Origin of the sequence: Bacteroides sp. AM23-12 (assembly GCF_003434395.1) — a bacterium.
Taxonomy (GTDB): domain Bacteria; phylum Bacteroidota; class Bacteroidia; order Bacteroidales; family Bacteroidaceae; genus Bacteroides; species Bacteroides thetaiotaomicron.
Window position 1 is genome coordinate 57,672 of sequence record NZ_QTLF01000001.1, and the last position, 57,671, is coordinate 115,342.

General features: G+C 43.3%; 35 protein-coding genes and 2 riboswitches (2 of these 37 cut by a window edge). Of the genes, 12 read left to right on the forward strand and 23 right to left on the reverse strand.

Annotated elements, in window-relative coordinates:
• The 8 genes from DW640_RS00215 to DW640_RS00250 form a co-directional block, all read right to left on the reverse strand.
• Positions 1-1,737: the 5' portion of a GH92 family glycosyl hydrolase gene (locus tag DW640_RS00215; protein WP_103877839.1), read on the reverse strand. It extends 1,392 nt beyond the left edge of the window; 1,737 of the gene's 3,129 nt are visible here — the first part of the coding sequence; its start codon is at positions 1,735-1,737; its stop codon lies off the left edge, out of view.
• A 106-nt stretch (positions 1,738-1,843) separates the two neighbouring features.
• Positions 1,844-3,073 carry a DUF4998 domain-containing protein gene (locus DW640_RS00220; RefSeq protein WP_016268602.1) on the reverse strand — a complete coding sequence of 410 codons (1,230 nt, stop codon included), beginning with the start codon at positions 3,071-3,073 and terminating at the stop codon, positions 1,844-1,846.
• A 19-nt stretch (positions 3,074-3,092) separates the two neighbouring features.
• Positions 3,093-4,292 carry a DUF5000 domain-containing lipoprotein gene (locus tag DW640_RS00225; RefSeq protein WP_016268601.1) on the reverse strand — a complete coding sequence of 400 codons (1,200 nt, stop codon included), beginning with the start codon at positions 4,290-4,292 and terminating at the stop codon, positions 3,093-3,095.
• Between the two features lie 23 nt (positions 4,293-4,315).
• On the reverse strand, positions 4,316-6,244 hold the full coding sequence (locus DW640_RS00230) for a RagB/SusD family nutrient uptake outer membrane protein (RefSeq protein WP_016268600.1): 1,929 nt from the start codon (positions 6,242-6,244) through the stop codon (positions 4,316-4,318).
• Positions 6,245-6,251: 7 nt separating this feature from the next.
• Positions 6,252-9,404, reverse strand: a complete 3,153-nt coding sequence (locus DW640_RS00235) for a TonB-dependent receptor (protein WP_048697081.1) — start codon at positions 9,402-9,404, stop codon at positions 6,252-6,254.
• A gap of 236 nt (positions 9,405-9,640) precedes the next feature.
• Complete coding sequence (locus tag DW640_RS00240; RefSeq protein ID WP_117576819.1) at positions 9,641-10,801, reverse strand: sugar MFS transporter; 1,161 nt, start codon at positions 10,799-10,801, stop codon at positions 9,641-9,643.
• A 10-nt stretch (positions 10,802-10,811) separates the two neighbouring features.
• Positions 10,812-13,955 (reverse strand): GH92 family glycosyl hydrolase, encoded by a 3,144-nt coding sequence (locus tag DW640_RS00245; RefSeq protein ID WP_011108135.1) that lies wholly within the window; start codon positions 13,953-13,955, stop codon positions 10,812-10,814.
• 31 nt (positions 13,956-13,986) lie between these two features.
• Positions 13,987-16,680 (reverse strand): ROK family protein, encoded by a 2,694-nt coding sequence (locus DW640_RS00250; protein WP_008766590.1) that lies wholly within the window; start codon positions 16,678-16,680, stop codon positions 13,987-13,989.
• Between the two features lie 129 nt (positions 16,681-16,809).
• Here DW640_RS00250 and DW640_RS00255 point away from each other — a divergent pair, with 129 nt between their 5' ends.
• Positions 16,810-17,544 (forward strand): GntR family transcriptional regulator, encoded by a 735-nt coding sequence (locus DW640_RS00255; RefSeq protein ID WP_008766589.1) that lies wholly within the window; start codon positions 16,810-16,812, stop codon positions 17,542-17,544.
• Positions 17,545-17,570: 26 nt separating this feature from the next.
• On the opposite strand, the gene DW640_RS00260 is transcribed toward DW640_RS00255, so the two are convergent.
• The 8 genes from DW640_RS00260 to DW640_RS00295 form a co-directional block, all read right to left on the reverse strand.
• Positions 17,571-18,134, reverse strand: coding sequence for a Crp/Fnr family transcriptional regulator (locus tag DW640_RS00260; protein WP_008766588.1), 564 nt, complete (start codon positions 18,132-18,134; stop codon positions 17,571-17,573).
• 13 nt (positions 18,135-18,147) lie between these two features.
• The gene (locus DW640_RS00265; protein ID WP_008766587.1) at positions 18,148-19,503 is read right to left on the reverse strand and encodes an MATE family efflux transporter; all 1,356 of its coding nucleotides are present in this window, start codon (positions 19,501-19,503) and stop codon (positions 18,148-18,150) included.
• Between the two features lie 123 nt (positions 19,504-19,626).
• Complete coding sequence (locus DW640_RS00270; RefSeq protein WP_008766586.1) at positions 19,627-20,382, reverse strand: ABC transporter ATP-binding protein; 756 nt, start codon at positions 20,380-20,382, stop codon at positions 19,627-19,629.
• A complete protein-coding gene (locus DW640_RS00275) occupies positions 20,379-21,395 on the reverse strand; it encodes an iron ABC transporter permease (RefSeq protein WP_008759785.1) in 1,017 nt (338 codons plus the stop codon). Before DW640_RS00275 ends, DW640_RS00270 begins: the two co-directional genes overlap by 4 nt.
• Positions 21,392-22,531 carry an ABC transporter substrate-binding protein gene (locus tag DW640_RS00280; RefSeq protein WP_048693888.1) on the reverse strand — a complete coding sequence of 380 codons (1,140 nt, stop codon included), beginning with the start codon at positions 22,529-22,531 and terminating at the stop codon, positions 21,392-21,394. Before DW640_RS00280 ends, DW640_RS00275 begins: the two co-directional genes overlap by 4 nt.
• Positions 22,532-22,651: 120 nt before the next feature.
• Positions 22,652-23,773 carry a hypothetical protein gene (locus DW640_RS00285; protein ID WP_048693891.1) on the reverse strand — a complete coding sequence of 374 codons (1,122 nt, stop codon included), beginning with the start codon at positions 23,771-23,773 and terminating at the stop codon, positions 22,652-22,654.
• 20 nt (positions 23,774-23,793) lie between these two features.
• Complete coding sequence (locus DW640_RS00290; protein ID WP_048693894.1) at positions 23,794-25,608, reverse strand: receptor; 1,815 nt, start codon at positions 25,606-25,608, stop codon at positions 23,794-23,796.
• A 37-nt stretch (positions 25,609-25,645) separates the two neighbouring features.
• Positions 25,646-27,406 carry a PKD-like domain-containing protein gene (locus tag DW640_RS00295; RefSeq protein WP_048693932.1) on the reverse strand — a complete coding sequence of 587 codons (1,761 nt, stop codon included), beginning with the start codon at positions 27,404-27,406 and terminating at the stop codon, positions 25,646-25,648.
• Positions 27,407-27,437: 31 nt separating this feature from the next.
• Between DW640_RS00295 and DW640_RS24280 the strand changes: the two genes are divergently transcribed.
• The 4 genes from DW640_RS24280 (at position 27,438) to DW640_RS00310 (ending at position 33,001) form a co-directional block, all read left to right on the forward strand.
• Positions 27,438-27,569: a hypothetical protein gene (locus tag DW640_RS24280; RefSeq protein ID WP_255420835.1), complete on the forward strand. Its 132-nt coding sequence runs from the start codon at positions 27,438-27,440 to the stop codon at positions 27,567-27,569.
• A riboswitch (cobalamin riboswitch) is annotated at positions 27,568-27,778 on the reverse strand. Its footprint overlaps the gene before it by 2 nt.
• Before the next feature lie 831 nt (positions 27,779-28,609).
• A riboswitch (cobalamin riboswitch) is annotated at positions 28,610-28,823 on the forward strand.
• A gap of 178 nt (positions 28,824-29,001) precedes the next feature.
• Positions 29,002-30,069 carry a YncE family protein gene (locus tag DW640_RS00300; protein ID WP_074856325.1) on the forward strand — a complete coding sequence of 356 codons (1,068 nt, stop codon included), beginning with the start codon at positions 29,002-29,004 and terminating at the stop codon, positions 30,067-30,069.
• A 75-nt stretch (positions 30,070-30,144) separates the two neighbouring features.
• Entirely contained in the window at positions 30,145-32,199 is a 2,055-nt protein-coding gene (locus DW640_RS00305) for a TonB-dependent receptor (protein ID WP_011108133.1), read from the forward strand.
• A gap of 166 nt (positions 32,200-32,365) precedes the next feature.
• Positions 32,366-33,001 carry an AAA family ATPase gene (locus DW640_RS00310; RefSeq protein ID WP_008766580.1) on the forward strand — a complete coding sequence of 212 codons (636 nt, stop codon included), beginning with the start codon at positions 32,366-32,368 and terminating at the stop codon, positions 32,999-33,001.
• A 92-nt stretch (positions 33,002-33,093) separates the two neighbouring features.
• On the opposite strand, the gene DW640_RS00315 is transcribed toward DW640_RS00310, so the two are convergent.
• Complete coding sequence (locus DW640_RS00315; protein ID WP_016268588.1) at positions 33,094-34,758, reverse strand: putative transporter; 1,665 nt, start codon at positions 34,756-34,758, stop codon at positions 33,094-33,096.
• 317 nt (positions 34,759-35,075) lie between these two features.
• On the opposite strand from DW640_RS00315, the gene mutA reads away from it, so the two are divergent.
• The 5 genes from mutA (at position 35,076) to DW640_RS00350 (ending at position 44,074) form a co-directional block, all read left to right on the forward strand.
• Complete coding sequence (gene mutA, locus DW640_RS00320; RefSeq protein WP_016268587.1) at positions 35,076-36,977, forward strand: methylmalonyl-CoA mutase small subunit; 1,902 nt, start codon at positions 35,076-35,078, stop codon at positions 36,975-36,977.
• Position 36,978: 1 nt separating this feature from the next.
• The gene (scpA, locus tag DW640_RS00325) at positions 36,979-39,126 is read left to right on the forward strand and encodes a methylmalonyl-CoA mutase (RefSeq protein WP_008759796.1); all 2,148 of its coding nucleotides are present in this window, start codon (positions 36,979-36,981) and stop codon (positions 39,124-39,126) included.
• Between the two features lie 152 nt (positions 39,127-39,278).
• Positions 39,279-41,441 (forward strand): DNA topoisomerase 3, encoded by a 2,163-nt coding sequence (locus DW640_RS00330; RefSeq protein WP_048693927.1) that lies wholly within the window; start codon positions 39,279-39,281, stop codon positions 41,439-41,441.
• An 828-nt stretch (positions 41,442-42,269) separates the two neighbouring features.
• Positions 42,270-43,397: a GyrI-like domain-containing protein gene (locus DW640_RS00345; RefSeq protein WP_117576990.1), complete on the forward strand. Its 1,128-nt coding sequence runs from the start codon at positions 42,270-42,272 to the stop codon at positions 43,395-43,397.
• Positions 43,394-44,074: an epoxyqueuosine reductase gene (locus DW640_RS00350; RefSeq protein ID WP_072066957.1), complete on the forward strand. Its 681-nt coding sequence runs from the start codon at positions 43,394-43,396 to the stop codon at positions 44,072-44,074. Before DW640_RS00345 ends, DW640_RS00350 begins: the two co-directional genes overlap by 4 nt.
• Positions 44,075-44,280: 206 nt before the next feature.
• Here the strand turns inward: DW640_RS00350 and DW640_RS00355 are convergent, their stop codons facing one another.
• From DW640_RS00355 to DW640_RS00380, 6 genes are all read right to left on the reverse strand, one after another.
• Positions 44,281-47,055, reverse strand: a complete 2,775-nt coding sequence (locus tag DW640_RS00355; protein ID WP_117576821.1) for a glycosyl hydrolase — start codon at positions 47,053-47,055, stop codon at positions 44,281-44,283.
• The gene (locus DW640_RS00360) at positions 47,055-48,458 is read right to left on the reverse strand and encodes a glycoside hydrolase family 28 protein (RefSeq protein WP_117576992.1); all 1,404 of its coding nucleotides are present in this window, start codon (positions 48,456-48,458) and stop codon (positions 47,055-47,057) included. The genes DW640_RS00355 and DW640_RS00360 overlap by 1 nt, the downstream gene beginning before the upstream one ends.
• A gap of 89 nt (positions 48,459-48,547) precedes the next feature.
• Positions 48,548-49,138: a DUF4450 domain-containing protein gene (locus DW640_RS00365; RefSeq protein ID WP_074856338.1), complete on the reverse strand. Its 591-nt coding sequence runs from the start codon at positions 49,136-49,138 to the stop codon at positions 48,548-48,550.
• Entirely contained in the window at positions 49,089-50,609 is a 1,521-nt protein-coding gene (locus DW640_RS00370) for a glycoside hydrolase family 28 protein (RefSeq protein WP_016268561.1), read from the reverse strand. The genes DW640_RS00365 and DW640_RS00370 overlap by 50 nt, the downstream gene beginning before the upstream one ends.
• A 24-nt stretch (positions 50,610-50,633) precedes the next feature.
• On the reverse strand, positions 50,634-51,872 hold the full coding sequence (locus DW640_RS00375) for a rhamnogalacturonan acetylesterase (RefSeq protein ID WP_054959505.1): 1,239 nt from the start codon (positions 51,870-51,872) through the stop codon (positions 50,634-50,636).
• A gap of 17 nt (positions 51,873-51,889) precedes the next feature.
• Positions 51,890-54,766 carry a sugar-binding domain-containing protein gene (locus tag DW640_RS00380; protein ID WP_117576823.1) on the reverse strand — a complete coding sequence of 959 codons (2,877 nt, stop codon included), beginning with the start codon at positions 54,764-54,766 and terminating at the stop codon, positions 51,890-51,892.
• A gap of 242 nt (positions 54,767-55,008) precedes the next feature.
• On the opposite strand from DW640_RS00380, the gene DW640_RS00390 reads away from it, so the two are divergent.
• Complete coding sequence (locus DW640_RS00390; protein ID WP_199610185.1) at positions 55,009-57,366, forward strand: family 43 glycosylhydrolase; 2,358 nt, start codon at positions 55,009-55,011, stop codon at positions 57,364-57,366.
• A 22-nt stretch (positions 57,367-57,388) separates the two neighbouring features.
• On the forward strand, positions 57,389-57,671 hold the 5' end (the start) of the coding sequence (locus DW640_RS00395; protein WP_117576827.1) for a beta-galactosidase. 1,820 nt of this gene lie beyond the right edge of the window; the window shows 283 of its 2,103 coding nt (coding positions 1-283); the start codon lies at positions 57,389-57,391; its stop codon lies beyond the right edge, outside the window.

A 57,671-nucleotide genomic window follows, 5' to 3' on the forward strand; every position in this document is an offset into this window, starting at 1 on the left:
CGACTGATGTTTGCGTACAGCTTCAAAATTCCACCCGAATGGTTCCGTTATCTCATTGGAAAGATTGTTGGAAGCCCCTGCCATATCTACATAAGATATTCCGGAACGTACCATAACTTCCGGATAATCGGTAGTATCAAATTCGGCATAACAGCCGAATCGCTGAGGGTAGCTGGCTGTCATAGTATCTGTTTCCCATAAAGTATGATCGTGCCATCCTCCAAATTTCTTGATATCTTTATTGAATTCAATCACGAAATAAATTGTATAGTTCTGATCCGCATCCGCCGACCATACATTTTTGGATAGCTGCTTGCTGAATCCTTCGATCCGTCGTGCTCCTGTTTGCTTTATACTTCCTTCAACAATTTGGTAATCGTATTCACTAGGGATTTTCAGGTCGATCATGACACGGGCATCCTTATCTTGCGGATATGTATAACGCTGAAAACCACACCGGGAGGTGGCAGTCAGTTCCGCCTTGATTTGATAATCGGTCAAGTCTACTTTATAATATCCGACTTTCGTTTCTTCACTTGTTTTGTCGATGGCTGAACGATACGAATTGGCATCTTTGACTAAGGAAGACTGGCTGCCTATCTCCGTTTTTAAAGGACCGTTGGCAGGCATGATGCCCAGACCCGCCATGGTCCATTCGTGTATGTGGCTAAACGTACCTATGCTCTCGAATGAAGGATCATATCCCGATTGCCAACCGCTATCCTGATTGTCCGGACTTAATTTGACCATGCTGAATGGCATCCACGGACCTGGTGCTATCATCCAACGGGAGTGCGCAGTTCCCATTCGTGTATCGATGTAATCGGCCAGTGTGATTGTATTGTGAGGTGCGCGTCTGATCATTCCTTTATCTAAGATTGCACCATCGGCGGATATGATGTAATGGCTTGTCTTGGGAGACTTGACAACTGGCATCGGAGCTTCTAGTATGTATCTTCCTTTTTCCAAACGTTGTTCCAGTATCTTTTTTCCATCTACTTTCACTTCAAGGAGAGGATGCCCGGAAAGATGTTCTATGTCTACTAATAGTGGTTGGGCTACAGGACTGGTGGTTTGAAAGTCCGCAGCTTTAACATCCCGGAGATAAACGGATTTGTTGACTTCATTTAGTTCAGCATTATCCGGCCCCATAAGTCTGATATCATCGAAGAGAATCCATGAGCCTTCGAGACTTGTAAGCGCGATGGAGTTGCTTCCTTTTCTGATCACTCCGGAGTTCAGAGGAATTTCGATCGTATGCGGTTTGATTTGTGAATAGTCACCGTCTATTGATTTTCCACTTCCTTTGGGAAGTGCATATTTCCATGATTTTCCGTTGATCGTTATTTTAAATAGTGCCGGAAATTCGTGGTGAGTATCTAATAGGTCTATGATTAATTTCCATGAGTCCGTTTCGGGAACTTCCTTCATACCAAAGAGTATGTTTAAAACATGAGTCCGTATACCGGCAGTATAACTTGTTCCTCCCCAATGATCGGCAGGTCCCGGCAGAACATAAGGAAAATCTTTTTGAGGGGAAGACAATCCAATGATATAAAACCTGTCCTCCCAACCAAAATCATTTGCCAGAAACTCTTTGTATTTGTCAGGGGACAATGCCAACTCACTGGCACTATGATTTTTCTCCCCGATTTGCCAGACAGTCTTGGTAGGTGCTGCACATAATCCGGATAGGAGGAATAAAAACGTGAATAAACTCAATGGTATTCTTTTCATATTAACTTTCGGTCTTTTGGATTCAAGATACAAATTTGTTTTTTACATAGGAATGTATCATTCTTTTTTTGTATACACTCCTATGCAAAAACAAATTCAACTGTTATCACTGTAACAAACTAACCTTTTTACCCCAGAACTTGATTTCGCTGGCGGAACCATAGGCCCCCATTCCTACGTGTGGAGCTGAGAGTGATTCTACAATACGGTATCTGATGTATCTTATATTTTCGTGTTCTTTATCGCAGGCGAACTTAATACTGGGTTGCCAACCGGAAACAGAAATGTTTTTTGTAGTCAGCTGTTTCCATCCTTTTGCTTTCGCACTTTCTTCCCAAGCCGGGTTTATAGATGGAACATCCGGTTCATGGCTTTCCAGGTCTTCTACATCTTCAATTCCCCATATTTGGAATAATCGAGGCATCCAGTCTGTTCTTTCATATCCGGTAAAGAACAGTTCGCATTCGGTAATCGTTGCTGTAAGTCCCATGTCAATGGTCAGATGATGAGGAACTCCTTGATTATCGCCGGCATGATAACCGCTGTCATAATTCCATGTATCATTGTTCCATAACTTTTCTACTGAACCGCCATAACCGTTTACAACATCTGAAGGCATATTTGCGTTGGCAAAGTTAGTTCTGGGGATTTCTACAATCGGATCGTCGGGCAAAGTGTATTCTGAAATGGGCAGGGATACGATATCCAATGCTGTTTCGCTGGGTAGGATTCGTGTTTCTACTGTTAATATAGAAGTAGCTTTCCAATCAGGTAAATTGGTTGAAGCAGCATCTCCTTTCACTGTTAAAGTTAGTAGTTGCTCATTTGAATCATAGTACTTAACTATTGCTTCCACCACATTGTCTGCCTGATTCCAAATTAAGTTGAGCGAGTTGTCGGCAATGACGAATTGTATATCGGTAATTCGCTTGGGATAATAAGTCGCTATGTGCTCCGTTCCGTATACATCTACATTGTAGGTTTCGGATAGTGAGGTATTACCTTCTTTATCCTTTGTGGTTATTTTAACGTAATAGTTGCCTTCTTCCACATCTTTGATTTCATAACTGAATTCAGGTTGCGTTCTGTCAATGTCTGTTGTGAAAACCTTGTCGTAACCTACAAGTTCTATTATGCAAGTCTTTGCTGTGGCTAGATATTTCATAGACCCCGTTATCATCATACGCTGAAATCCCGGATGTATTTTTACATCCGCCAGCTTTCCTACATAAATTTGTTCTCCGTCTTTGATATATTCAGAATAGGTATCATGAATATCTGTGCAGGAGGTCATACACAGGAGAATAGTAGTTATTATATATATTACTTTTTTCATTTCTGTCTATTTTATAAGGTTATTCTTCACCTTGGATATCTCCCCAAAGAGTGATTTCTGACATAACTGATGTTTCCATTCCCGACCATGACATTAAACTCTGGAACCGGAAGTAGCGAATGAATGGTACATCTTGGTTGAGGGTAAATACATGGCCTCTTTGGGCTTCCTCAATATCTTCCTGAGTAAGCGCATCACCAAATGCCCCGCCGGATGGTTTCTTCATTTCTCCATCAAATAATACCACCCAGTTATCCGGATTCTGCAAATCTTTACCCTCTTCGCAGCCATATAATTTGAAGTACTTGGGAGCTCCATGGGCATATAATAAGTCTTGGCTGTCCAGACGTTGCCAGAATTGGAATTGGCTGAGACGTACATTGACATTCAAATCAATACTGAAGGCATGCGGGAAAGGTATCGGGTATTCGGTATGTCCCCAGTTCCATCCACCTATTTGCCCGTCCCATAGACGGGAATGATAACCTTCGTGGTAATCCCAGCTGACATCATCCATAACTTTGACAAGTTGGAATTTTGTTTTATCTAATAAGCTTTCTTTCCAAGGAGTAATTTCGGCATACAATGTGTCGGAAGTGTTTTCCCATTTATCCCTAACGAAGATGGCTAATTTCAATAATTTATGTTCTAAGCCTTTTATAGTCAGGCGGCCTTCTTCCTGTTGTGAGGAGTATACGTCATGGATCTCGTATTCATTGTGCTCATCTACCCATTTGTAAATGTAGAAAGATAATGCACTTCTTGCTGCATTATTGAAATCGAGGAAGAAACCTCCAAAACTTTCAGTCACTTTTAATGATTCTTGTGTCTGAACGACTGCAGGAGTCAGAGGCTCAATAGTCACGATAGCCGGTGTGGAATAGTTTTCGTGGCGGTCTACAGAGTAAAGTTTGACCTCTCTCTTTTGTGTATCCCCCAGCCCTTCTATTACCAAAGAATCTACATACATGGAAGATCTTACTTCCTGCTGTTCTCCGCGGGTATTAGTGAAGATAGCTTTGACGTATAATAAATCGACATCATCGGAAGGAGTATATTTAATAATAGCTCCTCCGTTTACATTCTTCACCGATATATTAGTAATCGGTGCCGGAGCTTTTCCATCATTCGTACCGCGTGGTTCGGCCTCGTAATCACCGGCGCAGTTTGCAAAACAAACTGCTGCAAGTATTAAAAGTATAAAAGCTATATTTTTCATCTTTGTCATTTTTATGTTAAAAGTTACCATTGAGGATTCTGAACAAGTTTCGGATTTCTGTTGATAGAATTGGTCTTAATAGGCCATAAATAATCTCTTGGCATGAATTTTCTCGTGAAGAGAACTCGTGCATTATAAAAGTACTCCGGGTCCTGCTCTAATACCGACCAGCCTTTTATCTGAGTATTCAGATATGTAGAGCCTAACTTCCATCTGCGTACATCATGGTAACGATGGCCTTCGAATGCAAGCTCTATCATTCGCTCTTTCTGTATAATTTCACGCATTCCTCTTTGGGTGGTTGGCTTATCCGGGCGGTTGGAATGATTACGCCATGTATTTACCAAAGAACCTCCTTCATCCAGACCGGCTTTATTCCTGACCTGTTGTACATAGTAGTATACATCTGTAGTCGGAGTTTCATTAAGCTCGTTGAGAGCTTCTGCATATAGCAGGTATAGATCGGACAGGCGAATAATCGGGAAAGAATATACGTAATTGATATTGGTCGCACTGGTGTTTACGTTTTGATAACTAACCAATTTCTTTGTGAAATAACCTGTCGGTGAATATAGTTCGTCTGAAACGCCGGCAATATCTCCTTTCTTTGATTTGATAGGATAGGAGCTCGTTTCATTGTCGTTACAGCATTCGATGGAGAACCATTTTCCACCATCAAAACCAATATAGGCATAAAAACGAGGCTCTCTGTTTAAATGCATCTTGATAGTTGTGTAGTTTGGTGTAAAATGAATAGGATCATCTTCTGGAGTTGTTGTCAGTTTATATCTGTTTTCATATTCATAATCTTTATCCTCATCCATCGGGACTCCGTTCGCTGTATAGAATTGTTCTACAATTTCTAATGACGGCACAAGTTGTGAGCAACTACGAATCATTCTGTTCCCCAATGAATAGCTGGTTAAATGCGCTTGGCATAGATTCTGTATTCCATCTGTTGCATTGGAACCTAATGCCCATATTATTTCAGAATTAAAACGACCGGTAATTGTGTTACGTAGTGTCAACTCTTGTTGTAAAGTTGATGAAGGAGTATAATTTAGCTTCTCATCAAATTTGTATAAAGAAGCTCCGGCTTCGTGGGCAGTGTTGATGGCATCCAGGCACGCTGCGGCTGCCGCCTCCCATTTTTCCTTTTTATACTCTTGGTCGAAGAAAGGTATCCCTTCTGAATTGACAAATTCAGCATACATCGTATTGCCGTTGAATAAAGGACTGGCAGCCAGTATTAGTAATTTAGCCTTGATTGCTTTCGCAATAGGTAATGTGATACGCCCTAATTCCGTGCGTGGAGAAGTCACATTGAATGTTAATCCGGAAGGGATGTTCATGGCTTCATCCAATAAATCAGTTGTATAAGTGACGATATCATTAATCGTTTCTCTCTCCAGTTGCATCATATCTAAGTCTGCTTCTACGCTGATGTTCTCTTTAAGTAAAGGAATGGGCCCATAGTGCAACATGAGATAATAAATATAATATGCTTTCAGAGTCATCACTTCGGCTTTCCATTTATTTTTCTCTTCCATACGCATGTCAGGTACGCGATCGATGTTGTCTATAAAAATATTGCATTCATGGATTCCTCTGAATATGTTGTAGCCTCCCTGACCTCCATCCCAGTAATTTAGTAAGGGGTCGTTAGAGTTTTGCATACCACGTGCAATGTTGAATGAGGTTATATTTTTATAGTAGTGGGACTCTGGTTTCAGATACCACATTTCTCCACCGCAGATGAGGCCGGAGTTGTGATCAAGATTGGCTGCTGTAGGTACGAAGTTATAGCAGGTGGCTAAATATTTTTCAGCATTAGCCCGAGTGTTGAATGCCATTTCAAGCGTTGCGATATTATCCGGCACGATATCAAGATAGTTGCAGGATGTGATTAATATCGCCAATAATGTACTAGTGAATAAATGTTTGTATTTCATAATGTAATCAGAAGCTTAAGTTAATACCAAAATTGTAAACTGCCTGAATAGGATATTGCATTCCGTCGTTTCCTTGTTCTACATCCCATAATTTAAAACGATTCCATGCGAAAAGATTTAGTCCGCTGGCATAGATTCTCAAATTGGACATACCTAGATGGCTGGTCAGCCTTTTAGGTAATGTATATCCGATTTCGACTGATTTTAAACGCAAGTAAGAACCGTCGCGTAACCACCATGTACTGTTTCTGTTATTGTTTGCAATGTCAGTAGTTGACAATCTTGGGAAAGTAGCGTATATATTACGATTCGATTCAGACCAGTAATCATCCGCATATGCTTGCATCATACCATTGAGGTTATTTCCTCCGAAATCCATTTGCATGAAAGGATTTGTTGCTTTGGAATTAATAAAGAAAGAAGATCTCGCTGCTCCTTGAAAGAAACAAGAAATATCAAAATTCTTGTATCCCATCGACACTCCGAAGCCGTATACAATTTCTGGAGAAGAGGAAATCCCTATTGGAACAATATCTTCATCATTAATTATTCCGTCATTATTTACATCTTTGTATTTTATGTCACCGGGCATATATTCACCATATGTCTGAACAGGTGAATTTGCAATATCTTCTTCATCAATGAACAGTCTTTCCGCTATTAATCCATAAGTCTGATTAATACGTTTTCCAATATGACTAAGCCAAGGGTAAGGACGATAGGGTTCTTCTACATGCTCATATTTGCCTGTTGCATAAGTGAAATTGCCACGCACTCCTAACCAGAAGTTTTTATTGAAAGCGTGGTTGGCATCTACCTGCACTTCGAATCCATGTGAAGAAGCTTCTCCTTTATTAGCATAAAGAGGTGCACTGAATCCCATTTCATACGGGATGGTTTGGCGTTCGCCAAAGATGTTTTTTCGATATTCGGTGAAGTAATCGAATTGTATGTCAAATATATTAAATAGCCCAACTTCGAGACCTAAATTCATTTTTTGAGCAATTTCCCATTTGATTTTGTCATTTCGATAGCGTATCATGTCGATAGTACCGACATTCCGTTCAAAATCTTGTCCCCAACTGAAATTTGCACCACTACCGTTTAGATTTACCTCGGACATATAAAAGAATCTGTCATTCCATGCACCAATATTGTCGTTACCTACCAAACCGTAAGTTCCTTTTAGTTTCAGTTTATTGATAATATTCTTAAGGTCTTGATTCCAAAACTTTTCTTCGGAGATCATCCAGCCTGCTCCTATCGAAGGAAAGAGTCCGAATCGTTCATTTTTGGCAAATCTTTCGGAACCATTGTAACCAAAGTTTGCTTCAGCAAAATATCGTCCGTCGTATGCGTATGTAAAACGACCTGATAATCCAATGTTACGGGCTGGTAAAGATGTCTGTATCGAACTTGCGCCTCCGCTCTTATTCTCTCTCAGAACTCCTACTAATAATCCGGTGATATTATGCTTTTCCCGGAACGTACGGTTGTAGTTGAGAGATGCTTCATAATAATACGAACTGCTGACTTGATTCCCTTCTGCTGTATAATCCAAATCTTCCCGTCCACCATTAGGGTTCAGCTCCCTTAAAGTATATGTGTCGGTTAGTTTATCATAATAGCTGATTGAATAATAAAAGGGTGAAGTAGAACGTTGTTGTCCGCTGTATGAATTTCGGGTAGTACTTGCGAAGACTTTGATACTAAGTCCTGGAGTTATAAAATCTAATTTCTGATTTAATTCCGCCTGGGCAGAAATAACCGAATTGGTGTATTGTTTGTAACCACGTATCATTTCCGCATAGGGATTGATGTAATTACCATCACCTGCGTTACCAAATAAAATATGTGAAGTAGATGTATGATTTTCATCAGGCATATAATATTTGGGGAATAAAACAGGACTTGTTGCCATTGCTCTTCGGTATAGATCATTGCCGCTTACAATAGGACCGGTATAATCATCAAAATTGCCACTGAATTTTACAGAAAATGTAGTCGTCTTGGTCACATCAATATCAATGTTAGAACGTACATAGATTTTTTTTAAATCAATGTTACTGTTATAATTGTTTCGTTTATCTACCTTCATGATACCATTGTCATCCGATATGCCTAAAGAAACATAATATCTGGCAGTTTCACTACCTCCGCTCATATTGATGTTGGCACGTGAATTAAATACATTATCATTAAATAATTCATTGTACCAGTCTACCGCCGGATATACATAGGGATTTTTGCCGGCTATTGTTGATGCTATTTTCTCATCGGTATGAGGCCGGACAGCTAACGGATTACGTGTGAGTACAGCTTCATTGTGGTATTTCATATAGCTGATAGGATCTACCATGTCTATTCTTTTTGTAGGTGCTGACAATGAACCTTCCACTCTGGCACTAATTTTTACCTTACCGGGTTTGCCTTGCTTGGTAGTAATCAAAATGACTCCATTAGCTCCGCGTGCACCATAAATGGCAGTTGCTGTTGCATCTTTCATTATAGAGAAAGCAGCAATGTCATCTGCGGACAGTCTGGAAAGATCAGTAGTAGATGATTCGATATTATCGATTAATATCAGTGGACTTTTAGAGTAACCAAAAGTTGTCACACCGCGAATAAAGAATTCCACATTGTCATTTCCAGGTTCACCGGACAACTGGTAAGATATAATTCCGGCAACATTACCACCTAAGGCTTGAGTCAGATTACTGGTTGGAATTTTTAATCTTTCAGGTTTTAAGGTTGATATTGCTCCAATCACACTTTCTTTTTTCTGTTTAGCAAAACCAACCACAGTAACTTCATCCAATTCATCTACCTTTGGCAAAAGTTTAATGGTTTGAGGTACTTTATCTATCTTGTATTCAATAGATTGGTATCCTAAAAATGAGAAAATCAAAATAGAGCCTGGTTCGGATGAAATAGTAAATAAGCCATCTATATCCGAAATGGCTCCTTTTGTTGATCCTTTCACCTGTACAGTAGCTCCTGCAATAGGCAAATCTGTTTCATCCACAATTTTCCCTGATATTGCTTTGGATGAGTTGTTACTACTACTGGTTTGAGCTTGCAAGGTTACATAGCTTTCAATGATTAGAAGGAAAGCTATCCATAATACGAAGCGTGGTAAGTTGCATAAAAGCTTCTTCATACTCTGTGATTTTAAAAAGTAAGTCATAAGGGTTTTATATTAGATTTAATGTGATTTCTTGTATATAAAGGCTGTATATTTTAATCTACATAGTATTAATTGCTTATGATATATGTATTATATAATGTTTATATGTATATACATATTGCAAATATATATATTTAAAGCAGGAAAACTAGAAAGATTTATTTATTTAATATAAATTTATATATGAATGGTTGTTTTGAGAATAAATGTTAATGCGACTTTGTGTGTATGGTTTTAAATTTATGAAACGAACATAAAATTAGATAGATTACACAAATTAGCATGACAAGGATGGAGCCTGATTGGCTTTCGGTATAATCTGCGCAAACTCCCATGAGAGGAGGAATGATGGAGCCACCGGATATCCCAGTTATCATGAGTCCTGATATTTCGTTGGTTTTATAGGGTAATGTATGCAAGGCTAGCGAGTAGATGACGGCAAATATGCTAGACATTGCAAAGGCTATAATGCATACTAATAACAAAATAATATATTGAGAATGTATCCAATAAATGCAGGACAAAGCTATTAATACAATGAACATATTGATCCGATAATAATAAATTTCGGAAAACTTTGCTAATAGAATTACACCACATAAGGTCCCCAAAGTGCGAGCGGCAAAATACCAGCTTGTACCATAACTTGCGATTTCTTTAGTCAACTCTGCATTTTCAATTAAAAGTTTTGGGGTAAATACATTCATTCCTACATCTAAGCCAACAATACAAATGATGCCTCCGAATAAAAGGCAGATGGTTTTATTTTTCAGGAGAGAAATAACTTGATAGAAACTGGATGTTAATCTTTTGTCGTCTTTCTCATTTATTGGAGTGAAAAATAACCAGATTCCGGAAATTAGAGTAATGGCGGCGAATATGGGAAACATTAATATCCAGTTGTTGAAATAAACAGAGCAGAATCCGGCCACTATAGGTCCTACAAAAGAAGATAGTGCTTTGATGAATTGTCCGGCTGTCATAATGCTTGATAATTTTCCTTCAGCGATAACATTGGTTAATAAAGGATTAAGTGACACTTGAAGGATGGTATTTCCTATGCCTAAAAGTGCAAAGGCGATATAACAGGCTGTCTGTGTGAATGTAAGTAATGGAAGTAACATTCCAATAAAAGTAGATAAAAGTCCTATCAGTGATATTGTTTTTCTACCTTTCTTGTCCATCCAGATAGAAATCGGAATAGAGATGAGTAAAAACCATATAAATACCATTGATGGCAGGAAACCGGCTTGGGTTTCGCTCCAACTGAAATAATCTTTCGCATAGGTGACTGATACTCCTACTAAGTCACAGAACCCCATAATAAAGAAACCAAAAAGAACTGGTAGTATCTTACTTTTATTTTTCATATGTGTTTATTTATTTAAATGCATTTGGATTTGGTCGGTCACCCATAATGAAATGAAGTGTTCCTCCTTTTTTGAGTTTACTCCATTCTATATAGTTATTACTAAGGCGCTTGTTATTGAATCTTACATATTGAATGTAACAATTGTCTTTGGATACATTTTCTGCTTTTATGATAAGTTTTTTTCCAGAGTAATAGGTGTTGTCTAACAGAATTTCTACCCGGTCAAATCGCGGACTCCCCAGTAACCATACAGGATCTTTGCTGCAACCGCCATCCATTTGGAAAAGTCCTATGCTGCTTAAGATGTACCAAGAACTCATTTGGCCTTGATCTTCGTCTCCCGGATAGGCGTCTCGGGGACCCATTCCATAATATTTTTCTTGTATAGCACGTGCCCATTTCTGGGTGTGCCACGGCTCACTGGTATAAGAGAAGAGGTAAGCTGCCTGCATATTTGTTTCATTCCCATGATTAATAGGATAAGCTCCCATATTATCTCCTAAAGCATTGAAGCTTACTTTTTCGGATGTTGCAAATCCGGCATTCAGCCGGTCGATGAATTGACGCTCTCCTATTAAATTGATGAGGCTTTTTACATCATGAGGAACGTACCAGGTGAATTGCCAAGCGCTGCCTTCGCAAAATCCGGGAGCATGATATGGGTTGGTGTTTTCGATCCACTCTCCGTTGGGACGTCGGGGGCGTACATATCCGGTTGATGGGTCGAATATGTTTTTCCAGTTATCAGAACGTTTCATAAATGTATTGAAGTCATCTTTTTTATTAAGAGCGTCAAAATATTGAGCAGCGCAATAGTCTTGATATGAGTATTCCATTGTATTGGAAACGTATGATTGATAATGCGGAGAATTCCAATCCCATGCGTCATCGTATAGAGGTACATAACCTTTGGTTATATAATCGGGATAACTTTCGTTACCGACTTGTCCTCCTCCGGGATAGTTTATCATAGTGGCTGTTTGTTGGTGAATTAATGCCCGATACATGAGTTGACTGTCGAAGTCACGAATTCCATGTTGATAGCCGGAGACTATCAATGGCAAAGCAGGATTGCCTATCATGACTCTGAAATATTTCATACCGGGATTACCATTGGGAAGCCAGCCGCCACGACGATAGAACTGCTCGTAAGTGTAAATCCAATTGGACATGTACTCCGGATAGAGAAGATTATAAAATGGACCTAATGTCCAATGCATTCCCCAAGCAGAATCACCTCCATATACGCTTTTACCTGGCTTGTCTATAAGAGCTTTGTTACCGTTCATATCTATCCATTCCCCATTTACATCATTCCAGATGGTCCGTGGACTGATAGAACGGTAAAGATTGGTGTAGAATTTTTGCTTTAAGAGGTAATTGTCTGTTGTGATACTGACTCTTTGGAAAAGTGTTTCCCAGGTATCTTGTTGATTGGTGACAACTTTATCAAAATTCCATCCGAATGGTCTCGCTATTTCTTCTTCCAGATTTAGCCGTGCGTTATCAATGCTTACTAATGAAATACCTGTCCTTACCATAACATCATCACCAGTGTTAAGGTTAAAGTCGAGGAAGATTCCTGCGTCCAGTTTGTCTTGACTGTTATTTTCGACTGTAAATACCTGTCGGGACTTCATGTTTGATTTATGTAGCTGTTCAATTTGGCTATATACTTTGTTTCGTATCCAGCCATTCATTGTTTTGAATGGCTTATCAAACTGCATGACAAAATGTAATTTATATCTTTGTACTCCATGGTATCCTGTTGACCGGCAATCGTTCAAGGTCCATCCCTCTATTTCTGTGTCAGATACTTTTTTTACGTATACATCATCTAAATTCCAGTCGTATTCTGCTGGAAAGAAAAAGTCAACTAGTATTCGTGGCTGCTCTGCTTTGTTGAATGTGTATCGCTGAAGGGAACTGCGGGTAGTTGCTGTTAATTCTGCTTGGATATTATAATCTGTAAGATTAACAGAATAATAACCGATTCGGGCTGTTTCGGTTTTCTTATTAATTCGGGAGCGATACCCATAGTCCGGCTGTTTTTCTGTTCCGGGTTGTATTTTTAAATCTCCCGTAGTTGGCATCATTAAGAGTCCTGTCATTGTCCATTCGTGAATGTGGCTGAATCCCATTATGTTTTCAACGTTATATTCATATCCTGCTTTCCAATGGGCATCTTCGTTATCGGGCATAAGTTTTACCATTCCAAATGGCATCCATGGTCCGGGGCCTATCATCCATCGTGAACCACTGGAACCAGCAAACTGATCAACATAATCAATTGATCTGCGTAGTTGCTGGTTACTACGGATAAATTCTTGAGTTGCTACTGTTTGTCCTTCTGTTGATATTTTAACTTTGATTTTAGACTGGTCTTTAAGTTTTCCGGTTGGAATTTCGTAGATATTCTCTCCTTCTTCTACTTGTTTGAATATCTTCTTTTGGTTGATTTGTATTTTAAGTGTTCCGGATTTTTTAGTTATAGTTTTCAGTAGAAGAGGCTGTGTTCTTGTTTTCCCTTGTTCTAATTCATAATCAGCCATTTTCATTGAAATAATAGGAGTATCACCTATCTTATTGATTTGTGTCTCTTGAGGTCCGTTTAGGCAAATGGCGTCAAAAGTTAGGGATTTACCGTTGAATAACTGCATTACAATCTTGTTGTACCCTTCCTTTAGAATTCCGGGCTGTATTGAATATGTTAGCTGTTTGGTGCCAGGCTTTATAGGAGAATCGTAATTCTTTCCGTTGACTTCCAGTCTTAAGAACATACAGTCTTCGTATTCTACATTCTCTATAAAAATATTCCATTGATATTTCTTTAGCGGATTGACATCGGATAGTTTTATTAAAATAGGAAGTTGTATCCTGCATTGTCCTGCCCAGTAAGATGAGCCAGCCCATTCAGCAGTAGGCCCCGGTATAATGTATGGAAAATCGGCCGGTGTGTGTTCGCCTGCATAAAAATATTTTTTATTATCCCCAAATCCGGAGATAATAAATCGATCTTTTCCATCCGGTGCTAAGGCAAACTCCTTGGATGAATTATCTGTTTTGCCAAGTTGCCAGATTGTGCTGTATTGTGGATATACATTCGCAATACAATATATGAAAAAGATAATTTGTACAATAGTTCGTTTCATAGTAGTTGGATAAGATGTTTTTATTAAGACATTATTTCAAAGTAACTTCTTTTTTTACAAAGGCTTTTACCAACATTATTCTTTTGTCGGGATTTTCATTTATGATTGTATATGATCGGGCAGCAGCAGGGATGACAAAAGTCTCTGCATAATTAAAGCGTTGTTTCATGCCGTCCTCTGTTTCAATGCAAACGGAGTCTCCTTCTACTATCATACATACATGGCATGTATTTTCTGTATTCATTTGAATACGGTCTTTGAAGGTGTAACGATATACATCATAAAAATGCTCTTTATGAGTAGGTAGATGCTCTATAGTACACTCCTGATTTTCTTTCATGATATATGGATGGCATATCAATTCCTGGATTACTTTTTCCCCTTTTCTTTCAAAATATAGATTATTCATTCCGTGTTGAATGTTTAGAGGTCGTGGTTTCCCGTCTAATCCCATGCGTATCCAGTCGTACATTTTAAATGTGAAAATATAGGGTGCGCTACTTATTTCCAATACCACGCAATCTTTTCCTGAAGCATGTATGGTGCCATTGGGAATAAGAAAGAAATCGTGCTTTTTAGCTTGGTGTTTTTGAACAAACCTTTCTATCTCTACCTTCGTTGCTTTTTGTTGACTTCGTTCCAAGGTATATTGGAATTCCTCAGGGACGATGTTGTCTTGAAAGCCTAAATATACACATGGCGAGTTTTTACAATCCAATATGTAATATGTCTCATCTTGGGTGAATGGCATGTTAAAATGCTCTTGTATATATCGGGGGCGTGGATGGCATTGGATAGAAAGATTATCTCCGTCAAAGGTGTCTAGAAAGTCGAAACGTATCGGGAAATCGTACTTAAATGTTTCCGAACATTCTCCTAATATATTCTGATAATCACTATACATAAGAAAATCGAAAGATACTTCAAGCCGATATCCGTCACTCTCCAGCATTAGTCCGTTTTCAAGTACCATCAGTTCAAAAGACCATGCCAGATTATTTACTTCTTTATTTAATCCTTGAATATGATTTTTCATCCATTGTCCTCCCCAGGCGCCAGGCTCGAACCATGGACGAACTCTGAAGAAATTGCGGCTCATTTTGTGCAATCCTTCTCGTAGGTCATTTCCTGAAATCATTAATAGTTCATCCCATTCTCTTTGTCCGTCAATAAGTAGGTCAATCAGAGGCAGGCATTGCTTTTTGTGCTTATTAAGAACAATCCAGTCTACAAAATATAGTTGTTTGTAAGCCTGTTGATTGTCTTTTCGATAATCTAATCCTAAATTATTGATGGCTCCGGCGCGCATTCTAAACTGAATCTCATTTTTAGGAATATCAATATAAATCAGGGGAGCTTTCCATTGAGATAGGGCTGCTCCTGTACCTATAAATATATTTAAATCTGCTTCCGGGTCAGGTTGTATGGAATTAAGCTTATTTTCATCAAACCAATTAACCAAATGCTTATCAGTAATGGTGCCGAATAACGGATTATCTCCTCCAAGATAAGGAGCAATCATTTTTTCAATAGTCTGTGGATCTTTCATTGCTACACTGGAATGAAAGAATCGCACATTCTTTCCTCTTTTTCTGAGTTCTTCTCCTAACTTAATGATTAATTCATCCCAAAAGACTCCAATATAACCATCTATTTTTATTTGGGAATGCTTTTCTATCCAGTCAGCTAGTTGGTTTATACCTTTCCCAATTTTGCCTTTTCCCAATGGAAATGCCGGGTATATATCATATTCTCCTGATGGGGTGGCAGTAGAGTTAGTAGGTGCAATAAATTGCTGTGTGTGTCTTTTCTCTTTTGTATTTTCCATATTTTCAAGTATGTTGCTTGTGTAAATAGCAGATCCGATTAATGGCGACATATCCCATAATTTACAGATATCTATTTTAGTGATTAAATTGAGTTTCTTTAATTGAAACTGAATATTATCTAAAAAGAAGTCAGAAGCTTTCGCTATATTTCCTCCTATAATAAGTTTCTCCGGTTTAAAATTTAGCAGGAATGGGGTTATGAATTCTACGAAATTTGAAGCGAAGTTTTCAAATAATGACTGTGCATTATTGTCTCCGTTCGAAGCGCGTAGTGCGATTTCTTTTACGCCAGTTACCTTTTTATCTGGAAATAGCATATTCCATGTATTTACAAACCATCTTGTCGAAAAAAAGTCATCTGCCATTCCGTCTCGGTAAGGTATGTTGTAGAGATATCCATGTTCAGGTATTCCTTCTGTCAGTTCGTTCAAAACAGTATCATTTTCAAGAAATGTACTTCCAAGTCCGGTGCCGATTGTGACTATAATGCTTCTACTTGTGTCTTTTGCTGCTCCTGCATAATACTCTCCAAGGGCATAAGCGGATGCGTCATTTATGAAAACAGTATTCAGGTCAGATACTTTTTTAATTTCTTCTTTAAGGTTAAGACCGAAAAGTGACTGAAACTTTGGCACACCATAAATGGCAACTATACCTTTGGCATAGTCGCAAGGACCGGGCATGGCTATACCGATTCCGCCTAATTTAGATAGGGGCATACAGGCTTGAATGTCAGTAATAACTTTTCTGACTTTCGTAATGATGCTTGATGTTGAATCTGTGGCATTCAGTTCTTCGTGAGATAGTATGTTTTGATGAATGTCATTCGTTAGAAGGTTGACGATTCCACCTTTTATATGTGTACCACCTATGTCTATTCCCAAATAATACTTCATAGTTATTATGATTTAATTAATTAGTATGTCTGAACATATAAACATTTGCAAATGTATTCTTTTTCTTGAAAAGAACAAAAAGTATTGCCTGTTTTTATTTTTATTTTTATCTTTGTAAAAAAGTTAATCATGAAGATATTAGTTAACCATAACAGCGCAATCCCCCTTTATCTTCAGATAGAAGAACAGTTGAGGACTATTATCAAAGGGGAGGAATATAAACAAGGTAAAATGCTTCCAAATGAAATTGATTTGTCTAAACAATTGGGCATATCTCGTAATACCTTGAGACAGGCGATTAATAACCTTGTGAACGAAGGATTGCTGATGAGGAAAAAGGGAGTAGGTACAGTTGTTGTAAATTCAGCTGTATGTTCCAAAGCTCAGAATTGGATGAGTTTCACACAGGAAATGAAAACTTTGGGAATTGTACCAATGAATTATGAACTTCATGTTAGCTGGACAAAGCCTACAGATGATATAGCCCTTTTTTTTAATGCTCCTGATGTAAAAAGAATACTGAAGTTAGAGCGTTTACGTGGAAATCAAGAATACCCTTTCGTGTACTTTATATCCTATTTTAATCCTAAAATAGGTTTAACAGGAAGTGAGGATTTCTCCAGACCTCTTTATGAGATATTGGAAAGAGATTATCATGCTATTGCAAAAGTTTCTAAAGAAGATATTAGTGCCAGGCTGGCTGACAAGTACATTGCTGGTAAGCTTGAGATAAAGGTCGGAGATCCAATTTTGGTGCGTAAAAGGTTTGTTTATGATCCCGAAGGGTGTCCGTTGGAATGGAATATAGGATATTATCGTGCGGACAGTTTTATTTATTCACTTGAGTTTGAGAGAAATATTTGATCTTATACTCATAAAAAAAGTGAAGATTATAAGGATGCCCGAATCCTGCTCAGCGACTGCGGTGTTATCCACAGATAAGATGCAATGTACTTTAAAGGCACATATTGCAACAGTTCCGGAGTCTCCTTGATAAGAGTCAGGTAACGTTCCTTCGCTCGTGGACTGCCGGAGTTGATGAGCCAGTTTTCTTGCAGAAGAAGCTGGTGATCCATCAGCCGCAGTCCCAGATTGGCTAGTCCGATGGAAGAATGATATAATTGATTCAAGGTTGCGCGGGATATACTGTAGGCTACACTGTCGCACATTGCTTCAATATTAATCAGTGAATAAGCATTGTCTGCATATCCCCAGACGGAGAAAGCTGCTTCTCCGTCTGAAGCGAACCAGATGGTGGCATCTGCTCCGTCTTTGTGGTAATATGCCCGCCATATTCCCGTTTTTATAAAATAAAGGTTGCTGTTCTTTGTCCCTTCACGTACAATGAGGTCTCTCTTTTTGAAATGTACTTCCTCCATACAGCCTAGTAAGGTCTGTACGTCACTTTCCAATACTTTATATTTGTCGCAGAGTTTTTTAATGAATGCATCCATGTTGCAAATATACTCATAGTCGGTGGACCATGAAGCGATCTTTGAAATAAATTCCGATAATATAGAGAGTCGTTAACAATTCTGCCAACGAAACCGCCAGCCATATTCCCGGTACTCCTAAAACAAGTGGAAGTACAAAGAATCCGATCAGCATGAATACCACTCCCCGCAGAAGAGTGATGATGGTGGCTCGTTGACCTCGTCTGATGCTCTGGTAATAGCCGATGCCTATCATATTGGCGGCAAAAAATATGAATCCAACCCCAAAATAAGGAATGCCATTGACCGCAATATCAAAGGCCGGACAGCTTCGGTCAATGAACAACGAAACAATATTCTGACGGCATAGAAACGTGATGATGAAAAAGCTGATTCCGCAAATTAAAGCTGTACGGATGGCAAGATGTAGGGCTTTTCGAACCCGATCCGGTTGCCCGGCACCGAAATTATAGCTGATAATCGGCTGTGCGGATTGTGCGATGGCATTGTATACCATAAAGATGATGGGGAAGAAGTAGCAGGCAATGCTGAACGCAGCTACTCCGTCTTCTCCGAGATGATGGATAAAGACATAATTCCCTAAAAACATCATACAGGCGATGGAAGCCTCACTGATGAAAGCGGAAGTTCCCAGTTTTATCATATAGCCACCGTTACGGAGCGTTAGCATCAGGCTTTTCAAACTTAGCTTGATGCGATGCAAATGAATGTTGCGGGAGAACCGCGTAAGATAGATTACAGTCATCAATCCACCTACTACTGTTCCCAGGCTGGTGGCAAAGGCAGCACCCATCATTCCCCAGCCAAATTCAAAGATGAAAATATAGTCGAATATAATATTGAATATAGCTGCGATGGCATTGCACATCATGGCATAATTGGGAGATCCGTCCAGCCGGATGAAAAACATGCCTGTGCTCAATAACTCATAGAATACGAGGAAGGGTAGATACCAGATCATATATTCTATGACAAGAGGCAATAATCTGTCTGAACTTCCGAGTAAGCATCCCAATGGCCCTACGAAGCAAAAACATAAAGCAGACATCACTAATACGATGAACGTAGAGAATACAAGAGCCTGAGTAATGTTGATATTTGCTGCCTTGCGTTTACCTTGAGACAGATAGATGGAAGCGACTACTGAGCCTCCGACTCCGAACATTAGTCCGATGCCTGTTGCGATCATAAAAAGTGGAGCTGTTATATTGACGGCAGCTAGGGCGTCACTGCCTATTCCCTTACCTACGAATATGCCGTCTGTAATAACGAATATAGCTGAGAATACCATTCCCAGTACCGTAGGAACTAATAACTTACGAAACAATGTGGAGATGTCCATACTACCGAAATCAATACTATCTTTCATAACTTCTTATTTTTAGTTTGTTGAAAACATCTGCAAAGGTAGATGGATGTAAGGAGATTAAAATTATCATTTGATAATTTCCGCCTGTCATGCTTGTTTTTGTTTAATCAGGATATGGGATATTTATCTGATTCTTATTTTCATGGCTTGTGCGTCAAATGTGATTGACTCGTTATGGAACAGTCTTTCTATATGTCCGCTCGTTATCATCTCATTGGTAGGCAGGCTGTAGAGTTGAGGATTATCAATCAGCATGATTGTGTCGCAAAGTGAGAGAGCGATGTCCAGGTCGTGTGTGGAAAACAGGATACACTTTCCTTCCTTTTGCGTCAGCTTCCGGAGAAGCAGACAGAGTTCGTAGCGGTTGGGCAAGTCAAGGAAGGCGGTAGGTTCGTCGAGCAGGATGACAGGAGTGTCCTGTGCAAGGGCACGGGCTATCATGATGCGTTGGCATTCTCCGTCGGACATTTTGTCCATCGTCTTTTCCGCATAACTGTCCATGCCTACCAGGTGCATGGCGTTGTCCACCTTCTCCTTGTCTTCTCCTTGCAGCTGACCGAGCCAGTTGGTATAGGGAGCACGTCCCAGTGCGACGACGTCTCTGCATCGCAGGTTGGCAATGCGCACTTTGTCGGTGGTGACGAAGCTGATGTTCCGTGCCAGTTCTTCCGGTTTCAGTGAAGCGATGTTATTCCCGTGCAGGATAATCTCTCCGTTTTGGGGCTTTTCCAGTCCCATGACGGCACGCAGCAGTGTACTTTTTCCTGTGCCGTTTCTGCCGAGCAGTGCGACGAGTTGTCCTCCCGTGATGTGGGCGGAGACTTTTTCCAGCAGCGTACGCTGTTCGTATCCCAGTGTCAGGTCTTTGAGTTGAATCATTTGAATATACGCAAGTTTTTACCTATTACCCATAAAATAACCGGAACTCCCAGCAGTGCGGTGATACAATTCACCGGCAGCAGGAATTTCTTGGCGATGATGTCGCATATCAGCATGGCGATAAGTCCTGTCAGCATGGTGCCCGGCATCAGTATCCGGTGGTCGGCGTTATCAAACAGCAGCCGGGTGATGTGCGGCACTGCCAGTCCGATGAATCCTACGGGGCCGCAAAAGGCGGTGACTGTTCCTGTCAGCAGTGCTGTAGAGATGAAGACAAGCGTCCGCGAGCGTTTGATGCTCATGCCCATCGTGCGTGCGTAGTTTTCGCCAAGCAAGAGCAGGTTCAGTGACTTGATGCAGGCTACGGAGAGCAGCAGACCTATGCACACTACTGGTATCATGATAGACAGCTGTCCGGCTGTGATGTGGCTGAGCGATCCCATCGACCACAGGGTGAACATTTTCAGTTGTTCCGCCGAACTTAGATACTGCAATATCTGGATGATGGCTCCCGCTACGTAGCCTATCATGACTCCCATGATCAGTACGCCCAGTATATTCTTTACTTTCCGGCTGATGATGGCTACGCCCAGCAAGATGACGGCGGTCCCTATCCAGCCCGAACCTACGATGCCGGCGGATTGCAAAAGTGGGAAATCCGCCCAGCCGAGTAATGGGGCACCTAATATAAACAACGCCACTCCGAGTCCCGCACCGGAACTGACTCCCAGCAGATAAGGGTCTGCCAGCGGGTTCTGGAAAACGGTCTGCATTTGCAGGCCGCTGACCGACAAGGCGATACCTATCAACCCTGCTACTACTACCCGGATAAAGCGGATGGAGAGAAGGATGTTGCGTGTCATCTCGTCGCATTCGCCTCCCGTCAGTACGGCCCATACTTTGGGGATGGGGATATAAGTGTCCCCTGTCGCCATGTCTATTAATAATAAGACTACGGCGATTATTCCCAAAGTGATGAATAAAAGAGTGGTGTGTCTACGAGGTTGCTTCATTCCAGGTGTCTGTAATAGTAGGTTGAGTCGGATACAAGTTCGGGATGAAAGATATGAATCAGATCACGCAATACGACGTCAGGCCGTACGACTGCCGATTCCCAATAGTCATTGCCTCCTGTGGCGGTTATCCGCAGGTTGTTGTTATAAACTGTTTTATTACGGACAGATTTGGCATCGGCAAACTTGGGATTCATGTTTTTCAGTTCGTCCAGTGTGGATGCCGTGCCTACATTGATCCAATAGTCTGCTTTTTGTATCAGTCCGTAGGCAGTTTCCAGGCCGATGGGGGCGGAGCTGTTGGAGGTGTTCTCCTTGTATATATAGTCGGCTCCTGCGTCAGTGACCAGTTGTGCCATGTAGCTTTGGGTGGAAGGCATCACCCAGCTGTCGTTCCACGGGGTGTTGAACATCACGGTAGGGCGTTGCTCTACGGATGCGGTGAGGTCTTTCAGTGCCTGATAGCGTTTGGGGATTTCCCTGAATACATCGATGCCTTTGTCACGGCTGTCTGTCAGTTCGGAGAGGGCAACCAGCCATTCGGCTTTGCCAAGCGGTGACTCTTCCAGATATTCTCCTACATACATATAGGGGATAGCGAGTTCTTTCAGCTTGTCTGTTACTGCTGTCTGGGCATCACCGATGCCATATAGCAGTACGACGTCCGGTTTCAATCCCAGCAATAGTTCGTAGTTTATTTCGGGGCCCATGTCCTTGATAGAATCTTTGTGGGCGAGGATGTAGGGATTGGCTATGTAGTTAATGCCGGATACGGCTACGATGCGGTCCACTTGTCCCAGTGCGTCGAGCATGGCGATGTAGGAGGAAGACATACATACGATGTGTTGGGCTCCGGCAGGGATGGTCGGTCCGGTGAATCCTGTGGGGGGGAGCTCACCATTGCGGGAGATGAAGTAGGACATTGTTACATTTTTGGCTCCTTGCCACGGGTTGGATACTTGTATCAAGGTGCTTTGGGCATTCTTTGCGCCCAGTATCTTGAATCCGGTAGCATATTCGGGCGTGTATACGTCTTGCTTGAATGCTTCCAAAGAAGTTTTTTTATTGTATACGCAGCTTGCCAAAAAAAGGAGGCATAATAGCGTGATAGTTGAAATAATGGATTTAAATTTCATACGGATGTTTTTATCTGAGGACAAAAGTAGTAAAAAAGAAGAAAAATCACCTCCCTTACGAGAAAGTTTCGCTGGGAGGTGAATGGATTGAATCTAACTTTTCAATATTGATGCGGAAAGTTATTTGACGAAGACTACGGCGTTCACGTTGGCTGTGCCGGTATTTACCATATCTAGGTAATCACCTCCTGCGGAGTCATAAATATACAATGCGTCTCCCATTGATTGACCGAAGCATACATCTCCGTTGAATGGATTGACTGTTACGCTGAAACCGAACATATATCCGGGATCATCAGTGAAATCGCTAGTATCATCATTAGATAATTGTACTTTTTGCATGATAGTCTTATAGTCAGTTGTGTTCCAATCAATATCTGCTGTATAAAGATATTGACTGCCGATTGCAAATCCACCTGCTTTTTCTGTAACTAATATTGGAGCTACATTGGGTGTAGTTGGATTGAATTTGTACAATGCAGAATGCATACCTCCGTCACCCAGTACGTTAAAGTACATCTTATTGGCTGAATAAGCTGCTATCAACTTAGGATTTTTAGGAACGGTAATTTGAGTTTCATCGTCAAGGGTAAGTGGCAATACGGAAATAGTTGTTCCTTCACCAGCTTGGGTGTCATCAGTATTGCCTGAATTGCAGACATACACTTTGTTGTCTTTGCCGATGCAGATACCTTCTGAATAGGTCGCATCCAGTTCTAGGTAGTTAACTTTAGCATAATTCATGGTGTCGATAGACATCACTGCCCCTGAATAAAAGCTGATATATACTTTTCCATTGGCAGCAGCCAAGTGTCTTGGCATAGCTTTGTGCCCGGTTTTTTCATCATCGTATTGTTTCATTTGAGGTGTGAGAAGTTGACCGGTCTTGGCATTCAGTACCCATATTCCTCCATTATCTGCTGTAAGGTCGTGACCACTTACTGCACAATAGAGTTTTGATCCGTATTGAATCAAGTCGTTGCCTGTGTCTCCAATTTCTAGGGTAGACTTTTTCGTCCAATTGTTATCATAGCGAACAATGTTTCCTGGAGATGAGGGAGGAGCTACATGCCATGTACCTTCGCTAAGTACATACGCATACGTCCAGTCATTACTCGCTGTAGCACGTGTCTGCGGAAGTGAACTGTCTACTTGCTGGACATTGTCCAACACATCATTAGTACAACTGCCCATTGCAAACATAATTGCACTGGCTGCTAAGAAAAAAATGCTCTTTTTCATAATTGTAATTTATTAAGTGATTAATTATCCGGTGTAAAATCACCGGTTGCTGATTCTTGCATCTGTTGTAATGTTACTGTTCCGGGACCACAAGTACGTACGTACCATTGGGCGTCTTCTGTCATTGCATCTGCTATATCTTTGAATAGACTAAAATCGTATAGAGCTGTGAATAGTCTAATACTTATACGATTTGACGATTTTAATTTGGGCAAAAGGTCTTCAAGTGATGTTATGTTGGTATTTCTGCTGCCATACATTTCTAAAAACTCTACAGACTCTAAACTCTTAAAATTTAAATAAGAGAGGTCAGTTACAGTTTTTTCTATATTTATATATAACCTTTCAGTCACTCTTGTAAGTTTAGGAAAGTTGCATCTTTTATTGTCATTTCCAGTAGCGAATTTACCTACAGTTTCTAAATCGGGCATACTCACTGACTCCAATGTCACATTTGCTGTAGCTTGGAAACTTAATTCCCCTGTAACTTGTTTAATACCGGAAAGTTCTACATTAGTAAGCGGAGTGGTAACCGTGAGACTGGCAAAAGTAGAGATTCCTTCTGTTTTGGGTAGTTGATATCCTGTGAATGCATAGCTTCCCATTTCTTCTTTTCCTTTTAGAACGAAATTATTGTCAACATAAGTGATAGAAATACTGTTGATGTCTTTTTGACTTGCATCCAATTCCGTTACGCTTGGACAATGTGATACACTTAGCTTTTCCAAATTGGACGGTGCAATGGTTTCGTTCAACTTCGAAAATTTGGCACAAGAAGTAATGCTAAAAGAAGAAAGAGTGGATAATTTGGGAAGACTGATTGTTTCTAACTTATCTGCATAACCAATAGATACTTCTTTACAGGAGATAAGTTCCGGTAGATTAATTTGGGTGAGTTCCGGATGTTTTGTTCCCAACGATAGAGTGAACTTTTTTCCTACCTGCTTTAAGACCGGCAAATCTAATGAAACAAGCTGGCTGCCATAAAGAGAGAATGTACCATCTCCATCACTGTTATCTCCTTTTCCCGGAATGCTTTCGAGCGAATTGAGATTTAAGCTTTTCAGGTTGGGAGCTTGGATATAGCATTGTTTTAGAATTGTAGTTAGTTGCGGGCATTTTATAGAAGTGATGTTGTTTTCTGCCGGGTTTGCTATGAATAGTTCTCCACGGATAGAAAGCAAGTTTGGGAGTGCAAACTCGGTCAGTGAGCTATTGTTTCTCATGCTGATACTTCCCACCTTTTCCAGTTTAGCCAGTCCGGCAAGGTTTTCACCTTTATAGTATTGCCCGATAGTGATGTCGTCCATTACTTCGGTAATCTTTGCCAATCCGTTCAGATTAATCACGGGGTCTTCTGTATTTTCTACTGTAGCTATGCTCAGACTGCCTTCGATAACCGTGACATGGTGGTCGGCTAAAGCGTCTACATCAGCTTGCGAATTAAGTATGAATGTGCCGATTTCACTTACAGCGGAGTAGCGTACTGTATATTTATAGGTACGCGTAGTTCCGTTGTAGGAAGTTACTGTGAATTGTTGCTCTTCGCCCCAGGCGGTAACGGAAGAAGGATTGGGGTTAACAGTTGCCTGCTCGCTAAGGGTATAGCTGGCTTGCGCGCCATCGAGCGAAGTTCCTTCGGGAACCGTTACGGTGATCTCATTGTCTATAATCGTCGCTTTCCATACGTTTTCATTGCTTTCCAGTGAAAAACTAAGGAAGTTGTTGTCTACTCCGGTGAACGGGTTTTCATCGTCGTCGTCGCCACATGCTGCAAAGATGCATCCGGTACATAAAACCACTAACAGGGTTTTCCAGTAATTTACTTTTCTCATTGTCTAAAAAATTAAGTGAATTTATAATGAATGATTATTAATCTATCTTTGAAGGAGCTTCGCTCATCTTATAATCGACGAAGCCGAATACTTCGGTGGACAACTCTCCGATGGCTCCCGCTACGGATTGTATGCCGGTCTGCACCTTGATGAAGTCGATGTATTGCAACTTGACCGGAGTGCCGTCGGGATACATGGCGTTTTCTATCTTGAAGGCGTTGCCTACGGGTGCGGCATCGTGATTGTCGCCCTCGGCGAGAATGTCTTCTCCCCAGTTGTCCGCATATCCCCACGGATAGGATTCATTGCGCCAGATTCCGCCCGGTGTCCGGGTTGTATTTCGCTTCAGGCGGGTACCGTATAAAGTATAGTTGTTTTCCTTTATCCATAGCGGGAAGTTAGGATTGAGGTCGATGGAGCCGGAGTTTCCCCGGTTGTCGATCCATTGCAGGGGCATATTGTGTGTAGGCGGGCGGTAGTAAGTGACGGCATAGTGTTGATAGGTTTCCGCCTTTCCGGTTTCGCTGCCACGTAGTTCGTACCAAGTGTCATTGGGCAGTCCGTCTCCGTTTTCGTCCTGCATGACGTAGACGATACCCGGTTCGGAACTACCGTCGAAGGGATTGCCTATGATAGCGAAGTCATATCCTCCGTTGCTGCTAACATCGGGTTTGTTGTATACGCTGTGGTCGAATCCCACGATGATATATCCTCCCCATGCACCCAGAGACACATAATTGTTTTGTACATTCATGCGAGTCTCAGCGTAACGACAGGCTTCTTCTTCGGTCTGTCCGGAAATCTGTGCTATGAATTGTCCCGGAGCAGGGCGTAGGTGGTATACTTTCACTTTACTGTCCGAACTACCAGCTGACGGTGCGCGGTAGTATTTGGCTTCATCAGACGGCAGGCAGACTACGGTCTGGATAGCACTTTTTATTATGTCGCCATCTGTTCCGGTTACTTTTACCACATAGCTTCCGGCTGTTGGTGGAGTGAAGGTAAAAGTGGGGCCAGTTTCTCCCTGTTGCATTACTTCGTCTACTTCCCACACGTAGGTTGCATGGGTTGTTGTATCCGTAATGACGGGAGCTATACAGGCAGCACGACCTTTGGGGACGGTTAGTTGATTACTGCTGAAGGTTATATTCATCACTGGCTCAGGTGATACCAGTACGGAAGTCGACGCATTCCCGCTACCGTCTTCGTTGGTAACCGTAAGTTTGAAACTGAATTGTCCTTCTTCGGTGGGGGTAAACGTATAGGTAGCTTCGGTTCCGACCGTTTCTTTGGTTTTACCGCTTTCGTCAATGGACACCCATTCGTACTTTGCTCCTTCAGTGAAATTTACGGAAGATTCGAGGGTTACGCTCTTTCCCATATAGGTAGAGTAGGCGGGAATCAATGATACGGAAGGTATCATTTTTTCCACTACATCTACCCGCAGTTCTTCTTCGGCATAACCATTCTTGGCGTCCACGCGGAATTTGAAATAGACTTCTCCTTCCGCTTTAGGTGAATAGGTGTATGAGAGGTCTGTACATACTATTTTACCTTTCTCGTCTTTCCATGTATATACAGGATCGGTGGCATCGTTCACTAGGGGAGTGATTGTGATGCTTTTCATAATCTTTACTGTGTAGATTCCCGTACCGTTGTCGAAGGTAATTACCGGTGGTTGACCTGTTGTCCCGCCACCCAATTCTTCATCATCACCGTCGTTCCGGCAGGAGGCGAAAGACACGACAGTACATAGCATTAATAAGCTAGCGATTGTTTTTAAAAATCCATTTATCATAAGCATACTTTTAATTAGTTTGCAAACAGGAATGATAATGGATTTTACGCTGGGCAGTCAGTATCCCGGTAAGTATAAATATAGAAGAAGCCTCTTCCGTCCGCACATGGTAAGCGCCTGTGGAAAAAGACAACGAACTACCTCCCGTATGCCGCAGGAGTAAAATCCAACCGAAAGGAGGTAGGTCTTCTGACTTATTCCCTTATTTGCAGCGCCTTCCCAGAGAAAATTTCCAGTGACAAATTGCTACAAACTGTACTGTCCTTCAAGGGCAGTACGGGAAAATACAGCAGCGGATACTGTTGCCGATTCACACGGCATTCCCTTTTAATCTTCGATAGCTTTTGTTATATCTTAATCGAATGAAATACAACTTATTATAGCAACGAAGAACCAACTTCTTGACCGCAAAGATAGTTATCTTTTTATATAATATGTCTATTTTAACTAATTAATTTTTATTACGTTGTCGGGGGTGGGAAAGGAGGAATTGGATATGGTGACACTATCTCTCTCTGATAGTGTCACCATACTTGCAGGATAGTGTCACTATGCCGATGGTATAGTGACACCATCTCCAAATGTTCTGTTTTTAAGATTTTCTATTGGGAAAATAGAAGCTAAATACTTGAAATAGGAGAAAAATGGATTACTTATATGCAAGAATATGCGGAAAGCGGAGGCCGTTATGCAGGAAAAATGGTTATATATGCAGCTTTTGCCGACCAAGTAGGTTGATTTTCTTTTAAAGGAAGGCGGGTTTGGTTTTAAAGGAAGGTCAGTTTGGTTTAAAACCAATCTTAGTTTGCTTATAAAGCAATGTTAATTCGGTTAAGAAGCAATCTTATTTTGTACGTTATTATGCTTTTTTGTGCTGTTTGCTCTTTTGATATGGATGCTTAGTTTATGATAAAATGTCGTAGATATAGTTTCTTTTGTTTGCTGTTGCTTGCATATTCTTGTAATCTAGGCTAAAATGATTGAAAATTGATGGTTTTGATATTAAGCCGCTTTTGTGAAAATAGAAATTCCTCCTCTTTTTGATGAGTCATCCGGTTTTTATCCGAAAGATAGGAAGGAACAGAGGGCAAACTTTTCTCTTTTTCATCTGCTTGCTCATAATGTGCTAATTTGAAGAAGTCTTTAATCTTTTGTTCTTGATAAAAAAGACAGGGGAGAAGTGAGGCGTGAAATATAATTATAGTATCTTTGCACCCGCAAGGTTCGTATTTGGAATTGTCTAACCTTCCAAAACGATGAAAAGGGAATCCGGTGTAAATCCGGGACAGTACCTGCTGCTGTAAGTCCTCTCTTTCGGGAGATGAGTTTATCACATTCTTTGCCACTGGTGACATCACTGGGAAGGCGTGATAAACGGGGACGAGTCAGAAGACCTGCCTTGCCGCTGCAGATTTATACCCGCGGGTTTCGGGTAGAAATCAACTGGTATAGTTCATTCCTATATTCAATTGATTCCTCATTCAACCGGTCGGTACAAATGCTATGTTTGATGTTTGTCGCAAATTATAATTTGCTGGCAGATGTCTAATGAGTGATGCGACAAGTTAGTTAATAACCTTTTCTCACTTTTAATTATGAAACGAATTTTACTATCTGTTTTATTTATTGTCTTCTGTCTGACGGCTTTTATCGGTTGTATGAAATGGGATTATGGTGAGATGGAGGATTTCTCAGCTACGGGAGACGGTCTTTTCATTACCAATGAAGGGAACTTTCAGTATGGTAATGCTACCTTATCTTATTATGACCCGGAAACGAAAACGGTAGAAAATGAAGTATTCTATCGGGCTAATGCGATGAAGTTGGGAGATGTAGCACAGTCAATGACTATTCGTAATGATGTCGGTTGGGTGGTAGTAAACAACTCTCACGTCATTTTTGCCATTGATATTAATACATTTAAGGAAGTGGGACGCATTACGGGACTTACTTCTCCACGCTACATTCATTTTATTTCGGACGAAAAAGCCTATGTCACACAGATTTGGGATTATCGTATTTTCATTGTCAATCCCAAAACTTATCAGATAACCGGATATATCGAATGTCCGGATATGACGATGGAAACAGGCTCAACAGAACAGATGGTACAATATGGCAAATATGTGTATGTAAATTGCTGGTCTTATCAGAATCGTATATTAAAGATAGATACTACAACGGACAAGGTGGTAGATCAGCTTACTGTAGGTATACAACCTACTTCTCTCGTTATGGATAAGAACTTCAAGATGTGGACGATTACTGATGGAGGGTATAAAGGAAGTCCATACGGGTATGAGGAGCCATCGCTTTATTGCATTGATGCCGAAACATTCAAGATAGAGAAACAATTTAAGTTTCAGTTGGGAGATGCTCCTTCGGAAGTACAGCTTAATGGTGCGGGTGATGAACTTTACTGGATTAACAAAGATATTTGGCGTATGTCTGTTGATGCGGAGCGTGTCCCCGTACGTCCTTTCCTCAAGTATCGTGATACGAAGTATTATGGTCTGACGGTTAGTCCGAAGAATGGAGATGTCTATGTGGCTGATGCTATTGACTATCAGCAACAGGGGATGATTTATCGCTATACGAAAGATGGGGAACTTGTGGATGAGTTTTATGTAGGGATTATTCCCGGAGCATTTTGTTGGAAGTAATCGGTAGAGAAGAATATGAGGAGAAATATATTATTAGTGCAGTTTGTAGGAGTTCTTTTATTACTTCCATCTATAATGAGTGGACAACAACACAGCAGCGACAATAAGAATTGGGCGGAAAAGGGAATTGTCATTCGTGAAGTGGAAATTTTAGGAAAGCGCCCGATGAAAGATATAGGCGTACAGCAGACCAGATTTGATTCACTTGTGCTTAAGGAGAATATAGCCTTGTCAATGGCGGATATACTCACTTTCAATTCTTCTATTTTTGTAAAAAGCTACGGACGTGCCACGCTTTCTACTGTATCATTTCGGGGAACGTCTGCTTCGCATACACAGGTAACATGGAACGGTATGCGTATCAACAATCCAATGTTGGGGATGACTGACTTTTCGATGATTCCATCTTATTTTATAGATGACGCTTCTTTGCTGCATGGCACTTCATCGGTGAATATGGCTGGTGGTGGTTTGGGAGGATTGGTGAAATTATCTACAGTGCCTGCTCATCAAGAAGGCTTCGGAATGCAATATGTTCAAGGTATCGGTTCATTTAGTACCTTCGATGAGTTTCTGCAATTGAAGTATGGAGATAAACATTGGCAGATCTCGACGCGGGCGGTCTATCAGTCGTCGCCCAATGATTATAAATATCGTAATCATGATAAGAAAGAGAATATTTATGATGATAAATATAATATAATCGAACAGTATTATCCCATAGAACGTAATCGTAGTGGTGCATACAAAGATCTGCACATTTTACAGGAGGTATATTACAATACGGGTAAAGGTGATCGCTTCGGACTGAATGCGTGGTATACTGATTCTAACCGTGAACTGGCATTACTGACGACCGATCAGGGTGATCTTATGGATTTCGAGAACCGACAACGGGAACATACACTGCGAAGTGTTTTATCATGGGATCATACGCGTGAAAACTGGAAAGTATCGGCAAGGGGAGGTTATGTGCATACATGGTTGGCGTACGACTATAAGCGGGATTTGGGAAATGGTATAATGGCTACAATGACCCGTTCACGTAGTAAAGTCAATACTTTCTACGGGCAGTTGGATGGAGAGTATTTTTTCTCAGATAAACTCCTTTTGACGGCGGGTGTGTCGGCTCATCAGCATTTGGTGAATAGTTTGGATAAAGATCTGAATAAAGATGATAATAAGAACGATAAGTATGGTCAGGGAAGGAAGAATGATTCTATTGTTTATTTTGATAAAGGACGTATTGAGTTGTCGGGTAATGTCTCATTGAAATGGCAGCCGGTCAATCGGTTGGGTATGTCATTGGTCCTGCGGGGAGAGATGTTCGGGACTAAATGGGCACCGGTTATTCCTGCCTTTTTTGTAGATTATGTTCTTTCTAAAAGAGGCAATATAATGGCAAAGGCTTCTATTACCCGTAATTATCGTTTTCCGACATTGAATGACCTTTATTTTTTGCCGGGTGGCAATCCGGCATTGAATAATGAAAGTGGATTTACTTACGAAACGGGGCTGTCCTTTTCTGTGGATAAGGATAATGTTTATACATTATCCGGTTCGGCTTCCTGGTTCGATCAACATATAAACGACTGGATTATTTGGCTACCTACGTCGAAGGGATTTTATTCCCCCGTTAATCTTAAAAAAGTACACGCCTATGGCGTGGAAGTACAGGCTGATTATGCAGTTGCAATTGATAAAGCATGGAAGCTTGGATTAAATGGAACATTTGCGTGGACTCCTTCTATTAATGAAGGTGAACCTACGAGCAAGGCTGACCAGTCAGTAGGGAAGCAGTTACCATACATACCCGAATATTCAGCTACGTTATCAGGCAGGCTGACATATCGCAGTTGGGGGCTTCTTTATAAATGGTGTTACTATAGCGAACGTTATACAATGACGAGTAATGCTGTATCCTATACGGGACATCTTCCACCCTATCTCATGAGCAACGTGACCCTTGAAAAAGGATTCTCACTCCGTTGGGCAGATTTATCCTTAAAAGGGACAGTCAATAATCTCTTTGACGAAGAGTATCTTTCGGTATTATCCCGTCCGATGCCGGGAATTAACTTCGAGTTCTTTATCGGTATAACTCCCAAGTGGGGCAAGAAGAAAAAATAGGTGGGTGATAGCCGGACTCCTGTGCCATGTAGATGTATTATTGGCAGAGTATATATGAAAAAAGGATGCTTTCCGATTGTTTCTTTTAAATATAACTTTTGTATAATGGTGCATCTTTTAGAAAAAAGTCGTATGTTTGCTATCAAACCATAAAACAAAATGTACTATGAGCGGTAATTATGTTATCAATATCGGTCGCCAGTTAGGTAGCGGCGGAAAAGAAATAGGAGAGAAGTTGGCTGCCCGTTTGGGAATCGACTTTTATGATAAGGAACTGATCAATCTGGCTTCCGAAGAGAGCGGCTTATGTAAGGAGTTCTTCGAAAAAGCTGATGAAAAAGCCTCGCAAGGCATTATCGGCGGACTGTTCGGTATGCGTTTTCCTTTCATCAGTGAAGGGGCAATGCCATGTACCAACTGTCTGAGCAATGATGCTTTATTTAAGGTGCAGAGTGATGTTATCCGTCGTCTGGCGGCAGAGAAATCCTGTGTGTTCGTCGGACGTTGTGCCGACTATATTTTACGGGAACATCCCCGTTGTGCAAATGTCTTTATCTCGGCTACTAAAGAAGATCGTATCGCACGGTTGTGTCAGATGCATCGTATTGATGAGGAGGCGGCGGAAGAGATGATAGAAAAAGCGGATAAGAGACGTTCGGAGTATTATAATTACTACAGTTATAAAACATGGGGAGCAGCGGCTACTTATCATTTGTGTGTTGATTCCTCTTCTTTGGGGATTGAGGAGACGGTGCGGTTTGTGGAAGAGTTTGTGGCTAAAAAACTACAGATTGGAATGTAATTGAAAAAGAAAACAAAATCCCGATAATAATAAAGCCGGCTAAATTCTTTCTGAATTTGGTCGGCTTTATTTATTAATTAAATTAGTTCGCTTTACATCATCGCCAGTAATATCATCTGTCCCGTTAGGATACGAAGGAACATAGATAATGGATAAACAGTAGAATATCCTACTGCCGGTGCATCACTGGATGTCACCTGATTGGCATAAGCCAATGCGGGAGGGTCCGTATTACTACCGGCTATCAATCCCATCAGAGTGAAGTAGTTTACCTTATAATATAGTCTTGCAATTGCACCGATGATAAGCAACGGGATGACAGTGATCAGGAAACCACAGCCTACATACAGTAAGCCGTCGCCTTCTACAACTGTTTGCACAAAATTGGCACCCGCATCTATGCCTACACTGGCAAGGAATAGCACAATACCGATTTCACGCAGCATCAGGTTGGCACTCATTGTGGTGTAAGTCACCAAATGAAGTTTGTGTCCGAAACGTCCGATCAGGATAGCTACCACCAGCGGACCGCCGGCCAAACCTAATTTCAGAGGAGTCGGCATACCGGGGAATGCAATCGGGAGACTTCCTAAAAGAATACCTAAGAAGATACCTACGAAGATAGTAACGATATTCGGTGTGTCCAAACGTTTCAGTTGGTTACCCAAAACACCAGCTACACGCTCTACCGCATCTTGCTGACCTACTACCATTACGCGGTCACCTACCTGTAATATCAGGTTCGGATCAGCGAACAGGTCCATACCGGAACGGTTGACACGGGTCACGTTGACACCATACATACTACGGAAGTGCATGGAACCGAGCGTTTTTCCGTTAATTTCCGGTTTAGTAACCAGAATACGGCGGGAAACCATCGGAAGATCTTGCTTCTCCCAGTCCAGTTCCACTTCTTTTCCGATAAATACGGTGATGGCGGGAGCATCTTCTTCCGAACAAACAATAAACAACTGGTCGCCCATATTGAATATCGTCTCATGATTCGGAATACTTACGTGTCCTTCGTGACGGATACGGGAGCAAACAAACTTACGTCCCAGAAATTCTTTGATTTCAATCAGTGTTTTTCCGCTGATAGACTCATTGCGTACCTCAAGGCTCATCATATGCGGCTTGTGGTGCGCGTCTCCGCTCTGAGTTTTCAGGCTCTCTTCCTCTTTGGTCATATTGACGCGGAAGATGTAACGGATAGCGATGATAGAACCGATAATACCTACCACACCCAGCGGATACGCACAGGCATAACCCAGTGCAATCTGCGGTCCGTTGTAGCTCAACTGGTTCAGGGCCTCATTGGCGGCACCAAGTCCCGGAGTGTTCGTCACAGCTCCATAGAGGATACCCACCATCATCGGCAATTCCACACGACCGTTCCAGAGGTAATAAAGCCCCAATGCAACAGCAATATTTAACACTACGATGCCTACAGCCAACAGGTTCAATGTCATTCCCCCCTTTTTGAAAGAAGAGAAGAACGATGGCCCCACCTGAAGACCGATACAGAATACGAACAAGATCAATCCGAATTCACGGATGAAATGTAGGATGTGTGTATCGGCTGTGAAGCCGAAATGTCCCATTAGGATGCCGGCAAACAAAACAAAAGTGACTCCCAAAGATACTCCGAATATCTTTATTTTACCGAGATACACACCGGCTGCCACTACAAAAGCGTAGAGGAATACAATGTGTGCCACAGAGCTAGGGTCCCACAATAAACTTTGTAACCAATCCATAAATATTAGTAGTTTTTATAATGTTCTTCTAAAAACGGGTGCAAAATTACTCATTACATCGGAGCTAATCAAATAAAAGGAGAACTAAAAATGAAGAATGAAGAATTTGCTTCGTTTAGCCTTAAGTTGCACGGAGATTCTTCATTCTTAGTTTATCATTCTTCATTTTCTCTCTGTAACCTGTAGTGCGAATTTTTTCTAAAAAGAAGAATCGTTCGAACTTATTAATTATATTTGCAAGTCGAACGACTGACATTTAGAAAGAGACAAATAAAAATAAAGACAATATTAATTCTTGTTTTAATTTTAAATAAACTATGGCAGACAAAAAAGAAAAACTCTTCTCAGACTTTTCTCCTGTCTCCACCGAACAATGGATGGAGAAGGTTACAGCCGACTTGAAAGGTGCTGATTTTGAGAAGAAGCTCGTTTGGAAGACAAACGAAGGGTTCAAAGTGAAACCTTTCTACCGGATGGAAGATCTGGAGGGTTTGAAAACTACAGATGCACTTCCCGGAGAATTTCCTTATCTGAGAGGAACCAAGAAGAACAATAATGAGTGGTTGGTTCGTCAGGAAATCAAAGTAGAATGCCCGAAGGAAGCCAATGCCAAAGCACTGGATATTCTGAACAAAGGTGTTGACTCACTTTCTTTCCACGTAAAAGCAAAGGAACTCAATGCGGAATACATTGAAACACTGTTGAATGATATTCAGGCTGAATGTGTAGAACTGAACTTCTCTACTTGTCAGGGACATGTGGTTGAATTGGCCGGTCTGCTGGTAGCTTATTTCCAGAAGAAGGATTATGATGTGAAGAAACTGAGAGGTTCTGTCAATTATGACTTCTTTAACAAGATGCTGACTCGCGGTAAAGAAAAAGGCGATATGGTTCAAACTGCCAAAGCCCTGATCGAAGCTATCCAACCGCTTCCTTTCTATCGTGTACTGAATGTAAATGCAATCTCGCTGAACAATGCCGGAGCTTACATTTCTCAGGAACTGGGCTATGCATTGGCATGGGGTAATGAATACATGAACCAGCTGACAGACGCAGGTATCCCTGCTGCTACAGTAGCCAAGAAAATTAAGTTCAACTTCGGTATCAGTTCCAACTACTTCCTTGAAATTGCAAAATTCCGTGCAGCACGTATGCTGTGGGCAAACATTGTAGCTTCTTACCATCCTGAATGCTTGCGTGATTGCGATAATAAGGGGGCTAATGGAGAATGTCGTTGTGCTGCGAAGATGGCGGTTCATGCCGAAACTTCCACTTTCAATCTTACTTTGTTTGACGCTCATGTGAACTTGCTTCGTACACAGACTGAAGCGATGAGTGCTGCATTGGCAGGTGTGGATTCAATGACAGTCGTTCCGTTCGATAAGACCTATTCGACTCCGGATGAATTCTCTGAACGCCTTGCACGTAACCAGCAGTTGCTACTGAAAGAAGAATCTCATTTTGATAAAGTGATAGACCCGGCTGCCGGTTCTTATTATATCGAGAACCTGACAGTGTCTATCGCTAAACAAGCGTGGGAACTCTTCCTTGCCGTAGAAGAGGCAGGCGGTTTCTATGCTGCACTGAAAGCCGGTACAGTTCAGGCAGCAGTGAACGAAAGCAACAAGGCTCGTCATAAGGCAGTTGCTCAACGTCGCGAAGTGCTACTGGGTACCAACCAGTTCCCGAACTTCAATGAAAAAGCAGGCGAGAAACAGCCGATAGAAGCTAAATGCTGCTGCGGAGGTGATGCTCATACTTGCGAGAAAGATGTGGATACTTTGGTATTTGACCGTGCTGCCAGCGAATTTGAGGCGTTGCGTCTTGAAACGGAAGCTTCCGGCAAACGTCCGAAAGCATTCATGCTGACTATCGGTAATCTGGCTATGCGTCAGGCACGTGCGCAATACTCTTGCAACTTCCTCGCTTGTGCCGGATATGAAGTTATTGACAACCTCGGATTCGAAACGGTGGAAGCCGGAGTAGAAGCTGCTATGGCTGCTAAAGCTGACATTGTAGTTCTCTGTTCAAGCGATGACGAATATGCGGAATATGCGGTGCCGGCTTTCAAAGCATTGGACGGCCGTGCTATGTTTATCGTAGCAGGTGCTCCCGCCTGTATGGATGAACTGAAAGCAGCAGGTATCGAGAACTTCATCCACGTGCGTGTCAACGTATTGGATACCTTGAAAGAGTTTAACGCCAAACTATTGAAGTAAGATGAGAAAAGATTTTAAAAACTTAGATATATATGCTGCATTTCAGCCCGCTAACGGTGCTGAATGGCAAAAGGCTAACGGTATTTCCGCTGATTGGAATACACCGGAACACATTGACGTGAAGCCTGTTTATACAAAAGAGGACCTCGAAGGAATGGAACACCTCGGCTATGCTGCCGGACTTCCTCCTTATCTGCGTGGTCCGTATTCAGTGATGTACACTCTTCGCCCCTGGACTATCCGTCAGTACGCCGGATTCTCTACTGCCGAAGAATCAAATGCTTTCTATCGCCGTAACCTGGCTTCCGGTCAGAAAGGTTTGTCCGTAGCATTTGACTTGGCTACTCACCGCGGTTATGACCCCGATCACGAACGTGTGGTAGGTGACGTAGGTAAGGCTGGTGTATCTATCTGTTCACTCGAAAACATGAAAGTTTTGTTCGACGGTATTCCTTTGAGCAAGATGTCCGTGTCTATGACGATGAACGGTGCGGTACTTCCGATTATGGCATTCTATATTAATGCAGGTCTGGAACAGGGTGCTAAACTCGAAGAAATGGCCGGTACTATCCAGAATGATATTCTGAAAGAGTTCATGGTGCGTAATACCTATATCTATCCGCCTGCATTCTCTATGAAGATTATTTCCGATATCTTCGAATATACTTCGCAGAAGATGCCTAAGTTCAACTCCATCTCTATCTCCGGTTACCACATGCAGGAAGCAGGTGCGACGGCAGATATCGAGCTGGCTTATACATTGGCCGACGGTCTGGAATATCTGCGTGCCGGAACAGCGGCAGGTATCGATATCGACGCATTCGCTCCCCGTCTGTCTTTCTTCTGGGCGATTGGTACCAATCACTTCATGGAAATCGCGAAGATGCGTGCTGCCCGTATGTTGTGGGCTAAGATTGTAAAACAATTCAATCCGAAGAATCCGAAGTCACTGGCATTGCGTACACACTCTCAGACTTCCGGCTGGTCGCTGACAGAACAAGACCCGTTCAATAACGTAGGACGTACTTGTATCGAAGCCATGGCTGCCGCTTTGGGACATACACAGTCTTTGCATACCAATGCGCTGGATGAGGCTATTGCCCTTCCGACAGACTTCTCCGCACGTATTGCCCGTAATACTCAGATTTATATTCAGGAAGAAACCTATATCTGTAAGAACGTTGACCCATGGGGCGGTTCTTACTACGTAGAAGCTCTGACCAACGAACTGGCTCACAAGGCTTGGGAACGTATCGAGGAAGTAGAAAAACTGGGTGGTATGGCGAAAGCTATCGAGACAGGTATTCCTAAGATGCGTATCGAAGAGGCTGCCGCACGTACGCAGGCCCGTATCGACAGCGGTTCTCAGACTATTGTCGGTGTGAACAAATATCGTTTGGAAAAAGAAGCTCCGATTGATATCCTTGAGATTGATAACACGGCAGTTCGTCTTGAGCAGATCGAGAACCTGAAACGTTTGAAAGAAGGACGTAACCAGGCAGAAGTGGACAAAGCACTGGCAGCCATCACCGAATGCGTGGAGACCGGTAAGGGTAACTTGCTGGAACTGGCTGTAGAAGCTGCTCGTGTTCGTGCAACGCTGGGTGAAATCTCCTATGCTTGCGAAAAGGTTGTAGGACGTTATAAAGCAATAATTAGAACAATATCAGGCGTGTATTCATCAGAAAGTAAAAACGATGGCGACTTCAAGCGTGCATGTGAACTGGCTGAGAAGTTTGCTAAGAAAGAGGGACGTCAACCTCGTATTATGGTTGCGAAGATGGGACAGGACGGTCACGACCGTGGTGCCAAAGTGGTAGCAACCGGTTATGCAGACTGTGGCTTCGACGTAGACATGGGACCATTGTTCCAGACTCCGGCGGAAGCTGCCCGCGAAGCTGTAGAAAATGACGTTCACGTAGTAGGTGTTTCTTCATTGGCTGCCGGACACAAGACATTGATTCCGCAGATCATGGAAGAACTGAAAAAGCTGGGTCGTGAAGATATCGTGGTAATTGCCGGCGGTGTTATCCCTGCACAGGATTATGACTTCCTGTATAAGGCAGGTGTAGCTGCTATTTTCGGTCCCGGTACTCCGGTAGCGAAGGCTGCTTGCCAGATTCTGGAAATCCTGATGGATGAAGAATAAGTACGGAATTTAATCATTTTTTCTATTTTTTTTATCCCGCCTTATAGCTCCATTCGGGCTGAAGGCGGGATGTTTTTTTCGTCTTTATGCGGTCAGTGAGAAATAATCATGTAACTTTGTAGACTGTTAGTATAAAAACAAGAAGAGAAAAAATGATAGTTTGCATAGCCGAAAAGCCGTCTGTAGCACGTGATATAGCCGAAGTACTCGGCGCTCATACAAGAAAAGAAGGGTATATAGAAGGAAACGGATACCAGGTAACTTGGACATTCGGTCATCTTTGTACCTTGAAAGAGCCGCATGAATACACCCCTAACTGGAAATCATGGAACTTGGGTAGCTTACCGATGATTCCACCACGGTTCGGCATCAAGCTGATAGAGAACCCTACTTACGAAAAGCAGTTTCACATTATCGAGGGACTGATGCAGAATGCAGATGAAATCATCAACTGCGGTGATGCCGGCCAAGAAGGAGAATTGATCCAGCGTTGGGTGATGCAGAAGGCAGGTGCCCGCTGTCCGGTGAAACGTCTTTGGATTTCTTCGCTGACAGAAGAGGCGATCCGCGAAGGATTTGCCAAACTAAAGGATCAGTCCGACTTTCAATCACTGTATGAAGCGGGACTTTCCCGTGCAATGGGCGACTGGTTGCTGGGAATGAATGCTACCCGTCTTTATACTATCAAATACGGTCAGAACAAACAAGTGCTTTCCATCGGCCGTGTGCAGACTCCTACGCTGGCATTGATTGTCAACCGCCAACTGGAGATCGCCAACTTCCAGCCGAAACAATACTGGGAACTGAAAACAAATTATCGTGATACCACCTTTTCTGCTCTGATCCGTAAAAGCGATGAAGAAATTGCTGCGGAAGAAGAAAAGAGTGGCGGAAAGAAGAAGATAGACAATCCCGGCATCGACCCTATCGCCAACCGGGAGGAGGGGGAAGCGCTGGTGGAACGCATAAAAGACCTTCCGTTCATTGTCACCAATGTCGGCAAGAAGGATGGAAAGGAATATGCTCCGCGTCTGTTCGACCTGACTTCCCTTCAGGTAGAGTGTAATAAGAAGTTTGCCTATTCCGCTGATGAAACGCTGAAGCTGATTCAGTCGCTTTATGAAAAGAAAGTGGCTACTTATCCGCGTGTCGATACCACTTTCTTGAGTGACGATATTTATCCGAAGTGTCCCGGAATATTGAAAGGCCTTCGGGACTATGAGGTGCTGACTGCTCCTTTGGCAGGTGCTTCATTGCCTAAATCGAAAAAGGTATTTGATAATTCGAAGGTAACAGATCACCATGCCATTATCCCTACAGGCGTTTATGCACAGAATCTGACGGATATGGAACGTCGTGTCTATGACCTGATAGCCCGTCGTTTTATAGCGGTGTTCTATCCCGATTGTAAGATTTCTACCACTACCGTGATGGGTGAAGTGGACAAGATAGAATTTAAAGTAACCGGCAAACAGATTCTGGAGCCGGGATGGCGTGTCGTTTTTGCCAAAGATGTGAAAGATACTTCCGAAGAAAAAGAGGAAGAGGATGAAAATGTACTTCCTGCTTTTGTCAAGGGGGAAAGTGGTCCTCATGTTCCGGACTTGAATGAGAAGTGGACGCAACCGCCCAGACCTTATACGGAAGCAACATTGCTTCGTGCGATGGAAACAGCTGGAAAGTTGGTGGATAATGACGAACTCCGTGATGCTCTGAAGGAGAATGGTATCGGTCGGCCGTCTACCCGTGCCGCCATTATCGAGACGTTGTTCAAGCGAAACTATATCCGCAAGGAAAGAAAGAACCTGATAGCCACCCCTACGGGAGTGGAACTGGTACAGATTATCCACGAAGAACTGCTGAAATCTGCGGAACTGACCGGTATATGGGAAAAGAAACTACGTGAGATTGAAAAGAAGACTTACGATGCCCGTCAATTCCTCGAAGAACTGAAGCAAATGGTATCTGAAATCGTGATGAGCGTACTTTCAGATAATACGAACCGACGTATCACTATTCAGGAGGCAGTTGCCCAAACGGAAGAAAAGGCAAAGAAAGAACCTAAGAAGCGTGAGCGTAAAGCAAGTGCTCCCAAAGAAAAGAAGGCGAAAGCAGAATCGAAAGTTCCTGCATCTTCTCCGTCTCCTGCTTCGATTCCTTCTGCTCCTGCCTCTGCTCCGGCTACAGGTAATGCAGATACTTTTGTCGGACAACCGTGTCCGGTTTGTGGTAAGGGAACCATCATTAAAGGGAAGACAGCTTATGGATGTTCGGAATGGAGAAATGGATGTACTTATCGAAAGAATTTCGAATAGTTTGTGGACAGTGTCTCACATAACAGTGATTTCTCTTTTTTTCTTATAAAAAGAGTCCCTTTTTTCTGTTCGCACCATAAGGAATTAGATAACAGTTTTGCTCTCATGCTCTAACAATTTGTCTGTATCCCTTTATTCATCGATGTTTTAGGGGTGGTAGCAAGCGTGGTGGCAAGTATGAGAGCAAACGGTTGCTCTCACTCTATCTCGTCTTGATTAATATCGTTTTTGTAATGTTATCTTTTGGTATACAGGATGTTAATATCTGATGTGTCAACTATTAACGTTTGATTTTTAAGCTATTAATAGTTGAGAAATCAGGTATTAAAGACTGATAACTCATGTATTATTGATCAATAAATGAGTTAATGCTTCCTATCATTTCTTATAATGGAACCTGTCGTTTCCCGGTGAGGGAACGGGCGTTCCTTTTAATGGAAACGACCGTTCCTTTTAAAGGGACTGGCATTTCCTCCGAGGAAACTAACGCCTCCGAGGAAACATACAGAAATAACCACCGAATGCGATGAAGATAATAATTGCAGTTTGCACGAGAAGAATTAGGATAGAATTGACAACATAGACACAAGACAGGTATGAGAGCAAACGTTTGCTCTCATACCTGCTACCACACTTGCTACCATACTTGAAACAACGATGAATAAAGGGATGCAGACAAATTGTTAGAGCATGAGAGCAAAAACGCATTCAAATTACGTGGGGAGATATGCAGAACCAATAAAAAGCAAATTAAAACGAAAGAAGGCTATTTATGGTAACTTTTTGCATAACATATTGGTTAACTTTGCACTCAATAATAAAAAACTTATGAACATCAATTCTGAAACAAAATATTGCCAGACTTGCGGAATACCTTTGGATATTGATTATACCAATCTGAAGGCAGACCAAAATGAGGAATATTGTGATTACTGTCTGAAAAATGGAGTTAAACTGTATGACTTCTCAATGGATTATCTTATCTACCTTTGGGGACTTTTTCCCGAAGAATACTATAAAGAAGTCGGCATACGCCATACTTCGTCGGAGTTGAGAGAAATTATGTCCAGACGGTTACCTGAAATTAAAAGATGGAAGCAAAAAATTAATACCGCTCACATACAATACGAATTGGTGATCAGAGTTCAAGAATATATCAACTGTCATTTATTTGATGACCTTGATTCTGAAAAGTTATCCCAAATTGTATGCATTTCCAAGTATCATTTCCGCCGACTTTTTAAAGCAGTTTGCGGTGATAGCCTTGGGAATTACATCCAACGATTAAGATTGGAGTACATTGCTTTTAAGTTAATATCCACCAATATAAGTGTCCCAGAGATTCTTAGTCAAATCAATTATCAGAATAAACATACGCTTTCAAGGGTATTCAAAAACTACTTTAATTGCTCTATACCTGAATTTTGTAAAAGACATTCAAATGCCTGTTCTGAAGGCAAGAATCCAATACAGATTGAACCAAGTATTGAAAGAGTGCCTCATACACGGATTGCATATTTAAAATTAGAGAGAACACATCATGCCAGCCATAGCTTTTCTGTTTTATGGAAACAGGTGCTACAATTTTCTGAAAGCTATGAATTATTATCAAAAGGATGTAAGTATGTGAGCCTGACTCTTGATTATCCTTTTATCACGCTTGAAGAACAAAGTCGTTTTATGGTTGGAGTAACATTACCACAATCATTTAAAATTCCGAAGGGGTTCGGTGTTTATGAAGTTCCTGCGGGTGAATATGCTATATTCCGTTTTAAAGGACTATACCATGAACTGAATAGGGTATATCGTTATATTTATCTTGACTGGCTACCTGCAAATGATTATAGCTTGCGAGAACCATTTACTTTTGAGACTTATATCAATACACCCGAAAAAACTCCGGTTTCGGAACTAATCACAGATATTTATCTCCCTGTCAAAAAGAAAGAAATATGAATAAAGAAATAGAGAATGAATTGAAAAAGTCAAGGGTCGATTTTGTTCATTTCGTAGATATATCCAAGTTGACCAATAGGCAGAATAGAGGTTTGCCATGTGCTATATTAATAGGAATCGCAATAAGTCCGAAGTTTGTAAAAGATGTATTTAATAATCCGGATTATAAACCTGCTCTTGAAGATGAGTATGTGAAAACTGAAAATAGAGTGGGAGAAGTAACAGACGAGTTAGCTGAATTTCTTGTCAGAAAAGGGTATAAAGCTCTTTCACAATCTGATGCGGGACTTTTGGCAGAAGGAGTGTTTAATTTTGAAACGAAGGAGTCGGTTTTACCTCACAAGACAGTAGCGCAACTTAGCGGATTAGGATGGATTGGGAAAAACAATCTGTTTATTACTCCTGAATATGGTGCAGCGCAATGTCTTGGTACCGTTTTGACTGATGCCCCGTTAGATACTGTATCGTATGCCTCTATTTCCCCGAAGTGTGGTAATTGTAACATTTGTAGGGATATATGCGAAAGAAATGTATTGAAAGGAACCACCTGGAATATAACAATTTCAAGAGATGATATAATTGATGTATATGGATGCAGTACCTGTTTGAAATGTCTTGTGCATTGTCCTTGGACGCAGAAATACGTAAACTTTAAAAGCAGGCTTTTAAAGCCATAGAAGAACTAGCCTGACTATTTCATTTATAGATTAAAATAACAGGTATAGATTAAAATAACAGGCTGAAAAGAGGCTGACTAAAAAGTCGGTTCTATCTCTATTCTCCTCCTTCGGGAAGGAGGGGAATTGGAGATACTACTGACTTTTTAGTCAGGCCCGAACTATATTGCCTTATCTTGAACTGAAAGTAGATTTAAATAATAACTTTAGTGTGTCTTGAAAGATAAATAATCTACCGGAATCAGCCGGACCTCGCTATTTAATCCCGAAGGCATGGGAGCCCAGTGACCATAGTTGGCCGGACGATAATTCAGATCGACAATATTGATTTCTTTAAATTTGCGCCACTGCACTCCCTGCCTGTCCAGTTCGGCTATCCGGTTGGCAGGGAGGTTAGTGACTTCTATCTCGATGTGGTTTTTTCCTGATTTCAGCAGATGACCTACTCGTAGCTGATAAGGTACTGCCCATGCGCAGCCCGCTTCCTGACCGTTGATCCGGACACGGGCACTTTCGCGTACGTCTCCCAAGTCGAGTACCCAGTCATCGGCTTGCAGAGCGGGCAATTCGATATCCAATGAATAAACACCGCTGCCCATGTTAATCTTGGCTGCCGGATGGTCGATGCCTGTCCATGAGCAAGGGCGGTCGATGTCGAACGTACCCTTTATCTCCGGTTCGCTTTCGGCGAAGTGTAGTTTCCAGCCATGATCCAGGCTGAGGCTGAACGGTTGTTCCTGAATATAGTTCCAGGGCCGGGCAGCTTGCAGCGGCTGTTGATAAGTCTGCAAAATCACCGATTCACCGGATTTCAGTTGGAGGTAGACTTGTGTCTGTTCTCCGGTCTGACGTACCTTTGCTTCTCCGCATTCTCCGGTCATGGGATTGAAGAGGGCAGCAGCTTCGGCTTTGGTTCCCAGTGTCACCCAATCATTCACTCCTTTATCTTGGAGAGAAGAGATAAAGTAATGGTGTCCGCTATCGTTCACCCTGCGGATGGCTTGCAGTCCGAACTTGGTTTTCATTTCTTCCTGAGGAATATTACAACTTGCTAAAGTACGCGCATAATCCGTACCTGTAATAATCTTGCCTTTGCCTACCGGAGTAACCGTTGTTTCGGAGAATGAAATGGAAGGTAACTTTTGCAGCGTCTGCTGATAAGTCTTGCGCTTCTGTTCCAGTTGACCGTATCCCGGTACGTCCGTCGGATAGTTTTCGAGGAATACGATAGTGGCTCCCTGTTGTGCCAGTTTCAGCAGATGAGCCAGAACGTCATTCGGCATCAAATGGGCGGCGGGTACGACCAGCGCTTTGTAACCGGTTCCGCCGGAAGTGATGAGCTGTCCGTCTTTGAAACGGGTGCTGCGGATAAAGTTGTCCGAGATATAGTCTCCGTCATATCCGCTGTTATTGATACGGTGGATGGCATCTATAAATTTCGGGGCAAGCTTGGCCATGTGATGAATGCTGAATAGGAGCAAACGTCCCGGTTGCTCATCCCACATATCATAGACAGGCAGATAAATAAGGAAATCATTATCCGGTTTACCCATTTGCAGGAAACTCTGGCAACGGGTGATATAATCGAAGAACGAAGGGGCATCGTGCCAGATACTGTTCGTCGGGTTCATATTGATAGAGGCGTAAAACAACCATCCCGGCCATTCGGCTTCTTTCGGCGAATAAGGAGTGCCGTGAAAGAACATATGATTAATGCCGGAGACGAACATCAGGTCCATATCCGGTTTGCATTGCGACAAAGAAGTGCGGAAATGCTCCGTCAGCCAGGTAAATGTTTCGGTAGAAGTATAAGGCTTCCCGGCGATATGTGCGGCAGAAGAGGCATATTTCAGCATCGACAAGTCCGAATCATTCTTTTTGGTTAATGAATCCTGACGTAATCCTTTGATATGAAATTGGGACAAACCGAATCCTTCACATTCGGGGATGTCTACGGCTGCGTAGACATCGATCAGGTTGGCAGGCGATCCGTGTGCCTGATTACGGGTGATGCTGCCATTCTTGTGTGCCCAGTCCGTCCATTGACGGGTGAAGTTCTCCAGCAATAAGTCGGAGATCGTCTCCCGATAGTCGGATACGATGCGGCGGCTGACTTCCGGACGGCTTTCATCCAGAAACTCCGGAAAATGTTCTTCCAACTTATATCCCCGTTTGCGGGCGAACTGATCCAGAAAGTCTTCTGTCCAGTCTGCCTGATAGACTTCGTAAGAGTCGTTGAAGAATGTATGCGGATAACTCGTCTTGCTGCTTTTGAAAGCACGGTCAAATCGGGAGAGATAGTTCTTGACGGCAGTCTTGGAAAGATGGTTCATCACGTATCCTTCCCCTCCGGGGGCGGCACGTTTCACTTTCTGACGTGTCTTGCTGTTATAAAGCGCTATCACTTTCCATTTTCCGGCAGGGGCTTTCCATTCCAGTTTGTCTTTCCTGACGTGGGAAGTAAGGTTGATGCAGCGTCCATTTTCGTCGTATGCCATCACACGACTTAAGACAGAATAAGGTTGCTGCTTCTTGTCTGTCACATTGATATTTTGCACGATTTCCTGGCCTCCTTCTATATCATAAGTCTGGAAGATGGCTTTGCTTGCCGCGTCTTCGATGCTGACTTCCGGTCCTCCGAAGGGCCATCCCGTTCCGGTGTTCATATCGATCTCGATGCCGGTGCGTTTTCCTTCCGCCTGTGTGTGTTTGAGGACTTCCATCCAGCGGGGAGAAAGGAACTGAATATCGTTGGCGTCATTGCCCTGTACACCATAGATAGGAGTGATTTCTACGGCGCCCATGCCGGCACGTGCGTATTCTTCCAGATTGTAAGTCAGGTTCTTTTCATCGACAGCGCTTCCCAGCCACCACCATCTGGTGCCGGGACGGGCTTCTGCCGGGGTATCCGGCCACTGTTGCGCTTGTATGCTTCCACCTGCTGCGAGCATACAGAGGAGTATCAGTTGTTTCTTGTTCATTATTCTTGGGGTGTATGATAGTATTCAATGTTTTCTGCGTCGTCGGTCACAAAGAGCGGGCGTCCGTCCGGCTGTGCAAAGTGGAAGCGGACACCGTCGAAAGTTATGTTCTTTGCGTGACGGATATAAAATCCTTTGGCGGGAATCGTACCGAACATCCAGGGTTCGGGATATACTTTCTCCTGTTCGGGTGGAGTGTGCTTGCCGTCTTCTTCGCTGTATCCACCTTTATAATATAGGTGAATATTGCGGAAAGTAACATCTTCGATAGATGCACCGGGGACACCGCTGATAATGGAAGAATACCGGCTGTCAGCGTTCCATACATTGATGTCGCTGATCAGAATACGCTTCATGGTGCCTATGGGTGTCCCTTCCGGACTGCGCATGCGCGCACCCAGCCGGAGGAAGATAGGAGCGTTGACAATATCCCTCATGGTGATATTGCTGATAACGATGTCTTCCAGATGACCGCCGTCTACGGTTTCGAGCGCCAGTCCCCGACAATGTTCGAAGATACAGTTGGTGAGGACGATGTTGCGGAAGCCTCCGCTGCTTTCCGTGCCTAACTTGATACGTCCGGTACGGTATCCGTGGTCGGGGGCCTGCGGTTCGTCGAGTTGCCAGCTGCCGTCCAGTACGCTTCCCTTGTCGAAGCCGCTGACGTAGCAGTCGCTGATAGTAACGTTCTCCGTATCTTTGAAACGTCCCAGCGCATAAGAGGCTTTCAGAACGATGGCGTCATCCCACGGGGAGTTAACCGTGCATTGGCTGATGCGTACGTTGCGGCAGCAGTCAATGTCGAATCCGTCCCGGTTGGTATCTACTTTCAGGTTAAGCAGGGTAAGGTGTTCCACACCGGTGGCAAGCAGGGCGAAGTGTCCGCAATGGAGCATGGAGAAGTCTTTCAACGTGACATTCCGGCAATCCTTGAGGCTGATCGCTTTGTTGCCTACACCCGGCAGGCGGCTTTCTTCGCGGGTCAGTCCTTTGCCGTAGATCAGTCCCGGACCGCTGATGGTGATGTTTTCCAGACCGATTCCCCAGATCAGGGAGTTCTTCCAGTGGCTGTGACCGAAGTCCTGGTATTTATTATGCTCATTGGGTTCCGCCATGTCGTATCCTTTGTCCTTTTCCGGAAAGGCTGCGATGATGCGTGCGCCTTGTTCCAGATAGAGGTGGATATTACTTTTCAGCCGGATAGAATAACAGGCATATTCTCCGGCAGGCAGGTATACGGTACCTCCGCCTTCTTGTGCGGCAGCTTCGATGGTACGGTTGATGGCGGGAGAGTCAATAGCCTTTCCGTCCGCTTTTGCTCCGAAGTCTCTGACGTTATAGATTGCTGCCTGCATATACAGGCAACCGGTCAGTAGGCTGAGTAACAGATATATTCTTTTCATCTTTGTATGGATTTGAGCTAAATGATAATCAATAGTATCTCCATTCTCCTCCTTCCCGAAGGAGGAGAATGGAGATACTACTGTTTTATTCATTTTTTACTATGTTTAAGTTCATCAATCTTTGCAAAAAGATCCGGCAACATAAAATAATTATAATCTGCTCGTGCATTTTGCTCGTAGAAACAGAAATAAAGTTTACTGTTTGCTGCGAGCGGGCAGCGCCCTGCGAGGACGGGACGGTCTGTTCGTTTCCCCGATTCATAAAGCAAGAGGGGAGTCTTGTCCTGATGGCCGTTACTCAAACGGATATCGTCGGTGGGAGTGACTGCCTGCAAGGTGCGGAGTTTCATACTTTCACCATAATAACAGGTGAAGGCTTGTCCTTCTACGCTGAACACGTTTATATCCATGTCCGGCTGACAGTCTCCGAAGCTCCAGAATAAGATGTTGGCCTGCTGCAAGGAGGTGACCGCTACTTCGAGAATAAAGCCGCGGGTATCCGGCAGGGCTTTCCACCGGAAAGCGATTCCTTTCACATTTTCCTGAGGAGCCAGCCAGTGACTGTCGGTTCCTTTCGATATTCCCAGACGGAAAGTTCCGGCGGGAGGAGTCAGTTGCTGCGCCTGTACGTTAATGAGGCAAATTGCCAGCAGTACGACGGTCAGTAGTTGTTTTAACATAGTCGAAGTGGATATTACTTTGTTCATTTTCCTTTAGTACAATAGCATCTTTGTCTTTGACGTCCAATGTTATTTCCGATAGATTAAAGTTTCTCGTATAGCAGATTTTCCCCGGTTTATTGGTCTGCGCTTCGATGCCGTAAAGATAGAAGTTTTCCAGACGCAATGTATCATTCCAGCCCGAAGCGGAGATAAATTCATCTACATTTTCCGCTTTTACCTGTGAGAGGTATATGTCACGGAATCGCGGATACCCTTTTTCGGGTGGTTCTACCGGAGTCAGCATCACTTTCCAGTGCTCCGGAATCTCCTTGCCCTCATATTCTTTGGGCAAAGTGCTGTAGCTGTAGCTCGGATTCCAGTTTAAATCCGCCGCCAATACCTGACGGACATTTTCTGCGCTGACACGGGTCATGTAGATATTCTCAATAGTTCCCCCACGGTTCATGGCACTTTTCAGTCGCAGCACGGTATACGTGCCGACAGCTTTAAGGTCATAGCCTAATACATTGCGGATGCTGCCGGAAGTTTCGCTGCCGCAGGTGATCAGTCCCGCTCCTTTGCGGGCTGTGCAGTTGCGCACTACCACATTCTCTGTCGGACGGTTCACACGCAGTCCGTCCGCGTCCCGTCCCGATTTGATACAAATATTGTCGTCGTTGCAGTCTACGTCACAGTTCTCGATCAGTATGTTGCAGGAGGAGTCGATGTCAATGCCGTCCGTGCTTGGGCCGTGGCCGCCGATGTTATTGTTGATAGTCAGTCCGTCTATGGTACAATAGTCGGAATAGAGAATCTGACATCCCCAGAATCCTGTGCGCATCAGGGTGAAACCGCTCAGTGTGATGTCCGAACTGCGTTCGACGAGGATTCCCCGTACACGTTTGCAGTCATAATCCACTATCCAGCGTAACCCTCTGGCTTCGTATTCTTTCCTCATTTCCCAGTATTTATCCCAGAAGACTTTTCCACGGCAGTCCAGTGTACCTTCTCCGCTGATGGCAGCGTTCTTCTCGTCGACAATGTTGATCACTGCTGCCGGCCATGTCATCTCTATCCCTGCTATGCGCGAACGGAATTCGGGATAATGGTGGATGTCGGGGCTGGCAAGCAGAGTCACCCCTTTGCCAATCTGCAGGTTTACGCCGCTTTTGACAAACAAGGCTCCTGTCTGGTAATACCCCGGTTGCAGGACAACCGTTCCTCCGCCGGAGACAGCGCAACTGTCGATTGCTTTCTGAATGGCCTCTGTGCTGAGTACGGTACTGTCTGCTACTGCGCCAAAGGAATTGGCGGATATAATCATCTTGTCTCCGGGAAGTTGGCGGCTGCCTACGCTGTCTGCCCACGATAAATCCGGTTGCTGAGGTACCTGCCCCCATTCGAAGCTGTTGCCGGCTTGTTTGGCAGGAGTGCACGCTATCATCAACGAGCCTGCCAGAAGTAGGGGAAGGAGGTTTTTAATTCTCATATAGTCTTTTAGTATAGGATTCTTTTAATTTCCATCCGGTTTCTCTATTTCCGTGAACGGTGAATCGTTCCAGTGGAAAGTATTCACATCGTCCGGATGTGCGGGATTGTATGCCGGGTCTATTTTCAGATGCTTCGCCAGTTCGGGAACGGCTTTCTTCATCCCTTCGATGACGCATTGGGCGATCTGATAGGCACCGTAAGGATTAAAGTGCGTATTGTCTGCAAAATTCCTGGTCTGTCCCGGATACGTTCCTGCTGGATAGTGGACGAAAGCACGTTTGGAAGTGTCCGGTCCCAGCGCCTCGTACAGGGTACGTGTCATTTCATTGAGATCGATCAGGGGAACATTCTCTTTGGCTGCCAGCCAGCGCATCGCTTCCGGATAGTCTTCGTGTGTGTCGCGGATATGTCCGTTGGCGTCGAAACTACGACGTTGGGTAGGAGTGACAAGCACCGGATGCGCTCCGCGTGCACGCGCTTCGTCAATGAATGTTTTCAGACTGGTCATGAAGGAGTAGTAAGCTCCTTTGCCCGGCCCTTTCTGCTTTTGGTCGTTGTGACCGAACTCCATAAAGAGATAGTCTCCTTTTTTGATCTGGCTTAAAGCCTTCGCCAGTCGTTTGGCTCCGATAAAGGTATTTGCCGATTCGCCGGATTCGGCATAATTGGCGATACAGACATCGGTGCCGAAGAAGTGAGGAATCATTTGTCCCCAGCTGGCCCAAGGCTCGTTGTCCTGATCGACTACCGTACTGTTGCCGCACAGGAATACGGTAATTACAGATGGGTCGGCAGGCTCGATACTGATGCTCTGACATACGGGAGCGTCACCGTTGAATTCCAGTGTCAGTTTGTCGTCCCAGTTCAGTTTCGTCTTTTCACGGGGTTTGATGCGTACCGATTCTTTGTCGGATATGCGTGGATTCCGTTTGTTGATGATAAATGTCTCCTCTGTGAACTGCCCTTTCCTGGTGGGCAGATTATCGATGAAAAGACGGCGTGATTCGCCTCGTACGGTAGTTACACCTGCCTGCTTCTTGCTTCCGAGGCGTACGGTTACTTTGTAGTTACCGTCCGGCACACGGACAGAAAAGAAGAAAGGTGCTTTGCTCCCTTTTTCGGGAGTGGGTGCAAGGTCATATCCGTAACCTGTTTCCTCGCTGTAGCGGGGGGCGTCTGCCAGTTGGAATGTGCGGGCTTGTTCCTGAGCGCTGATAGCTGTTGCTGTCAGCAGCAGAAGTCCGAGAAATGTTGTTTTCATATCAGTCATCAATTAGTTTAATTTATTTTCGGTTTTAGTTCGTCGGGTGAATCTTTGGTATAGGATTTCACGTCTCCCGCCACTTTGGTGAATAGTTCCTGAATCAGTTCCGGAGCGATATTCGCTGTCGGGCGGAAAGCATCGGAGTTCATATAGTCAAGGATGGCTTTATGCATCTGCCGGGCAACTACCCGTTTTTCCGGTTTCGAAGTGATGTCCATGCTGGTCATTATCAATTTGCCGTTCAGTACGTTGGCTTCGAACAACATTCCGATTTTCCGGTTGATAAACCAGGTGTCTATGCTCTGGATGGTCGGTTGGAATTCGGCCGGGAATCCGGTAAACTGCATGACCTGTGCTTTGTTCAGCAGTTCCCACCATTGCAGGTTGCTGTGATATTCGGTCGGGAATTCACGGAAAAGCGGATGATATTCGTTGAGGAAGATACCTGTGGTATGAGGCGGACGCATCTTGAACCAGGAAGTATTCCAGAAGACAGGAGTGAAGTATTGTTTCACTTCCTTGCCATACTGGATTTTTCCGGCTGCCGTGATCAATACGTTTCCTCCTTCTTGCAGGATGGAGATTGCTTTTGCGTCTAGTGTATCGGTGGTATATACGTCGCCCTGAGTCAGTTCTACCTGTGCGGGATATACCCAGAAGTCCCAGTCATTGACGGCATCGCTGCCTTCGATACGAATTTCCATATTCAGTTTCTGCGGTTTAGTGATTCCGCTTAGCTTCATGTCTACACTTCCTAGCGGACAAAGATTTCCGACTGGTATATTCTGAGTGCCTACAGTGCCGTGAGCGTATACTTTGCCATATTCATCCTTGATGCTGTATACCGTTTTGGCTTCCTGCAGAGGGGCTGCTCCGAAATGGGAAACTTCGATGTCGGCATGGAAAGCCTCGTCGTTGGTATATACGAATTTAGGAATACGTGCCAGCGGAACGGTCGGGCTGCAGAAACGTCTGAACTCATCTGCGTTGATATAGCCTTTTTCTTCAAAGAAGACATCCAGAAGACCTACTAATGCAGTTCCCTGACCGGAATAGTCGTTCAGTGCCAGCAACTGGAATCCTGCATAGTCGGGTGTACGCAATGTTTTCTCGATTTCGTGTTTGTAGCAGATTGCCTGAAGTTTGCCCGAAGCCATCATAAAGTCGTGCCCCATGCTGCCCATGTGATTATCATTCAGGATATCACGGAAGATTTCAAAGTTCTTGGCCTTGTTCACTCCGGTGTATTTACGTATCTCGCTGAAATTCGGGAATGCACACCATTGTCCCGTCTCATGAGAAACGTACGGTTGCTTCACGGAATCGATCTTGGCGCGGTAGTCGGACATACTTTCCGGTTGCGAGCCTGCCCAGCTAAGACCCCGTGCACCGGCTTTCACATGATATTGATTGTGGGGCTGCCATTGCCAGCTGCCTCCTACGGAAGCTCCTGTATATACATGGCGGGGGTCGGTCGCTTTCCAGTAATCAACGAATTTGCTTACCCAAGGTACCCAACGGCCCGAAGGTTCGTTGCCGCAAGCCAGCATGCAGTAAGAGGCGTAATTGCCGTATTCTTTGGTCAGAGCGATGGTTTCGTCCATCAGATATCTGTCAATCGGCTGCCCGTTGCCCAGTCTCGGACCGTGATTAGGCCAGCTGGGACCTTCGGGTTGCAGATAAAAACCAACGAGATCGGCAGCGATGAAGGCTGCTTCCGGTGGACAGAAAGAGTGGAAACGCATATGGTTTAATCCGTAGTTGCGGCAGATGCGGAAGACCCGTTCCCAGGAAGCTACGTCCATCGGTGCATAACCTGTAAGCGGGAAATCGCAGTTTTCCACTGTACCCCGGAGCATTGTCTTGCGTCCGTTGACGTAGAACCATTTGCCTTCTATCTTGAAATCACGCATACCGAACTGTACCTGTTTCTTTTCGGACTGCTTGCCGCTGTTCAGCGTGGCTGTCAGTTTGTAGAGTGCCGGATTGAACTCATCCCATGTCAGGAAGTCTTTTCCCATCGGTAGTTCCATTTCTACCCGGTTATCTCCTGCCTGAATACGGAAGGTCTGTTGAACAGGGAGGACGTTGTGGCGGGTATCCGTATTAAAGCTTTCGGCAGAAAGTGTTATTTCTCCTTTGGCAGAAGAAGAGGATTTTACATTCATGCGTACCAGCGCTTTCCCGTGACTCAGATCAGGATATACCTGTATATCGTCGAAATAGACTTTGGGAGTCGTCTGCAGTTCGATTTTACCTACGATTCCGTTCCAGTTGCCCTGTGTCTGGTCGGTGATGCTATGTGAATCCGGACCGACATTGATCTCTTTAATCCGGTTGTCAACCCGGATAGTGAGCCGGCACGGCTTGCCGGGAGTGACGGCCGAGGTCAGGTCGTATACATGAGGAACGCAAAGGCTGTTTTGCATACCGATTTCTTTCGTGTTTACCCATACGGTTGTTTCAATATGTGGGCGTTCCAGAAAGAGGAGAATTCTTTCCCCTTTCCAGGCGGATGGAATTGTCACTTTCTTTTGATACCAGGCGACACCTACATAGTGCTTGTCGGGAGTCAGGAAGAAAGGTAATTTGACTTGCCCTTCTATCCGGTATTTCTCCATGTAAGGATTGAAATAGTAAGAACTGTCATATAAACTTCCTGTCCATTGGGTACGTGCGGTAACATTGTCCCCTTTTAGCTTTTCGGGCATGGAACCGGGTAAATTGATGGATTCGTCGAGCGATTTATTGAACCATTGTTCTTTCATGCCCGCATCTTCCCGGTCGATCTGGAAATTCCATTTTCCGGATAGGCTGAAAGAGTGGTTTTGCCCTGCTACAGTCAGTACAGAGGCGAATACAATGGCAATACTTACTAAAAGTTGTTTCATGATATGTAGAATTGATATGTTTTTCACTACGTTTAAAAATCTGGTGCTAAAGTAGAGCTTTTGGGTAATCAATAAAATAGAAAGATGTACAGATACATAGAATATTGTATCAAAAACGGCTTTTATGGCGGTTGGTGTACGAAACTACATGAATATGACAATATATCCATCATCATTCATTTCTGAAATTTTGCAGGATGCCATATCTTTGCGAAGTAAACTTTTTAATCTTAAAGTGAACCATGAAAAAAGTATTTGCCTGGATGGCTTTGACTCTTTGGTCGGTAATGACAATCTTTGCAAGTGAGACTGCTTATCTCTTTTCTTATTTCATTAATGACAGTAAGGACGGTTTGCATCTTGCCTACAGTTATGATGGTCTGAATTGGACTCCTCTGAACGGTGGACGTTCTTTTCTGACTCCGGCTGTCGGTAAAGATAAATTAATGCGAGACCCTAGTATATGCCAGTCTCCCGACGGAACATTTCATATGGTCTGGACTTCCAGTTGGACGGACCGGATCATCGGATATGCTTCTTCCCGTGACTTGATTCACTGGAGTGAGCAACAGGCTATACCCGTGATGATGTACGAGCCGAAAGCTCATAATTGTTGGGCGCCGGAACTCTTTTATGACGAGCCTTCGGAAACATATTACATCTTTTGGGCGACCACCATCCCCGGACGTCACAAGGAAGTACCTACCAGCGAAAGCGAAAAAGGGTTGAACCACCGTATGTACTATGTCACAACGAAGGATTTCCGTACTTTCTCAAAGACGAAGATGTTTTTCAATCCCGACTTCAGTGTGATCGACGCGGCTATCGTGAAAGACCCTACACAGGGAGATCTGATTATGGTCGTCAAGAATGAGAACTCCAATCCTCCGGAGAAAAACCTGCGTGTGACACGCACGAAGAATATAGCCAAAGGTTTTCCGACAAAGGTATCTGCCCCGATTACGGGAAAATATTGGGCGGAAGGACCGGCACCTCTTTTTGTGGGTGATGCGCTTTATGTGTATTTTGATAAGTATCGTGACCATCGTTACGGAGCTGTCCGTTCGCTGGATCATGGTGAAACGTGGGAAGATGTATCCGATCAGGTTTCGTTTCCGAGGGGAATCCGCCACGGGACTGCCTTTGCGGTGGATGCTTCCGTCGTAGAGTCTCTGATAGCCAATCGGAGTTATAATCCGTTAATTCCTGATAATCTGGCAGACCCTTCGGTCTCCAAGTTCGGTGATACGTACTATTTGTATGGCACGACAGATTTGGATTACGGTTTGGGACGTGCCGGAACTCCGGTGGTATGGAAGTCGAAAGATTTTGTAAACTGGAGTTTTGCAGGCTCCCACATTCGCGGTTTCGACTGGGCGAAAGGATATGAATATGAAAATGACAAAGGTGAAAAGAAGAAAGGATATTTCCGGTATTGGGCTCCCGGAAAGGTGATTGAACAGGAAGGAAGGTATTATTTGTATGTAACGTTTGTAAAGCCGGACGAGAAGATGGGCACTTATGTGCTTGTTGCCGATCGTCCGGACGGCCCTTTCCGGTTTGCCGAGGGGAAGGGACTTTCCTTGCCCGGAACAGAGGAAGCGGATAGCCCTGCTGTTGTACCAGATATTGACGGAGAACCGTTTATTGATGAAGATGGTAAAGGCTATATTTTTTGGCGGCGCAGACTGGCCGCCCGTCTTTCGGATGACAAACTACACGTGGACGGGGAACCGGTAAGTATAAAAACTGCCCGTCAGGGGTATTCCGAAGGGCCGCTGATGTTCAAGCGTAAAGGTATTTATTACTATGTGTATACATTGAGCGGTCATCAGAACTATGCCAATGCTTATATGATGAGCCGTGAATCTCCTCTGACAGGCTTTGTAAAACCGGAAGGCAATGATATCTTCTTATTCTCGGCTCCTGAAAATCAGGTCTGGGGACCGGGACATGGCAATGTGTTCTATGATGAGGGAACAGATGAATATATCTTCGTCTACCTTGAATATGGAGACGGTGGTACTACCCGTCAGGTATATGCCAACCGGATGGAATTTGATGAAGACGGAACAATAAAAACGCTGGTGCCGGATATGCGGGGAGTAGGCTATCTGACTACCCCGCAGGAAACGAGGAAAAATGTGGCGCTTCAATCTCATTTTTATGCTTCCAGCGAGAAAGCGCCGCGCACTTCAACGGTCAGTATCGAGACACAGCCCAACCAACCTTTGCCGGACAAAGGTTCAGTGAAGAATTACACCCGTACGCATACTTATCAGGCTGCTCATGTGGCAGACGAATCAAACGGAACCCGTTGGATGGCGGCTGATACCGACAGTAGTCCCTTTATCACAGCGGATTTGAAAGAAGTACGAAAGGTGAGTGAGTGTCATTTCTTCTTTACCCGTCCCACAGAAGGGCATACATGGAAACTGGAAAAATCTGTAGATGGGAAGAACTGGCAGATATGTGCCGAACAAGGGAAAGTACAAGCCCGCTCTCCACATATTGCCGATGGTATCGGTGAAGCCCGTTATCTCCGTCTGCACATTCGCCGGGGGGACGCAGGCTTGTGGGAATGGAAGATTTATGAATAACTAAAACAGCGTAATAACTATAATGACAGAGAATATGAAGAGCAAAATTCTGACAGTCTTTTGTGCCGGTCTTTTGGCCCTTTCCGGGGGAATGCAATCCGTAAAAGCACAAACTTCTTCCTGGTTCAACGATAAAGACCTGACATTGACAGGAGTTTACTATTATCCCGAACACTGGGATGAAAGTCAGTGGGAACGTGATTTCAAGAAGATGCACGAGCTGGGATTTGAGTTTACGCATTTTGCGGAGTTTGCATGGGCGCAGCTGGAACCGGAAGAGGGACGCTATGATTTTGCCTGGCTGG

Coding starts and splice junctions, on each gene's coding strand:
- DW640_RS00220 (WP_016268602.1), bottom strand. CDS start 3,073: ATGAAAAAAGTAATATATATAATAACTACTATTCTCCTGTGTATGACC.
- DW640_RS00225 (WP_016268601.1), bottom strand. CDS start 4,292: ATGAAAAATATAGCTTTTATACTTTTAATACTTGCAGCAGTTTGTTTT.
- DW640_RS00230 (WP_016268600.1), bottom strand. CDS start 6,244: ATGAAATACAAACATTTATTCACTAGTACATTATTGGCGATATTAATC.
- DW640_RS00235 (WP_048697081.1), bottom strand. CDS start 9,404: ATGAAGAAGCTTTTATGCAACTTACCACGCTTCGTATTATGGATAGCT.
- DW640_RS00240 (WP_117576819.1), bottom strand. CDS start 10,801: ATGAAAAATAAAAGTAAGATACTACCAGTTCTTTTTGGTTTCTTTATT.
- DW640_RS00245 (WP_011108135.1), bottom strand. CDS start 13,955: ATGAAACGAACTATTGTACAAATTATCTTTTTCATATATTGTATTGCG.
- DW640_RS00250 (WP_008766590.1), bottom strand. CDS start 16,680: ATGAAGTATTATTTGGGAATAGACATAGGTGGTACACATATAAAAGGT.
- DW640_RS00255 (WP_008766589.1), top strand. CDS start 16,810: ATGAAGATATTAGTTAACCATAACAGCGCAATCCCCCTTTATCTTCAG.
- DW640_RS00260 (WP_008766588.1), bottom strand. CDS start 18,134: ATGGATGCATTCATTAAAAAACTCTGCGACAAATATAAAGTATTGGAA.
- DW640_RS00265 (WP_008766587.1), bottom strand. CDS start 19,503: ATGAAAGATAGTATTGATTTCGGTAGTATGGACATCTCCACATTGTTT.
- DW640_RS00270 (WP_008766586.1), bottom strand. CDS start 20,382: ATGATTCAACTCAAAGACCTGACACTGGGATACGAACAGCGTACGCTG.
- DW640_RS00275 (WP_008759785.1), bottom strand. CDS start 21,395: ATGAAGCAACCTCGTAGACACACCACTCTTTTATTCATCACTTTGGGA.
- DW640_RS00280 (WP_048693888.1), bottom strand. CDS start 22,531: ATGAAATTTAAATCCATTATTTCAACTATCACGCTATTATGCCTCCTT.
- DW640_RS00285 (WP_048693891.1), bottom strand. CDS start 23,773: ATGAAAAAGAGCATTTTTTTCTTAGCAGCCAGTGCAATTATGTTTGCA.
- DW640_RS00290 (WP_048693894.1), bottom strand. CDS start 25,608: ATGAGAAAAGTAAATTACTGGAAAACCCTGTTAGTGGTTTTATGTACC.
- DW640_RS00295 (WP_048693932.1), bottom strand. CDS start 27,406: ATGATAAATGGATTTTTAAAAACAATCGCTAGCTTATTAATGCTATGT.
- DW640_RS24280 (WP_255420835.1), top strand. CDS start 27,438: ATGATAATGGATTTTACGCTGGGCAGTCAGTATCCCGGTAAGTATAAA.
- DW640_RS00300 (WP_074856325.1), top strand. CDS start 29,002: ATGAAACGAATTTTACTATCTGTTTTATTTATTGTCTTCTGTCTGACG.
- DW640_RS00305 (WP_011108133.1), top strand. CDS start 30,145: ATGAGTGGACAACAACACAGCAGCGACAATAAGAATTGGGCGGAAAAG.
- DW640_RS00310 (WP_008766580.1), top strand. CDS start 32,366: ATGAGCGGTAATTATGTTATCAATATCGGTCGCCAGTTAGGTAGCGGC.
- DW640_RS00315 (WP_016268588.1), bottom strand. CDS start 34,758: ATGGATTGGTTACAAAGTTTATTGTGGGACCCTAGCTCTGTGGCACAC.
- mutA (WP_016268587.1), top strand. CDS start 35,076: ATGGCAGACAAAAAAGAAAAACTCTTCTCAGACTTTTCTCCTGTCTCC.
- scpA (WP_008759796.1), top strand. CDS start 36,979: ATGAGAAAAGATTTTAAAAACTTAGATATATATGCTGCATTTCAGCCC.
- DW640_RS00330 (WP_048693927.1), top strand. CDS start 39,279: ATGATAGTTTGCATAGCCGAAAAGCCGTCTGTAGCACGTGATATAGCC.
- DW640_RS00345 (WP_117576990.1), top strand. CDS start 42,270: ATGAACATCAATTCTGAAACAAAATATTGCCAGACTTGCGGAATACCT.
- DW640_RS00350 (WP_072066957.1), top strand. CDS start 43,394: ATGAATAAAGAAATAGAGAATGAATTGAAAAAGTCAAGGGTCGATTTT.
- DW640_RS00355 (WP_117576821.1), bottom strand. CDS start 47,055: ATGAACAAGAAACAACTGATACTCCTCTGTATGCTCGCAGCAGGTGGA.
- DW640_RS00360 (WP_117576992.1), bottom strand. CDS start 48,458: ATGAAAAGAATATATCTGTTACTCAGCCTACTGACCGGTTGCCTGTAT.
- DW640_RS00365 (WP_074856338.1), bottom strand. CDS start 49,138: ATGTTAAAACAACTACTGACCGTCGTACTGCTGGCAATTTGCCTCATT.
- DW640_RS00370 (WP_016268561.1), bottom strand. CDS start 50,609: ATGAGAATTAAAAACCTCCTTCCCCTACTTCTGGCAGGCTCGTTGATG.
- DW640_RS00375 (WP_054959505.1), bottom strand. CDS start 51,872: ATGAAAACAACATTTCTCGGACTTCTGCTGCTGACAGCAACAGCTATC.
- DW640_RS00380 (WP_117576823.1), bottom strand. CDS start 54,766: ATGAAACAACTTTTAGTAAGTATTGCCATTGTATTCGCCTCTGTACTG.
- DW640_RS00390 (WP_199610185.1), top strand. CDS start 55,009: ATGAAAAAAGTATTTGCCTGGATGGCTTTGACTCTTTGGTCGGTAATG.